Genomic DNA, 57,671 nt, shown 5'->3' on the forward strand with positions numbered 1-57,671 from the left:
GGCGGGCGACACCGTCACCCTGAGCGTGGGCGACAACACCTACGAAGGTGAAGTCACCGCGGACGCCGACGGCAACCTGACCTACGCCATCGACGTGCCCGGCGCGGTGCTGGCCGAGAACGATACCATCACTGCCGAAGTAACCGGCGAAGACGCGGCGGGTAACGACTACGGCGCTGAGGCCGACAAAGCCTACGACGTCGACCTAGCCCCAGTAGCTAAAGATGGACAGTTGGCAGGAAAAGAAGATACGCCACTGGCGATCACATGGGATGCTTTCAATATTTCAGACGCAGATTCTGCTGATGAAGAGCTGGGCGTGACCATCACCCAGCTGCCTGAAGCAGGAGTATTGCAATACAAAGCTGCCGATGGAAGTTGGCAGAGTGTTGAAGAAAATGGCCAATTCACTAAAGCTCAGATTGACGCAGGCGAGCTGCGCTTTATGCCGACAGCTAATGAATCCGGCTTCGACGGCTATGGTGGCGAAGGGGTAGGTAATCAGCAGGCTGATTACGCGCAGTTCAGCTTTATACCTACGGACGCGCGTAACGAGGGTAAAGAGGCAACGCTTGCTATTGATATCAAGCCCGTTGCCGATGCGCCTGATGTATCAATTACCCTAGGGGAAACGGTAGCTTCCGAGCGCGAAACAGCCATTACGGTCAAGTACGGCAACGTCACGATTGATATCCGGGGAGGAGAGATTGCCGCGACGGGGATTGATGGCAAAATTATCAAGCCTCCGTTTAGCGATGGAAACTTGAATCCTGGAAGTGCTAATAATACGCATGGTGCTGATGTAATTGCCTTAATAGGTGACTTTAACAAGCTGGTAAAAGGAAACCAGACTGTTAACTCTATCAATGGGCAGGACAAGGATTATGTCTTCTTAAGTAAGCCATATGGCAGTTACACAGTGGCGCTTGGTGAGGAGCATCAGAACTCTGGTTATGATGGAACTATTACCGAGAAAGCTACCGGTATCCAAATCAGCCTAAACAACATTAAAGGCCTGATTTTTGGCGATGGGCATACCATGATGCCGATCGAGGCGACGACCACGATTGCCCAAGAGGGTTTCGACATCGTTGAGCTGGATGTATCTGCGAAGCTTGTGGATATTGATGGCAGCGAGTTGTTGTCGGGCATTACGCTAACGGGTATACCCGAGGGTGTCATCGTGACCAGTCAGGCAGGCGCTGAGGTCATCAAGCAGGGCGATGGCTCTTGGTTCATCAGCAACCCAGATGGTCAGAATCTCACCGATCTGGGCTTGCGGATGGAAATACCGCTTAGTGCCGGTGCGTTCGATGTGGTGGCAAGTGCAACATCGAAAGAGGTGGTGGGCTTCAATGATGACGGTACGCCCATCGTCATCGATACGGCAACAAGCACTGCGACCACGGGCATCGAGCAGTACAATATCATCGTCGGCTCACCGGGCAACGATGCAATCGAAGGCAGTAGTGGCAACGATATCATCATCGGTGACGTGGCTGGCCTACAGCTCGTGCCGGGGGCGGATTACAACATTGCCTTTATGGTCGATACCTCAAGCAGTATGGGTGTCAAAGGCATCGAGGATGCCAAGGCCTCTCTGGCGGAAGTTTTCAATGCATTAAAGAACAGCGCCATTGGCGATGATGCAGGTAAGGTCAACATCTTCCTGACTGACTTCAATACGCAGGTGGGTAAGACCGTAAGCGTGGATCTGAAGGATGCAGGGGCGTTGGCAAAACTGCAGGAGGCTCTTGGTGGCATGAAGTACGTGCATAATAAGGGAACCAATTACGAAGACGTCTTCAAGACGGCCGCCAACTGGTTCCATGGTGACCAGGTTCAAGGTAACCCGGGTACTAATCTGACGTATTTCATCACGGATGGTGCGCCAACGTTCTATCAGAGAAATGAGGCAACTAAGGTCGAAGTAGGTATCAAAGGAAGAAATAGCTGGTCTGTTGATCTCGATACTTTTGATTACACACCAGGCACTGTCTATACATTAAATATCGGAGGCATCAATCGGGCAGTAATTAATTCAGAAGGAAGTGTTATAAAATGGACCTATTCTTCAGGAATTTTTGGCTGGGGAGCGGGCTGGTCTTCTGAAGTCATTGGTAAAGTTGGCGCTGATGGGCGAGGAGAGTACAAGATATCGGAACTTGGTGGCAACGGCAGCAGTACGACTGAGGAGGTGCTTACCAGCTCAAAAGCCGCATTTGCGCTGTTGGATGGACTGTCCGACATCAATGCTATCGGTATCGGGCCAAGCCTCAACGAAAGCTCACTGAGCCAGTTTGATTCTGACGGCATCGTGCAGGCGAACATTGACCCTGAAGATTTGGCTGATGCCATCTTAGGCCAGAACACTACGCTGCCATCGGGCGACGATGTCATCAAGGGCGGCGAAGGGAATGACATTCTCTTTGGCGACCAGATCAAGTTTGCAGGTATCGAAGGAAACGGCTTGCCGGCCATGAAGGCTTACATTGCCGATAAGTTGGGTATCGACGACCCCAATGCGCTGTCAGCACAGCAGATTCATGAATACATTACCGAAAACCATGATGAGTTTGGTCGTTTGGGAGGAGCTACTGGCGGTAACGATATTCTCATCGGTGGTGAAGGGGACGATATTCTCTTTGGCATGGGTGGTAACGATACGCTGGTAGGCGGAACGGGTAACGACATCATGTACGGCGGCAACGGTGCCAATACCTTCGTCTGGGAAAGTGGCGACCAAGGTTCTCTTCAAGCACCCGCTGTCGACCAAGTCATGGATTTCCACGTGGGGCGCTTTACCGGTAGTGATTCTGCCGACCGCCTTGATCTGGCCGATTTACTGCAAGGAGAAGACAGCGGCAATATCGATCAGTACATTCATGCTGAGCAGCAGGGCACCGATACCGTACTACATGTCAAATCGGATGGTGGTTTGGCGGCAGACGGAAGCAATGCCGATCAGTATATTGTCATGAAGGGTGTGGATATGCAGGGTTCAAGCTCCTCAGACTTTATACAAAGTATGTTGGAAAACGACCAATTGAAGATTGATTAGAACTGAGCGTAAAGTAAGGCCGCCAACGGGCGGCCTTACTCTATCCTGCTTGGTACACTTGATACCTATCTATCGCTTTTACCCACAGAGGAAGCGGTTATGTTCTATATCAAACGTAACGCCCAAGGTGAGGTTGTCATGCTCAGTAATGAGCCGACGCCTGAGTGCAGTGAAACACTATCGCCTGATTCGCCTGAGGTGATGGCTTTTTTGGCCACGCAAAGTGGTCAGTCGGCGCAGTTTGTGGCTTCTGACCTGGCATTTGTACGCGTCGTGGAAGACATTCTTGCAGTGCTGCTAGAAAAGGGGATTATCTCGTTTACGGATCTGCCCATTCCTGCCCAGCAAAAGATCATGGAGCGTAAATCGCTTCGGGCAAAGAGCGGGGTAGGCCTGTTAAGCGACGACGACACTATTTAGAGCGTCGCCGCTTGAACTTGTGTGCTTCAGCAGATTAAAGACGCACGCCTGGGCCGGTAACGCCATCCATGCCGCTTAAGAAAGTGTGCATTAACTCCTGCGGCTCAGTGACACCTTCCGCGATAACCTGAATTCCCAGCGAATGACACAGTGTCGCCATCCCCCGCACGATGGTCTGTTGCTCATGGGAAGTATCCAATCCACGAATCAAACTGCTGTCTATTTTTAGATAAGACAGCCCCACATCATGCAAGTCGGCGAGTTTAGTAAAGTCTGCGCCCACATGCTCGATGCCGAACTGGCAGCCCAAAGGACGTAAGGTGTTACATAGCCCACGCAATCCGGTTAATGCGGTTGTGTTTAACGTAGCCGGCACTTCAAAGCAAAGCTTGGTTGCCAGTAAAGGAGCGTCTTCAAGCAGTGCCCGCAGCTCCGTAACAAACTGCGCGTTGGTAATCGAGGCAATCGAGAGGTTAATACCTAGCCGCTGTTCGCTGTTTTCTGCCAACTGGGCCAGGGCGGCCTTCACCACAGCGAGATCAAGCCTGGGCTCTAATTCAAACCGTGTTACCCACGGGATGAACACACCGGCGGTCTGCCACTGTTCGCCTAACGCTAATCGGGCCGGACACTCATAGTGAATCACTTGGTTCTGAGCATCGACTACCGGGAAATAAGCTAGTTGTGGGCCTTGTAGGATGGCCTTATCTAAGGCGTTGCGCCACTCCGTGTGGGTATTGAATAGGGCATGGCGTTGATGATGACGAATGACAATACGCTGATAAGCGCTGTCACTTTCCGCTTCGGCCAAGGCATCATCCAGGGCCGCTAATAAAAGGCCACGCTGGTCGTTCGCAGCGTAGGGCGTAATCGCGGCGGGTAAACCTACATCGTTTGCCAGTGCTGCCGTATTATTTAGCGCTTGCTGTAGCGCTGTTTTTAGCGTCTCGACATCGTCTGCCAGGGGTATCAGTAACGCAAAGTCGCTACCGTTTAAACGGCCAATCAGCGGCGCTTCACTTGCTGTATCCAGGGCCGCCAGCTGCACCACAAGCGTACGCAGTAAATGGTCGGTTGCCTGATGGCCTAAGCGCTCATTGAGCTTATCCAGCTCACTGACGCGTACCATTATCATTAAACCACTGGCACGCGCTTCATCGCTTTCCAGTAAGGCACTTAATCGGCCCATAAATACATCACGGCTTAGCGCATCTGTGACAGGGTCATGCTGCAAGCGGCGACGTAGTTCATCAAGCTTCTGGCTTTCACTGTTGAGCATTTGACGTACGTTAGCAGACAGCTGGTTCATGGCTTGCGCCAGGTGGCGCAATTCCAGGGTGCGGGGTTCGCTAATGGTGGTAAAGCGCTGCGCACTAATATCCTGAGCTTGGGCTACCACACGATTAAGCGGACGCTGGATACCACGTACGATGGCCATAGCCAATGCAAAGCTAATGGCTCCAGCGAGAAGAAACCAGCCTACTAATTCTAATGTGCTGCGCCATAGGGCGTCATAGGCAAAACTATGTTGGCTCTCAAGCTCCAGCGTACCAAACTGGCGCCAGCCGTCTTGCACGGTTGCTACGCCGCTGGGCACGTCAAAGTCAATCAACTGCCGAAACCACTGCGGCACACTGCCCTGATAGCTTTCCGCTGTACGTTCAATCAATACGCTATCGTCAGTACCGCGCAAGGTGATTCGCCGGTAGTAGCCGGTATCAAACTGTGCGGCAACGAGAAGCTCTAAAATAACCGTGTCTTTATCAAGCTGGCTCATGGAGAGCGCAAGTGCGGTGGCATTGTCTGAATTTTTAATGCGCACTTCTTGCTCAATATAGTCGCGACTAGAGGTGATACTAACCGCTAAACTACCGATAAATGACAGCAGCAGCAGCGCAATAATCGCAAGCCAGAGCTGTTTGATCAGTGACATGGTGCCTAATGACTTCTTTCCTGGTGACAGAGTGTCTAGAGACATAGTGCCTAATCCTTATTAGATGAAGCCTTGTGATTGCATGCGCTCAAGTACGCCACGCCAGCGCGATAGCCTGGCCAGCGGGTCTGCACGCGACTCAGACGAGCCGCCGGCCCACAGCCCTTCGCTGTTAAAACTGAAAAGTGGGTCAAGGTCGGAGCGCTGCGAGGCGGGCGTGATAGACGGTGCAATGTTATCCAGTACCAGCGGTTCAGCATTAGGCGTCGAATAATAACCTAAGACCATGTGGGCTTGGGTGATCTGGCTGCGTCCAATACGAGCACGCACGTAGATCATTCGCAGCCGTTCACCCGGTACCCCAAGTTGTTTGAGCGTTATGTATTTGGCAATGGAGTAATCCTCGCAATCTCCACGGCCATTGCCCATTGCTTCAAGAGGAGTCGCCCAGTAGTCCTCCTCCCCCCACACCACCATATCGTCAACCCAGCGGATGCGGCGGTTAAAGAAATCGTTGACTTCACGCAGCTGCATTTGGACATCCTGGCCGCGCAGGCGCTCCAGCATGGCAAACCATTCTTCAAGCACGGCAAGGCCTGCCTGACCATAAGCTTGCTGCATGCTTTGGCGTAAGCGTTGGGGGTCAAATGCCACTGCAGGCGTTGGGTGAATGCCTAAACCCGAACCCAATAGCAAAGCGCCAGCAGTTGCTAGGAACTGTCGGCGAGAAAGCTTGAAAGGGGAAGGATTAAAAGGCGCGGGCATGAGTCGCCATCATCACAAAAGGGTATGCTAAGACTACAAGCTGCCGCGATTAAGTTCTACATTTGCTTAATGATAAATAACTACTCCGCTGATGCTTGGTAGATATTGTCTAGAAGCGGTTCCAGCTCAGGCCACACGTTATCTAAAATAATTGGCTGGGCATCGGCGGTTGGGTGGATCCCATCACTTTGCATGAGCGCCTGATTAAGCGCGATATCTTCCAATAAAAAGGGCACTAGCGGCACGTCATACTCTTCTGCCAGGGAGTAGTAAACGCCGGTAAATGCATCCCGATAGGCCTGGCCGTAGTTGGGAGGAATATCAATCCCCAGCAATAACACTTGGGCATCGGCTTCCTGGCTTTGCTCAATCATGCGGGCTAGATTGTCGCGCATCTGAGTAGGCGCAAGGCCCCGCAGACCATCGTTGCCACCCAGCTCCAGCAAGACAATATTGGGCTGTTGCTTGGTTAGAATATCGCTAAACCGCTGCAAGCCGCCGGAGGTGGTTTCGCCGCTGATACTGGCATTGGCCACCGTTGCCTGGTCGCTCAAGCGCTTTTCTAAAAGCGTTACCCACCCCTGGTCATTCTCCAGGCCGTAAGCCGCGCTCAAGCTGTCGCCCATGACCAATACGATTGGGCGCTCGTTTGCGTTGATAGTTGGGGCACTTAAGGTGACTATCAGAACCACCAGTCCGCCGGTTACCATGCGGTTAAGTTTATGCCATGCCACAGGGATGCTTCGCTTCATGCCTCACTCCTCGGATCAATCTACACAGTCTTCCACCGCTGGTATCTCATCGCAAGCGGTGAGCCAACCCAACACCGGCTCTCTAACAAGCGGCAAGGTTCCCGCGACTCCCGTGAGCCGACCTGTTCTTCAGGCAGATAAGCTAACCAAAACGGTTACCAGCGGTGAGCGTAAGCTCGCTATTTTAAATCAGCTGTCGTTAAGCGTAGCGGCGGGCGAGAGCGTTGCAATACTAGGTAAAAGCGGGGCGGGTAAATCAACCCTGCTGGGCCTATTGGCCGGCCTTGATACACCCAGTGACGGCGAGCTCATACTGTTCGGTCAGCCGCTTAGCCGGTTGGATGAAGATGGCCGTGCCGCATTAAGGGCTGGACGAGTAGGCTTTGTCTTCCAGAATTTCCAGCTGCTGCCTACGCTAAGCGCCCTGGAAAACGTGCTGCTGCCGCTGGAGCTTTCGCCACGTGCAGGAGAAGACCACACTGCACAGGCTTGGCTGGCGAAGGTGGGCCTGGGGGAGCGGGTGGATCATCTGCCCAAGCAGCTTTCCGGCGGTGAGCAGCAGCGGGTAGCCATTGCCCGGGCGTTTGTCACCGATCCCAAACTGGTGTTTGCCGATGAGCCAACCGGTAATCTGGACCCCGACACCGGGGCTCAGATTATTGATTTGCTGTTCACCCTTAATCGGGAAGCTGGCACAACGCTTATTCTGGTCACCCATGACCATGCCTTGGCACGCCGTTGTGATCGTTGCCTGCAACTCGCCCAGGGCCAGCTTTTGCCCTTGGATCCCAATACGGTGGGAGGCGGGCAATGAGTGATATTCCCTGGCGATTGGCCGCAAGAAGCCTAAAGCGCGATTTGCGCTCTGCCGATGTGCGTGCGCTCTTTGTCGCGCTGGTGCTCGCCGTGGCCGCTTCCACCATGATTGCCTTTTTTCTCGACCGCCTGGAGCGTGGTCTTGAACGCCAGGCAGGGCAAATGCTGGGAGGGGATTTAGTACTTGAACAGCGAAGCCCCTTTTCAGACGAGCTGCGCAATACCTTGCAGGCGGCTGGTTTTGCGCTAAGTGATCAGGTCGATCTGGTATCCATGATCAGCCTTGGCGAGCGCTTTCAACCTGCAAGCCTTAAAGCGGTCGATGATATTTATCCGCATTATGGCGTTTCATACGTGGACGTAGGCAATGGTGCTGAGCCCTTGGCCCGAGGTCCATTTGCGGGAGAGGCGTGGGTAGACCCGCGCTTGGCCCAGTTGATTGAAATAGAGCTGGGCGACCGTGTTCAGGTTGGCCAAACCGAGTTAACGGTTAGCGGTATTGTTGAGCGAGAAGCTGACCAATCCGGCGGGTTTGGTAATTTTAATCCCCGCTTGATGCTCAATACGGCAGACCTTGAGGCTACGGGGCTTGTGCAGGAGGGCTCTCGAGTCGAGTTTGAACTACTGGCGGCAGGTCCGCCGCAAGCGCTGGATCAAGTGCAAGGCCTGTTGGCGGAACTGCGTCGCGCAGGTGTTGACGTTCGCGACGTACGCGTGGACCGGCCACAGCTGGGTAATGCGTTACAGCGGGCCGACCGCTACCTGGGGCTAGCGGGGTTGGCGGCCGTTTTACTGGCTGGCGTCGCGGTGGCCATGTCGGCGCGGCGTTATGTCGAGCGCCACCTGGATACAGCCGCGTTGCTACGCTGCTTTGGCGCGAGTCAACAGCAGCTTATGGTGCTGTTTAGCCTTCAGCTGATCGGCCTTGCCTTGGTGGCATCGGTGATTGGCGCGTTACTGGGCTTGGCCGGTCAGGCAATTCTGCTGCGTCTTTTGGTTAGCTTTTTACCCATGACGCTGCCACCGCCAGGAGTGACGCCGCTCTGGTTAGGGATATTAACCGCACTGGCGGTACTGGTAGGGTTTGCCGGGCCAACGCTTTTGCGTATTAAGCGGGTTAGTGCCCTTAAAGTGTTGCGCCGTGAGCTGGACCCCTTGCCGCCCTCGGCTTGGCTTGTGGCGGGCGTGGCGGCTAGCGTGTTTGGTGGCTTGCTATGGCTTTATTCAGGCAGCCTGCCCTTAGCAATCTCGCTATTATTGGGCGGTGGTGTGCTGCTGGCAGTGCTGTGGGGCGTTAGTGCGCTGTTACTTAATGGTATTTTGCATGGCGTAAAGAAGCTAGCCGGCGGTGGAGAGTGGGCGCAGGCGCTTCGTTTGGGCGCGCGTCAATTAGCACGTCGCCGCCAAGCAGGTGTCGGTCAGCTCTTGGCGTTTTCAGTAACGTTTTTTGCCATGGCAATGATTGTGCTGGTGCGTGGTGATCTTCTTTCGACTTGGCAGTCGCAATTGCCAGACGATACACCTAATTACTTTGCGATAAATATCCAGCCCGCTGAGCGCGACCCTTTTGAACAGGCCGTGGCTCCGCGCGTGGATACGCAAAGCACGCTTTACCCGATGGTACGCGGGCGGATTACGGCGATAAACGATCAGGCGCCAATGGAGGCCGTACCCGAGGATGCCAGGGGCGATGGTTCTCTGAGACGCGAACTCAACCTTACCTGGCAGGCTGAGCTGCCAGAAGGCAATCAGGTAGTCGCCGGGGATTGGTTTACACGACAAGAAAGCGTGCCTGCTGAGCCGCAAGGCTGGTTGGGCGCCGTGGATGCTACTCCGCAGCCTGATATAGTGCCTATTTCCATGGAAGAGGAGCTAGCGAGTCGATTAGGGCTAGCGCTCAACGATACCTTAACCTTCTCCATAGGTGGCGATGAGCTAACAACGCGCATTACCAGCTTGCGCAGTCTTAACTGGGACAGCTTCAAGCCTAACTTCTTTGTGATTTTCCCGCCCGGCGTGTTGGAGCAGTTTGGCCATAGCTATATCACCGCCTTCCATTTACCCGATGATGAGGAAGGGCTAATACGTCAGTTGGTAAGTGATTTCCCAGGAGTATCGTTACTCAACGTTGATGCGATTTTAGGCCAAGTGCGTGATGTGTTGGCTCAAGTGACGCGGGCAATAGAGCTTGTACTGATGCTAGTTCTACTCGCCGGAATCAGCGTACTTTACGCCGCCTTAACCGCAAGTCAGCCCATTCGTGCCCATGAAAGTGGCTTGTTGCGTGTCTTTGGTGCGGGTAATCGAATGATTTCCCGTATTCAAGGCGCAGAATACGCACTGCTTGGCTTTACCAGCGGCTTAATGGGCGCCGCACTTGCGGAGGTGGCAACCGCCGCACTTTACATTTACTGGCTCGACTTGACGCCGCGACTGCACATCACCTTATGGCTGGCGTTACCGTTTGGAGGCGCGCTACTGATCGGCATCATCGGCCATGCGCTCTCACGCGGGCTACGCCGCCAAGCACCCGCAGCCAGTTTAGGTTTGTTAGGAGAAGCCTAGATAAATCGCTGGCTGAAGCCTGCTCCCACAAAGTAGGGGCAGGTTTCAAAGCAAATCTGTTGGCTTAAATGGGCTTCTATCATCTCAAGATGCACCTATTATTGAGTGGCTTTGAGAGCTTGAATTAACCTTGTGGGAGCCCAGTTCCACTGGGCGAAGGAGGCCGACGGCCTCCCTCCCTGGTTAAGGCCACCCCCTTCGCTGGCTGAAGCCTGCTCCCACAAAGTAGGGGCAGGTTTCAAAGCAAATCTGTAGGCTTAAACGGGCTTCTATCATCTCAAGATGCACCTACTATTGAGTGGCTTTGAGAGCTTGAATTAACCTTGTGGGAGCCCAGTTCCACTGGGCGAAGGAGGCCGACGGCCTCCCGGCTAACCCCTTCTCTGGCTGAAGCCTGCTCCCAAAGCCTCAATGGGCTTTGGCGCTTTTCTTTTGACTAAAATCTGTTCTCTTAACGCTTTTGACCTCTGTGCTTCAATTGATAATATCCTATGCTAATTAAATTAAGCATTTGGGGGCGGTATGCAAGAAAGTTATCGGCTTAGGAGAGGGAGGCTCTCGCTAGAAAATGCCTATTACTTAATAACGATCACCACGCAAAACCGCTATCCTGCCTTTACTAGTTTTCAGGCCGCTTGCTGTGCCTCCAGATGCTTTTACCAGCCTCGCGTTCAAGAGCTTGCAACAACAATTTCATTTGTTGTGATGCCTGATCATGTCCACTGGCTTATTCAGCTTAATGAGCGGCTCCCAGAAGCTGTTCGCCGCTATAAAAGCTATGTTTCGTTGGGGCTGGGGGAAAGCGCTTGGCAACGAGGTTTTCATGATCGAATGATTCGTCAGGAAGAATCATTAAGAGATGTAGCAAGATACATAGTAGGTAATCCTTTAAGAGCGAATTTAGTGCAGGATATAAATCATTACAGTTATTGGGATGCGGTCTGGCTTTGATCTGACATCATGAATATGGGCTTCGTGGAAGCCCAAGTCATTGCTGGTCTGCCGTAGTTCATCAGCTCCTATAGTCTATTTGCCACCAAATTCAGATTAACCTTGTGGGAGCCCAGTTTCACTGGGCGAAGGAGGCCAACGGCCTCCCTGGTTAAGGCCAGCCCCTTCGCTGGCTGAAGCCTGCTCCCACAAGGTAGGGGCAGGTTTCAAAGCAAATCTGTTGGCTTAAACGGGCTTCTATCATCTCAAGATGCACCTACTGTTGAGTGGCTTTGAAAGCTTGAATTAACCTTGTGGGAGCCCAGTTCCACTGGGCGAAGGAGGCCAACGGCCTCCCTGGTTAAGGCCAACCCCTTCGCTGGCTGAAGTCTGCTCCCACAAAGTAGGGGCAGGTTTCAAAGCAAATCTGTTGGCTTAAACGGGCTTCTATCATCACAGGATGTACCTACTGTTTAGTGGCTTTGATAGCTTGAATTAACCTTGTGGGAGCCCAGTTCTACTGGGCGAAGGAGGCCGTCGGCCTCCCTGGTTAAGGCCAACCCCTTCGCTGGCTGAAGCCTGCTCCCACAAGGCCGGAGCAGGTTTCAAAGCATCTCTGCTGGCTTAAACGGGCTTCTATCATCTCAAGATGCACCTACTATTGAGTGGCTTTGAGAGCTTGAATTAACCTTGTGGGAGCCCAGTTCCACTGGGCGAAGGAGGCCAACGGCCTCCCTTAGTGGCTGCACCACCCAACCCCATTCCTGTTTGAGGCCTGTTTTTACCATTAACCGGCAGGGTGTATCTTGAGTGCGCTGATCGCCATGAGCGGCATTCATGCAGTACCTGACGCTGATGCGATGAAAGTCGCGTCCGGCTGCGTTATGATAGCGGCCTGATTTCTTCCATGATCGATCCTTATCTACGAGGTTTCCCGCCAATGTTCAGCCGCGATATGACAATTGCCGGATTTGATGATGCGCTGTTTGATGCCATGCAGAAAGAAGTGGCTCGCCAAGAAGCTCACATTGAGTTAATTGCTTCTGAAAACTACGCAAGTCCGCGCGTAATGGAAGCGCAAGGCAGCCAGCTGACCAACAAATACGCTGAAGGCTATCCTGGCAAGCGCTACTATGGCGGCTGCGAGTTTGTAGATATCGCTGAAAACCTCGCGATTGACTACGCCAAAGAGCTGTTCGGCGCGACCTACGTTAACGTGCAGCCGCACTCAGGTTCACAGGCCAATAGCGCCGTGTTTTTAGCGTTGGTTAAGCCGGGCGACACCATTTTAGGTATGAGCCTGGATGCTGGTGGCCATCTGACTCACGGTGCCAAACCCAATTTCTCTGGCAAGCAGTATAATGCGGTTCAGTATGGCCTAAATGAGCAGGGCTTGATTGATTATGATCAGGTGGCCAAGCTTGCCCGTGAGCACAAGCCTAAAATGATTATTGCTGGTTTCTCAGCCTATTCGCAGGTGATTGACTGGGCCAAGTTCCGCGAAATCGCTGACGAAGTAGGCGCTTACCTGCTGGTGGATATGGCCCACGTAGCGGGTCTGGTCGCGGCAGGCGTTTATCCAAGCCCCTTGCCCCATGCTCACGTTGTTACCTCAACGACTCATAAAACGCTGCGCGGTCCGCGTAGTGGCGTGATTCTGTCGGCAGAAGATGATGCCGACATTGAGAAAAAGCTGCAGTCTGCCGTATTCCCCGGTGGTCAGGGCGGCCCGTTGATGCATGCGATTGCGGCAAAAGCGATCTGTTTTAAAGAAGCTATGGCGCCTGAGTTCAAAGCCTACCAGCAGCAGGTCGTTAAAAACGCCAAGGTGATGGCGGGCGTGTTTATGGAGCGTGGTTTTGATATCGTTTCCGGCGGTACCGAAGATCACCTGTTCCTGCTCTCATTAATCAAGCAGGGCGTAACCGGTAAAGATGCCGATGCGGCATTAGGCCGTGCGCATATCACCGTTAACAAAAACGCTGTGCCTAACGATCCGCAAAGCCCGTTTGTCACCTCAGGTCTGCGTATCGGTACGCCAGCGGTAACTACGCGTGGTTTCGGTGAAGAAGAGTGCCGTCAGCTGGCAGGTTGGATCAGTGACATTCTGGATGTGCTGGCCAAAGGCGAAGACACCAGCGCTATTGAAGCCCAAGTGGCCGAGAAAGTGGCAGAAGTTTGCGGCCGCTTCCCGGTTTATAAGTAAGCCATTAGCGTTATATCGGACAGATAGTTCTCCGGCTATGGATAGCCGCAACGCGCGGGAGGCCCTAAAGGCCTCCCGTGTTTTGCTTTTTCAGATCAAACTTTTAAGACGAAAAGCGATTAACCTAAGCAAGAGCAGCGAGGCTAGCCAAGCTTTTCTGAACCAGGGCAGAGGCTTGCGCCTGCGAGTCTGATTCACAGTAGCAGCGCAGTTCTGGGGCATTGCCAGACGGGCGCAAATGCACAATATCGTTGTTTTCCAGCGTTGCGCGTAAGCCATCGATAGTATTCACTGCTTTAATCGGCGCTGCCAATCCCAAGGCTTCCTGCATCTTTTCAGGAGCTGATTGCCACTTTGCTAACAGGGCATTGCTCTGCTGGGTAGGAAAATCCTTGAGTCGGTCACTGGCGGTGTACCGTAATGGAAGGCCGCTAAATAGCTGCGACAGTCTCATACCGCGTTGGGCTGCTGCTATCATCAAGGTCAATGCAGGTAAAAGCGCATCACGCGTAGGCAGCGCCGCCAGTTCACGATTATCAGCTTTTAGGTCACTGCCTAATAAGAAACCGCCGTTTGCCTCAAACCCCGCAACGCTATCAAACTGCTTGTTGAGCGCTGCCATACTGGCTAATACGTAGGGCGAGCCAATGCGGGTCCGCTCAACCTGTCTAAACGCCCCGCATGCCTCAATGGCAGTATTACAGCTTACCGGCACCGCCAGTGCTTCAATCTTCAGCGCTTGTGCACACAGTAAACCCACCACGTCACCACGCTGCCAGGTACCTGTCTCATCGCCGACCAGGGGCCTGTCGCCGTCACCGTCGGTGGATAGTAATGCATGTAACTGATGCTGTTTTGCCCAAGCGCGGCCCTTTGCCTGGTCTTCTTCGCTGACTGCTTCAGTATCCACAGGAACAAAGGTTTCGCTACGGCCGAGTACAACGACATCGGCACCCAACTCGGTCAATATATGAGCATTTAAATCGCGCCCGGCAGCTGAGTGTTGATATAGCCCTATACGCCAACCTTTTAGCGGCTCTCCGATAAACCACGAAGTAAAGTGTCGAGCGTATGTTTCGTTGGCGGCATCCGAAACATCGTTGCGTACTGGGAGTATCTCTGCAGGCATCGGCGCAGTTGACGTTAAGATAGCGGTTTCATCCTGCTTGGTAATTTCGCCATCAGGGCGGTAGAACTTAATTCCGTTTCGGTCGAAGGGGATATGACTACCGGTGATCATTATGCAGGGAATGCCATCAGTCATGGCCTGCAACGCAAGCGCAGGAGTAGGCAGCACGCCATAGTCATCAACCTCGATACCCATGGCGTGGGCGGCGCCAGTACACGCTGCTACCATGGCTGGACTGCTGGGACGGCGGTCCATACCGATTGCAATCCGTTTAACGTCAAAGCTCGACTGCATGGCGGAAAGAAACGCTACGCTAAATGCGGCACATACTTCGTCAGTAAACTGCTCTACCAGCCCCCGTGCGCCGCTGGTACCGAAGGCGATGCCGCTGTCAGCAATAATGACCGCTGCTAAACGTGTTGAGCTCAACGTGTTTCTCCAAGGTTAAAAGCAGATGTGATGAGTAAGCGTATAAGTTTATGCAATGAATTTAGCACGCTGTAAAGCCGGGGCCATGCATTACCTGTGTTTGGGGCGCTATTCGAGGCATAAAAAATGGCCCCCGCAAGCGGAGACCATCGATAACGAACGTTTCGATACTGTTTAGATTGCAAGTACTGTTTAGATTACAAGTACGGTTTAGATCTCTGCCGCACTTAGGTTTAAACCCACCAGAATAGGGTCATGGTCAGAGCTGCGAAATGGATCTGGCGCGTATAAGTTTTCAACTTGGCGCTCTGTGGTGTACTCAGTGTTGTAATCGAGTGCGGTAGCTTCATCTGAGTTGATATGCCAGGTCGTGGTGCCGGTAACCTGCTTGGCAAGAGACTCGCTTGCCAACGCATGATCCAGAGACCCCCAGAAACCATCAAAGACGTAGCTATAATCGTCATCAAGTAGCTCAAACCCTGCGTCTTTCAGTGCCGTAATGGGGTCTTCCATGGCATAAGCATTCAGGTCACCCAGGATGAGGACGTCCTGATCATCACTTCCAGTGGGGTTGCTTTCCAGCCACGCGAGTAGCTCTTTCGCCGCCTCAACGCGGGTGGGGTTGTTATTACCCTGGCCATCGCCAATGTCGGCTTCGCCGTTGACCACGCTGCCCTTGGATTTAAAGTGATTTACAACCACGGAGAACTGTTCACCGTTTTCATCTTCGAAGGTTTGCATCACCGGGGCACGGTTAGCCATTGAGAAGGCGCCATCGGTTTTGGTAACGGCATCGCCTTTTGGCGAAACAGCTTGGCTGTTGTAGATAACGCCCACCGCAATGGCATCACTCCCCGGGCTTACGATATTGCCTTCAGTATCCTTGGGTGTGCTGTAAGCCCATGTGATGCCATCAAGACCTTTCATTTGCGCATCGGCATTCAAGGCATTAACAAGGGCGGCAATGGCGCTATCTTCCCCGAAGCCATTGTTTTCAACTTCCATCAGGCCCACGACATCGGCACCGCTGGTATTGATGGCGTTAACGATCTTGGCTTCCTGGCGGGCAAATTCATCAGCGCTGTTGGCGCCACGCGGTGAATGTTCCGTGCCATCAATAGTCGTTGTTTTATTGCCATTCTCATCCAACGTATTGAAATAGTTAAGTACGTTGAATGATGCAACCTTGATTTCGGCATCGCCTAACGCATCCACATCGGGTGTGGCGGGGCGCTCAGGGCCGTAAAAATCTAAGCTATCGACGTTTTGTACTTTCCATTCGCCAAAACTGAAGTCCAATATGCCTTCCAGGGTATCCAGCATATCGCCACCGCGTAGCGGGTTGGTGGCCGAGAGTTCTTCACCGTGGCGGCCATAGATAATCGGGTCTGGGTTTTGTGCGGTGTTGGCATCATCGATCTTGATCGTGCGGGCTTCTGCATCCTTAAGCCAGTCGCTATACCCTTCCACGCTAGGCGCATTGACCTCAGAGAACTGCTCAAGCCGTCCGCCAGCAGAAAGTGTTACTTCACCATAACGCCCCAGCTCATAAAGTTCGGTGACCACTAATGGCTGGCCGTCCAAGGCCTCAATAGCGATGCGCATGCCTTCAAAAGCTTCAAGCCCCTGCTTATTGCCGAAAGGCAGCTTGATGACTTTGCTTTGAGGCAGCGGCTGTTCGCGGGCCAAAATATCCAGACTTGATTGATCCGCGGTTAACTGAGTCTTTTCAAAGTACTCAGAAACATTCCCACTGATACGGATCTGATCACCGGCGGCAAGTTGCTCGAGCCACGCGCTGCTGCCGCTTCCGGTATAAACAAAGATACCTTCAGAGGTCAGCGGGTTATCGTCGTTGTCTTCGTCTTCTTCCTGTAGGAAGAAGCCATCCATGCCGGGCGTCACCATGGTAACGATCGCTTCTAGCGTGACGTTCTCACCATCTAGCGCGCTGGTGCCACCTTCACCCTGAACCGTCGAGATCAGCGTAATCTCAGGCTCTGGCTTAATTGCAACGCCAGGAGAGGCGAGGGCGGGCATGTCACCGTTATCGCCCCCAGCAGCAGAAGAGCTAGCCGCGCCTTCTTCATCTGCCTGGGTGAATGCCTGGCGGTCTACGTTCCACGAAGCGGCGTCGTTTTCCGATGTGTCGGGGTAGGCTTCAAAAGCGACTTTATTGCCATCAATGCGCGGGTCGCCTTGCCAGAGAGTCACTGCGTCACCACCGCTGCCCAAACCGGCGGCATTGTCGGCAAAGCCAATGTTAAGACTATCGATGTTACTGATGTTGCTCCAGGCCTCGCGGAACTGGGCCACGGCATCAATGCCACCATCCACGATCACGATGGCGGATTCGCCCGGTGCCAGCGTGGTGAGTCCTTCAATAAGCACGGCATCTTGCGGGTTGGCGCTGTCGTCATCGTAGTAGAGCGGGGATTCAGTAAAGTCCAGAGTGTCACCAGAGCGATTGGTGATTTCAAACCAGTCTTCGGTAATATCCGCCCCCGCTTGGCCTGGCCAGATCTCGGTGATGGCCAGGCCAATGTCGCTTTCGCCCGGCACATAAGGCGCTTCCATCGTGCCGATACGAAATGCCGTTGTTGCATTATCAGGCAGGGCGCTGTGTTCGAATGTCCAGTTGTCGGGATTGCCAATTGCCGCCAGAAGCGCATCGGCGGTGCCGTAGCCATCGGCAGTAAAGGCCGCATTACGCGCGCTGCCGACGGCAATGGCCGTCGTGCCATTTTCAAGGCCCGGCGGCAGGGCAGAGTTATTGGAGTTTGTCGCCGTTTCCTGCCACTCGCTGCTATTGGTTTGAATAGCATAGATAAACGTAGGATCTGTATCTTCGCCCACAAACGCGATGACCTGATCACCGCCCACAGCAAGGTTGAAGCTGCCATTACCTACCGCGGCGCTATTGGCATCAGAGAACTGGTCGGCGTTTTGAGTGTGAGAAATTACCGTGCCTGGGGCAACACCGCCAGCAGGCGCTGTCCACTTCACCGCACCTTCATTGGCTCGGAAACCATCACCTGTCCAGCCGGAATCCGTGAAGGTAATTTCCGCCCCTTCGGCGATACCGTGTAACACCACAAACTGAAACTCTTTTTCGCTGCCGCTAATGGCCGTTACCGCTATATCGCCTGGGCGGGGTGCCATATCCGGCAATGCGGCAAAAGCAATGTCGGTGCCAATAAACTGCTGCTGGCTATCCGGGAGATCCTTTGAAGCGCGACCATCATCAAACCAATCAACCGTGCCGCTATCAAAAAGCACGCTGGCCGAAATGCCCGCATCGCTCATTTTTACATCGAAAAGCGCTTCGGGTTTCGCGGTGAGCGCATTCGGAATGGTATTGAGATCGATACCCTCAATTTCACGAACGGCGTGGTGGCCGTCCCAGAAGTAGAGCCCGAAACCAGCGTCGTCGCCATCGTCTACTGGGCCTGCCAGAATCAGATAGCCCTTATCGCCGGCTTGCTCAATGGCGCGTACGGCTCGGCCGTCAAGGTCCAGACGCAGCGGCTCGCCGAAAGACGCCTGTGCAACGCTACCATTGACCAGGTCGATAGCATTGGTCACCGGTAGCAGTTGGGCGAAGCCATCATCTAGCGGCGCCCGCAGGCCAAGATAAAGGGTATCGTCGATAAACACGGCACCTTCAACGTTTATCCCTAACTCGAGTTTTAGTGCGTTTTCGCCTAACCCGTGCCCGTTGCTGGCATCCCAGTTGGTTAGCTGTTCGGCGAGGTCGGTAAACTGACCGGTTACGTTGATATTAAAGGTGTCAGCGCTGTCGCCTGTAATCTCAGTGGAAAAAATCATTGAGCGCTGACCACTCTCATGGGAACCCACCCAGTACTGTTTATCCTGATAGGTTGCAACCGCTTCCAGGTCAACTTCCTGAGTATCGTTTAACCCCAGCGCCCCATTAAGGTCGGCTTCTAACAGCGGCGTACCGCCCGCTTCACGGTCGAAAAGGCGCAAGATCTGGTCTTCATCATCGGCTACCAGCATTAATCGCCCATCAATCGCGATAGCGGCAGAAGCGTCCGAGGCACCCTGGTAGTAGCGCTCACCCAGAGAAAAGTCGGGTTTAGGCGTAGGCTCTAGCTCGGGTTGTTCGGTCTCTGGTTGCTCGGTCTCTGGTTGCTCGGTCTCTGGTTGCTCGGGCTCTGGTTGCTCGGTCTCTGGTTGCTCGGTCTCTGGTTGTTCGGGCTCTAGTTGTTCGGGCTCTGGTTGCTCAGGCTCTGGTTGTTCGAGCCCAGGTTGCTCGGGGGCTTCGCTTTCCAGTTGTTCAATGTACTGGTTTAGTAGCGATGCCGTATCACTATCGGCAGTATCCGTGAATCTGCTCAGTAGAGAGGTCAGTGTACGGGCAGGCTGTTGTTCAATTCCCTCGTCGCTATTGATAAATTCTTCAACGACCTCTGCATGAGTAAGCCCAGCATCCAACATATTCATCCAGTAGCTAGCACCGTCAGCATCTGGATTGCGGTTAAGTACGCCGTTATATAGCTGTGTTAACCAAGAAGCATGATCTTTGTTAGCTAGGGTTTCTGTGAATTCGACAGAGTTTTTAAAATTATTAGCAATATCTTGGAGTGCGACACCGCTGCGGTATTCCGACGCCCAGTATGCTAGGCCTTCCGGGTCAGCAGGGCGCAGTAAATGAGTGCTATAGAGCTCTACAATGGGTTGAATAAAGTCTTTAAATTCATCGCTCGCCAAAAATTCTTCAGCAATACCTAGGGTGTCAATCTCACCGTTATTTTGTGCGTCTACCCAATAGCTTAAGCCCTCTTCATCAGGTTCTCGCAGTAATAAGTCACGATACAAAGACGTAACAAGTTGTAGGTTTGTCATGCTGCTAATCCTTTTGGGGATAAGGTTGTTGAGTGACAGAAAAAAAGAAACTACTCATACAAGATGGCAATTAAATGACTGTTTGTTTGAAGCTAGATATTCATTTTCTTTTTTTACCTTTGCGCTTTGGCAGAAAAAATCGCAGCGGCGCTGAAAATGGATGTGATTTTTCTTAGCAAAATAATCGATTCTTAAAAACGTCATCTTCTCGTCATTGTTGGTGATTACGCTGTTTTTCAGCGGTTTTTCACTAATGATTAAAAAAAAGGGTTCATTATGAGTAATTATCAACTTCAGCTACTGCATGCAGCCGATATGGAAGGAGGGGGCGGGGATTTGCTTAATGCCCCGAACTTTATTTCTATTGTCGATCATCTGGAAGATCAGTACGTCAACTCTCTTTTTATAAGTTCGGGTGATTTAGTGTTACCTGGCCCTTACTTAAGCGCTGCCTCTGAGGCTAGTTTGCAAGCTGCTTTTCAAACAGCAGTTGAGGATGTTTACGGTTTAGAATCAGGCTCAATGAGTGGTATCACTGCCGCCTCAGGGCGGGTTGAGTCCCTGTTGATGGACTTGGTCAATGCAGCCGCGGTTACTCTAGGCAATCATGAGTTTGATCTTGGAACCGGCCTGATTGCCGACATGCTTGCGCCTGTAGTGAATGGTGAAAACGCATCGGATGTGGCATGGCTCGGTGCGCAGTTCCCTTATATTTCTGCAAATCTTGATTTCTCTGGCGATGCGGCCCTAAGTGGCTTAGCCACTAACGAGATTTTCTCTCACGAGGCTTTCCAGACAACCCTGGAAGAGGTATTAGCTGGCGCGAATAAGCCCAAGCTAGCTCCCGCGGTGATTGCTGAGCGGGGAGGTGAGCAAATTGGGATTATCGGTGTTACCACGCAAATTCTTGAAAGTATTTCGTCGATCGGTGGTGTGGACGTACTTTCAGGTGGCAGCAACGATATGCAAGCCCTGGCGAATATCATTCAGCCTGTGATTGATGATCTTGAAGCCCAGGGCGTTAATAAAATCATTCTCAGTGCGCATCTCCAGCAAATTCAGTTCGAAGAAGAACTGGCAACCCTGCTGGATGGAGTCGATATTATTATTGCGGGTGGTTCAGATTCGCTATTGGCCAATGAGGCAGACATTGAACGCGGGCTATTCCCCGGTGCCGGTGAGCCTTATGACACCTACCCGATTCTTACTAAAGATGCTTCTGGCAATGACGTTGTTGTCGTTAATACCGATGCCGGTTGGCGCTACGTCGCACAGCTAGTTGTTGATTTTGACGAGAATGGCCATATTATCGCCGATTCTATCGAACAGGACACATCGGGCGTGTTTGCTTCGACTGATGAACAGGTTGAGGCGCTATGGGGTAGCCTGGAAGCCGCTTTTGCTGAAGGCACCAAAGGGCAAATCGCCCAGGATTTAGTCGGCGCAGTAGGTGATTTTGTGGCCGATCAGGATGGAAATATCCTGGGTCTTACAGACGTTTATCTGGTGGGTGAACGTGGTGCTGTGCGTACCGAAGAGACCAACCTGGGAAACCTGACGGCTGATGCCAATCTTTGGTATGCCCGCCAGCTTGATGATGAGGTAATGGTTTCGTTCAAAAATGGTGGCGGTATCCGCGAGGCCATTGGTGATGTAGTCGTCCAAGGTGGCGACAGCGCACCTAGCTATCAGGCCCCGTCTGGTAATTCTGCGATTGGCAAGCCTGAAGGCGGTGTTTCTCAGCTAGATGCCGCTTCCGCCTTGCGGTTCAATAATGATTTGGCCATTTTGACTCTTTCACGCGGTACGCTATTGGACGTACTTGAGCATGCAGTAGCCGCTGCTGCACCGAATATAACAGCTGGCCAGTTTGCTCAGGTGGGTGGCATACAGTACAGCTATGATTGGAGTCTGCCAGCCGGCGAGCGCATTCAAAACGCCATTATTGTTAACGAAGAGGGTGGCGTGCACGATGTATTGGCTGCGAATGGTCGTTTAGTTGGAAGCGCAGAGGAAACGGTTAAAGTAGTTACGCTAGGGTTTATGGCAGATGGCGGTGATGGCTACCCGCTAGAAAATCGCTATGTTGATCGCATTGATCTAGTAGATAGCTATGATCTAGAAGGCAAGTTTGACTTTGCTGAAAAAGGCACAGAGCAAGACGCTTTTGCCGAATATATGGGGGCCATGTTCAGTGAAACCCCTTTCAGCGAAGCCGAAACGTCTGCCAGTGAGGATCTGCGTATTCAAAACCTAGCGGTGCGCGACGATGCTGTTTTCAGTACATCAGTTGACCCGCTGATACGGCTTTATGATGCTGCCTTTGATCGTGATGCCGATGGTAAAGGGCTTGGATATTGGTTGGAAATTAATGAAACAATAAGCGTAAGCGAAATTGCGCATTATTTTGTCATCTCCGATGAGTTTAATAATCAGCATGGTAATCTGCAAAATGATACTTTTGTTGATTTGATGTATTCCAATGTGCTTGAAAGGCAATCGGACTTAGCTGGGAAGGAGTACTGGCTTGGTGAACTAGATAATGGTGTCGATAAAGCGAGCGTAATGGTTGGTTTTACAGAGTCTGATGAAAGCCTATTACTGTTCGGGTAATGGTTTTCATGGCCTCAGAGTAGAAAGTCCATAAACACTCCAGTATGGCATCATTAAGTTCCCATAACGCCCCTACCCCTGGTAGGGGCGTTTCTGTTATGCTGCCGCGATTAATCTTCGCGCGACTATTTCTTTGATTCAACGGTGATCCCTCCATGGCAAAGCAACAGGAAGCAACGGATCTACAGCGTGCATTAAGCGCCTGTAAAGGTTCGTTTGTATCGGTGGGTTTTTTCAGTATGTTTGTTAACCTACTGATGCTCGTTCCTCCGATGTATATGCTCCAAGTATACGATCGCGTACTTACCACCCAAAGCTTCGACACTCTTGTCATGCTGACCCTGGTAGTCGTATTTCTTTTTATGGTGATGGGCGGGCTAGAGCTTGTAAGATCGCGAATGCTAGTCAGGATCGGCAATCGGCTGGACACCACTATTAATCAACGTCTTTATAGTGCAATGTTTCGCCGCAGTATTGTTGCTCCAGGCACGCAAAGTGCCCAACCGCTTAACGACCTGACGAGCTTACGACAGTTTCTCACTGGGAATGGCCTGTTTGCCTTTTTCGACGCTCCGTGGGTGCCTGTCTATCTAGGTATTTTGTTTATTTTTCATCCATGGCTAGGCATTTTTGCCACATGCGCGGGTATTATTTTATTCATACTTGCTTTGGTAAATGAAAAATCAACAAAAGGCCTTTTGGCAGAAGCCAACAGCGAGCAAATTCAGGCGCAAAATCTTGCCAACTCCAACTTAAGAAACGCTGAAGTGCTACATGCAATGGGGATGCTACCTGGCATCATGGGACGCTGGTCAAAGCGCCACCATGAATTTTTGGCCAAACAGTCCCAAGCAAGTGATCGTGCGGGCGCGTTAACCAATACGTCCAAAGTGATGCGCTTGTTATTCCAGTCGCTGATTCTGGGCCTGGGCGCGCTTCTGGTGCTTAATGGTGATATGACCCCAGGCATGATGATTGCAGGCTCCATCCTGATGGGGCGTGCGCTGGCGCCAATTGACCAGATGATCGGCGGTTGGAAAGGTTTTGTCGCGGCGCGAGGTGCCTATAGCCGCTTGAATGATTTGCTTACCCAAATACCCGATGATCAACGCCGTATGTCGCTACCGGCTCCTAAAGGTATCATTGATATTGAAAACGTCGCTGCGGCGCCTCCTGGCACGCGTATGGCAACCATTCGGGGTATTAATTTTAGCGTGGACAAGGGCGAGCATGTCGGGATTATTGGTCCTAGTGCGGCCGGTAAATCCACGTTGGCTCGTGTGCTGTTAGGTATCTGGCCAACCCAAGTTGGCGATGTTCGTCTTGATGGCGGTGAGATCAATCAATATAACCGTGATGAACTAGGCCCTTATATTGGCTACTTGCCACAAGATATTGAATTGTTTGATGGCTCTATCAGTGAAAACATTGCCAGATTTGGCAATATAGATCCTGAAAAAGTGGTTGTGGCGGCGAAAAAAGCTGGCGTACACGAGATGGTGTTAGAGCTCTCAAACGGTTATGACACCGTAATCTCTTCTACCAGCGGTGCTCTTTCCGGGGGGCAGCGTCAGCGACTCGGCTTGGCGCGAGCGCTGTATGGAAACCCTGTTTTAGTCGTATTAGACGAACCCAATGCCAATCTGGATGACGCAGGTGAGCGTGCGCTAGGCCAGGCGATCTCCCATTTGAAAGCTGAAGGTACAACGCTGTTTGTCATTAGTCATCGTACTAGCGTGCTGAAGTCCATGGATAAATTATTGGTCATGAAAGAAGGCCAAGTAAGTATGTTTGGCCCCAGAGACCAAGTGCTTGCCCAGTTTGCTAAAAAATCGCGCCCACAAGTAGGCCAGCAAAGTTCAGCTCGCCTTTCCGCTATTTCCGGTGGTCGTAGTGGCGGCAGTGAGGAGTCGTAATATGAGCAAGCATAAAGATCAACTTCCTGCGAAAAACGAAATTGATGTAACCCCTCAGGGACCGGCCACTATTGATGGTGAGGCCCAGGAAGTGTTGCCCACCAGCGATAAGGGCTATCGCAAGCTGGGGTACGCGATTTTAATTATTGCACTAGGCGGCTTCATATTATGGTCGGTGACCGCCTCTTTGGCGGTGGCCGTTGTCGCACCAGGCAATGTATCGATGGAGTCCTTCAAGCGCACCGTCCAGCACCTTGAAGGCGGTATCGTGCGCGAACTATTGGTCTCTGACGGTGACCAGGTAGAAGCCGGCCAGCCGCTGGTGGTACTGAGCGACACCCAAGTGCGTTCGCAGCTGGAAATTGCCCAGTCTCAGTATTACATCAACCGGGCAATGGAAGCGCGTTTGCTGGCAGAACAGCAAGGGGCTGAGTTGCTAGAAATGCCCGAAGAGCTCAGCTCTGTAGATAACGAGCGTGTTCAGCAGGTGAGTGCCGTACAGCAAGGCCTTTTTCAAGCCCGCCGTCAATCACTGCAAAGCACCTTAGAAGCAATGGACGAGCAGATTGTACAGATGCAAGAGCAGATTGATGGTCTGGAGTCCCGCACTCGGGTCAATAACCAGCGCATCAGCTCGCTGCGCTCTGAAGCCGAAGACTTCCGTTCGCTCTACCGTGAAGGGCTGGGGGATAACCAGCGGCTGCGCGAGCTGGAACGTCAAGTTTTGCAATACGAAGGTGACAATGCCGAGTTCCAGGCCAATATGGCCCAGCTGCGTTCGCAGATAAGCGAAAACCGCATGCAAAAAGAAACGACCCAGCAAGAGTTTCAGGCAGAAGTAGGGGAGCAGCTGCGCAACGCTCAGTCGCAAATAGCCGAGGCGGAAGAGCGTATCACGTCGTTAACCGATCAAGTGAATCGGACCGTGGTAAGCGCGCCTGTCTCTGGCACCATCGTTGGCCAGCAGGTGCATACCGTTGGCGCGGTGATTCGCCCAGGCGACCCCATCATGGACGTTGTACCTTCCAATGACGGGTTCGTGGTCGAAGCCCGCGTGCCCACGCGCGATATCGATAACCTGTTTTTGGGCCAGCTCGCCGAAATTCGTTTCTCCGCGTTCAACCAGCGCCTGACGAATATCATCGATGGCGAAATTATCCATATTAGTGCCGATAGCTTTGAAGATGAAGCAACCGGCCAGCGCTATTACAAGACGCGCATTCGCGTTACGGAATCTGGGCGCGAAGATATGACCGAACAAATGCAGTTGCTGTCGGGTATGCCAGCGGAAGTAATGATTCGCACTGGGGAGCGCACCTTCGCCAGCTACATCGCCAAGCCTGTTACCGATATGCTGGCTCGCGCTATCCGGGAGGACTAATGACACGGACGCCACGCTTTACCTTGAGTGCGCTGACCATTGCGGTTGCTTTATTCAGCCATGCTGCATTCTCGCAAAATGATGTGCCGGTTGATCAGCAGTCGTTGAACGAATTTGAAGCGCTGACCGATGCCGCCGGCGAGCCCGGAACGCTGCCTTCTTTGCCGGGCCTGTTCGTTCGTGCCTTGGAACACGATTCGGATCTGTCACGCCAGCGGTTTGAGCTTGAAGCCACGCGCGAAGAAATTCCCATGGCACGCTCACGGCTGCTGCCCCAGGTGACCGCTACGGGCGGATACCTATGGCAAGACTCGACCAATATTCAAACCGTTGAAGAGATCGACCAGTTTGGTAACACCCAGCGACCTGGTGAAATAGACGAAACGTACTGGCAAATCCAGCTCCAGCAGCCGCTCTTTAGTCTTGAACGTTGGCGTAGCGTCGATGTTGCTGGCGCTCAGGTAAGTGCCGCTGAGCTTCAGTTAGCTGTGATCGAGCAAGAGCTTGCGATGCAAGTCAGCGAAGCGTACATAAAAGCTTATCTGGCGGCTCAGCGTTCAGGCTTGCTGGAAGCCCAACAGGAATCGCTTGATTTGCAGGTGCGCCAGGCAAGTCGCGCTTTTGATCTGGGCGTGGGAAACCGCGTTGATCTGCTCGAAGCTCAATCCCGTTATGATCAGGCTGTTTCAGACGCCGTAGAAGCAGAAAACGAACTGGACAATGCACTTAGTGAGTTAGAGCGCCTGACCGGGGTGATGCCCACTTTTAAAAGCGGCTCTCCGGGTGAATTATCCAGCGTAACGCTAGATGACGAGATTGGTGAGGTCGAGCACTGGTTAGCACGTACAGGGCAAAGCTTGAGCGTCCTGCTGGCAACTGAGCAGCAAAAAATTGCCCAAGCGGATACTGGTGTAAGGCGCGCAGGCTATTACCCAGAGCTTAACCTGAACCTCAGCTATTCCGACCGCAGTAGTGATGATATTCTACGCGAAAGTGAAGACTACCGTGCAGGTGTCGAACTTAGTGTACCTATTTATCGCGGCGGTTATACCAATGCCAGCGTGCGCCAGGGTGAAAAGCGTATTGAGGCAGGGCAAGCGACGGTCGATAACGAGCGTAATCTGGCCATGCAGGAAGTCCGTCGCCGTATCCGAGCACTAAACGGTGGACAGCGTCGTCTAGAGGCTTTAAACCAAGCAATTGCTTCAGGCCAACTGTTTCTTGAGGCAGCAGAGCGTGGCGAGCAGTTAGGCCTGCGTGATTTAGTGGATGTGCTTGATGCTCGCGCCAGTTTTTACGATCAGCGTATTCAGTATGTCGATACGGTGGGCAACTACGCCCTGGATATGTTGGCACTGCATAGCGCCGTAGGTAGTTTAGCGAGTGAAGACTTAGATCGCATCATGGCGCTACTGGCCTCGATGTCCACGTCAGTGCAGGTAGCCCGGTAGTCAGCAACTATGGCCGTTATAAAAACAAGTCAAAGCAATGAATGGTTGCGGCGTGCCATGCGCTGCTTTGACGCAGGTATAGCCATAGGTGTTTCTCTTTTCGTGCTATGGCTAATGCCGCACATTGTTGTAGAAAGCAACGACTACCTCTTTCTGATCTTGATTGGCAGCTTATTGCTACCCGCGGTTGGGGAGCTGATAGGGCTCTATCAGCCGTGGCGCGGTCGCAGTCTGTACAACATGCTGGGTATTTACCTTGCCGCCTGGACAGCCACGTTGGGGCTACTTAGCCTGTTATTAGTGGCTATTCAAGAAACGCAAAGTTTCTCTCGTTTGTGGATGGGCGTTTCAGCTCTGGCGGTGCTCACCATAGGCAGCTTAATGCGCACCTTGCTTTACGGCTATCTCAAACGTCTGCGTGCCAAAGGTCACAACCTTAAGCGCGTATTGTTAGTGGGCAAGAAAGACAATATCGCACTGCTAGAAGAGAAGATCGTTGAAACGCCTCATGCAGGTTATGTCGTGGTAGGGCACTTTATTGACGAAGATGACACTACTTTTTTTCATAAGATGGCAGGGTTTGCTAAAGCTAATATCTTTCAGCGTGATTTTGATGAAATCTGGCTAGGGTATCCGCTGGTTCAAGGCAACCGTGTACGCCATCTGATGCGGCTGCTTGCCGGGATCCCCGCCAGCATACGGTTTTTTCCGGATTTACCTGATATTCGATTGTTGAATCACCGAATAACTCAAGTCGCCGGCCTTTATTCGTTAGAGCTTAATTATACGCCTTTAAATGGCCCTATGCGGCTTATCAAAGCGCTGGAGGATCGCGTGCTGGGGCTTGCGTTATTTATCATGTTTAGCCCTGTGATGCTGGCCGTGGCGATTGCCATTCGCTGGAGTATGGGAGGACCTATCCTTTTTAAGCAAGAACGCCATGGCTTAGATGGCAAGCGTTTCAGAATCTATAAATTTAGAACGATGCACCTTCATGAAAGTTCGGTAACCAAGCAGGCTTCACAATTTGATGAGCGTATTACCTCTATTGGCCGTTTTTTACGCCGCACTAGCCTGGATGAGCTGCCCCAGCTATACAATGTTCTTCAAGGACGCATGTCGCTGGTAGGGCCAAGGCCTCACGCCATGGATCATAACGATCATTATAAAGATCATATCGATATCTACATGCAAAGGCATCGCGTCAAGCCCGGTATGACAGGCTGGGCACAGGTGAATGGCCTAAGGGGCATTACTGATGATGTCAAGCTCATGGAAAAGCGCGTTGAGTACGACTTATATTATATTGAAAATTGGTCGCTGGGGTTTGATCTCAAAATTTTAGCAATGACTGTGGTGTGCGGCTTTGTGAATCAGCAGCCCTGAAAAGACAAGCGCTTAAGGAAATATATGAAAAGGATGACTTGGAAACGCTCGGTACATGTACCTGAGTGTTTGCCTGCGATCGTCGCTGGAGTATTGCTAGGAGGGCTCGCCTGGTATCTATACAATGGCATGATTGATCCTCGCAGTACGCACTGGTTGTTACGTGAAGGTGATTCTTTTCAGCATTTTATCGGCTGGCACTTTTATCGCCAAGAGGGATGGGGATGGCCGTTGGGCGCCGTCAATACACTGGCAACGGATCTGACAACCAGTATTGTTTACACAGACTCAATTCCACTTTATGCGATACCCTTAAAGTTAATTAATAGTTGGTTACCAGCATCATTTCAATACTTGGGCTTAGCGCTACTTATTAATTATCTTTTAAACGGTTATTTCGCATGCCGTTTGCTCATAAAGCTCAATGTACCTGCTGTAGCTGCAGTGATAGGGGCGATTCTGATGGGCAGCCTGCCCATTGTAACCTCCAGGGGATTAGGGATTCATGGTCATGAAGCGCTAACGGCCCATTGGCTGATTTTTCTCGCGCTGGAATATACATTGCTGATAAGACATACAACACTTTGTTCGGCGCTGAATTGGCTGGCATTATTGCTAGTTGCTGTCTTAACGCATTTTTATCTGTTTTTTATGGTAGGGGTATTTTGGACGGCGTGGTGGCTGAGACAGGTTGGTTGGTTATGGCAGCATAGTGGCAGCTTGAAGGAGCTAGTAAAGGGAAATGTTATAGTGTGGGGAAGTGCGATAATTACCCCATTGATAGTTTTATTGTGCATGTGGAGTGTGGGATATTTTTATTTGGGCGGACAGAGTGGTGCGTCGGGAGGATACGGTTATTACTCTGCAGAGCTATTGACCTTCTTGAACCCCAGCTCTTCAGCATGGTTCTTTGACGACAATTTTACCTCAATGTCATCACTTTTCTCCGGTTGGACGCCTGCTATTGAGGGTCAGTATGAGGGCATGGCTTACATGGGAGCGGGCCTCTTACTGCTTTGTAGCGTTGCGGCTGTGTTATATATCAAAAGCCCGACGGGGAGGAGCCAGCTAGCAGGAAGACCGCTTCAGGGCGGCGTGCAGAAGCCTGATTGGGTCCCCGCCATTTTTGCATCAATAGGCTTATTTCTATTTGCATTAGCCGGGCAGGTAGCATTTGGCGAGAGGGGGATATTACTTCATTATGATATTTTATTCATTCCATTTCGAGATTACCTGCGTTCAAGCGGACGCATGGTTTGGCCGTTGCAATATGTCCTGATTGTTACCGTCTTAGTAATAGTAACGCAGCGGTTAAAGGCGTTTATTTGGCTGCCTTTGTTAGCCCTTGCTGTGTTGGTTCAGCGAGAGGATTTGCGTGAATGGTATGGGTTTATACGCGACACGGTGGCAAGCCGCGTATCCATAAGCCACCAGGAGCCGCTTCCTTACAGCGTGCTAAGAGATAGTGCCTTGGCACCTGTCTGGGAAAAGAGTCGCCACTTTGTGGTATTTCCTGCAAAAGATTTTGGCCCATTAAGGCCCTATTTATGGATCGCTGCAGAGCATGATATTTCGGTGAATGTCGCGTATTTGGCGCGCGCTAATGAAGCATCAATTGAGCGCGTGACGACGCCGCATCGTCAGGCGCTCGAACAAGGGCAGCTTTCTCCAGATAATACCTATTTGATTACCGATAACGAATTAGGGCAGCAAGCCTGCGCGCTACAAGGTTGGCTATGTAAGTGGCATCAAGACGTCGCCATTGCTTGGCACCGCAGTCTCTTTGGGGTAAGTCAACAGGCGGATGGGCGAAGCCATACACAGAGTGATCAGAACGTGCTTAGCGAGAGTGAATTGTGAAAAAAAACACGCTAACGGATATTGCCCAAACTGAAATAGCGCTTGTCGTCCCGGTGTTTAATGAAGAACAAACGATCAAACTGTTTGTCGAGCACGTACACCAGGTGTTGGCAGACGTTAAATGGCAATGGAATATTCTGTTTGTTGATGATGGTTCATCAGATCAAACGCTTACAATTCTAAAACAGGTGGTTGATAGCGACCCACGTGTGGGCTACATAGCATTAAGCCGTAATTTTGGTAAAGAGATAGCGCTTTCAGCTGGGCTGCTAAATGCGCGTGGTGATGCAGCAGTTCCCATCGATGTGGATTTACAAGATCCGCCAGAGCTTATCGTGGACTTTGTATATCACTGGCGTGAAGCTCAGGTGGATATGGTGTATGGCGTACGTACTGGGCGTCCTGATGATACGGTGGCCAAGCGCCGTTCAGCCAGCTGGTTCTACCGTCTTTTTAATCGGATCACGGACACTCCGATTCCTGAAAATGCTGGTGATTTTCGACTAATTGACCGGCGTATGATAGAAGCACTGCGTCAATTACCCGAAAGAAACCGTTTTATGAAAGGCCTTTACGCATGGGTGGGATACACAAGCTTAAGCGTTCCTTATAGTCGTCCCGCTCGGATAGCTGGAGAGTCTAAGTTTAATTACTGGCGGCTCTGGAATTTTGCACTAGACGGTGTGTTCAGCTTCAGCACTTTACCTCTACGAATCTGGTCCTATATTGGTGCCCTTATCGCGGGTATTTCCTTTTTTTATATCCTTGTCATTATTGCTCAGGTGGTATTTTTTGGGCGTGATGCCCCTGGCTATGCCTCATTGATGTCTGCCATCCTTTTTTTTGGTGGTATGCAGTTGCTATCTATCGGCATTTTAGGAGAATACGTAGGTCGATTATTTATTGAAAGTAAACAGAGGCCGCTCTACTTTGTCATTGACACTAGTGATGACTATGTTGACGTTCGCTGAATTGTGGCAAATCGCCCGCTTTGGGGCTGTTGGCTTGATAGCCAGTGCGGTACATATTGCGACTGCGGCGGCGTTACTAAAGTTTTGGCCAGCAACGAACGAACTTTGGGCCAATTTAGCGGCCTATAGTGTGGCATTTACCACTTCGCTGATAGGGCATCAGTACTTTACGTTCCGGCGGCGTGCGCGATTCTTGCGTTTTCTGGCGATGTCTTTATGTGGATTTTTGGTGAATAATGGCATATTAATCACTGCTTTATGGGCAGGATTGAGTGGTCTTGAAGCGATAATTCCAGCCGTACTAGTAGCTGCGGCAAGCAGCTACTTATTGTCGCGCGTTTGGGTATTCAGTAAATAAAGCTCAGCTAGCTGGTGAGCATTAGTTTTTATCTAGCAGCCCTCCTGGGGGAAGAATGATTATTCCGGTTATTTTATCCGGGGGTTCTGGTTCGCGTTTGTGGCCGGTATCTCGTGAGCACTACCCAAAGCAGTTTTTGAATTTACACAATGAAAAACTCAGCTTGCTTCAAGAGGCTGCACTCAGACTGTCCGATGTCGATGTTGACGTACAGGCCCCTCTAATTGTTTGTAACCAAGAGCATCGCTTTCTGGTTGCAGAGCAAATGCAGCAGATTGGTATTAATAAGGTTGGTATTATTTTAGAGCCTTGCGGCCGTAATACTGCGCCGGCCCTTGCGCTAGCAGCGTTAGCCGCTATTGCGGATGGACGCGAAGATGCTCAACTGCTTGTTATGCCTGCCGATCATGTAATCAAAGATACCCAGGCCTTTTCTCAAGCCATTGGTCATGGCAGTGAGCTCGCAAGCTCAGGCAAGCTAGTTACCTTTGGTATAGAACCTAATGTTGCCCATACAGGTTACGGCTATATTAAGCGAGGCCAACCGTTAGCCGCCGGCTTTATCGTAGACAGTTTTGTTGAGAAGCCGGACCTTGCCAAAGCTGAAGAGTACCTGGCAACGGGTGAATACCTCTGGAATAGCGGCATTTTTCTCGTTGAAGCAAAAATGTACCTGGAAGCGTTAGCGATTCATGCCAGCGACATTCTAGAGGAGTGTCAAAAAGCCTTTGCCAAACGTAATGAAGACCTAGATTTTATTCGTGTTGATGTGGAGGCTTTTAGTCGGTGTCGCAGTGAGTCGATTGATTACGCAGTGATGGAGCATACTGATCAAGCAGCAGTGGTTCCAATGTCGCCAGGCTGGAGCGACATTGGTGCATGGGATGCGCTCTACGAACTGGCCGCAGAGCCCAGTCTCAATGGCAATGCGCTAAGAGGCGACGTCATTCTTCATGATACACGTAACAGTCTTGTGCATAGCGAATCGCGGTTAGTGGCGACGGTTGGTGTTGAAAATCTTGTTGTGATTGAAACCGAAGATGCCGTTCTAGTGGCGAGTCGAGAGCATGCCCAGGCTACCAAGCACATAGTCAATGCGCTAAAAAAAGCGGGTCGCAAAGAGTATCAAAGCCATCGGCGCGTTTATAGGCCCTGGGGTCACTATCGAACGCTGGCGCTAACCGATAGCTTTCAAGTGAAAGAAATCGTTGTGAAGCCAGGCTGTAAACTCTCCTTACAAATGCACCATCACCGTGCCGAACACTGGGTAGTCGTTAATGGTACGGCTCAAGTTACCCAAAGTGATGGCTACGGCAATACTGACAATTTGCGTAGTTTTATACTAGCCGAAGACCAATCGACCTATATTCCGTTAGGCACGGTTCACCGCTTGGAAAATCCGGGTGTCATTCCTCTCAAGCTGATTGAGGTGCAAACCGGCGCCTACCTTGGTGAGGATGATATTGTACGCTATAGCGACGATTATGGGCGTCAGTAAGCGGTTAATTTCGATTGAAAAAGTAAGGAAAGTTAGCTTGCGTGAGTGGTTTTACTTACGATTGATTGACTCACTGGAGCCAGCGGAACAGTTGCTTTAAGCTATGCCGCTTTATGCAACAAGTGCCAGCCAAAAGCTCATTAGATAATTCTGCGCTTTTTTGCGTAATGCCTATAAATAATTAGGTGTAACAGGCTTTTGGTTGGCTCTCTATTCGAGTCTTAAAAGATGACGCTAGGAAATTCTCTCGCTGAATTACACGCGCGCTATCGACCCCAGCGGGTTGCTATTGTTCATGATTGGTTAGTGGTAAATGGAGGCGCTGAGAAGGTGCTTCATGCGCTAATCAAAGCTTTTCCGCAGGCTGAGCTATTTACGCTTGTCAATTTTATGCCTAGAGAGACCGCTCCTTGGCTCTCAGCGCAACGCATACATACCAGCTTTCTCCAGCGCTTACCGTGGGCGCGGCGTTACTATCGGCATTGTTTACCGCTGATGCCCTACGCGATTGAGCAGTTTGATTTACGTGATTTTGACTTAGTGATTTCCTCAAGTCACGCGGTTGCCAAAGGCGTTCATACACACCCAGATCAAACCCATATTTGCTATTGCCACACCCCAATGCGTTATGCCTGGGATATGAAAGAGTCATATCTGGCAGACGCTAGTTTCCGTATCCCGTTAATGGAAACCTATGTTAGGGCGACGCTCAAACGCTTGCGGCAGTGGGATTATTTCAGCGCTACACAAGTCGACCACTTTATTGCTAACTCGCATAATGTGGCCAAACGTATCGCTAAGTACTATCGGCGTGAAGCAAGTGTTATTCATCCTCCCGTTGACATAGAGCACTACCAGCTCAGTAAGCAACCTCGCGAAGACTATTATTTGGCAGCGTCGCGTCTAGTGCCTTACAAGCGTCTCGATTTAATTATCAACGCCTTTGCAGGCATGCCGCAGCGTAAACTAAAAATCGTTGGCGATGGTCCTGAGGGGGTGCATTTGGCTCAACTGGCAGATGGTTGTCCCAATATTGAGCTTTTAGGCTACCAGACCGATGCTCAGTTAACGCAGCTAATGGCCAAAGCTAAAGGCTTTGTATTTGCAGCCAATGAGGATTTCGGCATTCTTCCATTAGAAGCCCAGGCCTGCGGAACGCCAGTCATCGCCTATGGCAAAGGCGGTGCGCTCGAAACTGTACGCGGTGACCCAGCAAATCCTTGTGCCACTGGCCTTTGGTTTAATGAGCAAACTGTCGTTAGCTTGCAAGCGGCTATCGAACATTTCGAAATGCTTACTTTTTCCCCTGAGGCATGTCGACAACATGCTGAGACCTTTAGCTACCAACAGTTTTGGCGTGCGTTAGCTTATGAGTTAGACAAGCGATTCAACAAGGATGGTCAATCACTGGCAAAGGAGAAGCAACGTGATCAAAGCGCTGATTAAAAAAACGCTGCGTTATGTACTTAAAGAACTGGCTGCTTATCCTGGTGTTCGTCGTCTTGGGCATAAAGTGCTGGCGCCCTTTCCAAATCTAAAAGGGCGCATCATTCGCTTGCTTCAGGCAGGCAGATTCGGCAGTTTCACCGCCGAAAACCCTATTGAGGGATATGGTGAGCATCAACAGCGTATAACGCATGGGCTCCAGCAGCGCTGGGGGCGTGATAGTCAATGACCACACTTTATTTTATCGATAAGCGTAAAACCTGCCTGCCAGCTGAGATACAGCAATGGCGAGAGAGCCTCATTTATCAATTGAAAGGCCAGACACAAGCGCTTAGCAACGTCTATGTGCTATTGGTTGGCTTCAATGAGCTTGAGCTGGTCGAGTGGCGGCGCATGTTACATGCGCAGGGGGTGGCGGAAGCTCACTGCTATAGCGTGCTGCCGGATACCGCTCAAACGCTGAACGAGCATGATGTAACGCTATTTGACTTGCTCATTGAACATACTATTCAAGCGCACGCGCCTGCCACGTTGATTGAAATAAGCAATGCATCGGCCGCACGCAAGGTCGAATGTAAAGAAGTAGTATTAAGTGAGCGCCCCACGCTTGCCTTTGTATCGCCCATGCCGCCTCAACCTACTGGAATTGCTTGCTACAGCGCTGAGTTGCTGCCTTATCTTGCAGTGTATTTTGATATTACGGTGGTGGTCGACCAGCCCACAGTAGCGTTAAGTATTACCGAGAGCTTTAAGGTCATTGACGCGGCCACATTTAGCCAGCAAACCGAGCAGTACGAATTTACGCTCTATCAAATTGGTAACTCGCTTTACCATGCCTATCAGTTCACGCTACTGCGCAGCTACCCGGGTACGGTCGTACTGCATGATTATTACTTATTCGACGCTGTCTGGTGGCTGCAGGAAAGTAATTTACTACCTGCAGCGCTACCCAAAAGACTTTATGCAGACCACGGCTATCCGGCGCTGGTTGCTCTTGAACATGCGGATAAAAATTCGCGTGGGCCGGAATATTATCCGGTTAACGGCCTAGTGACGGATCTTGCCGGAGGTATAATTTATCATTCCGAGCACGCACGCAGCTTAGCCAGCCGGTGGTGTAAGGGAAATCTTGAACCTACCTATATTATTCCTCACTTGCGTGAATTGCCTCCATGGCCAGATAAGCAATCAGCACGCCATGCGTTAGAGCTGGATGCCAATACCACTGTTGTAGCTAGCTTTGGTGGGATTAACCCCAAAAAGCTTACTCATAAGTTGATCGAAACCTTTCTGGAAAGTGAGCTTGCCACGCGAAATGTTAAGTTGGTATTGGTTGGCGCTCAGCATGGAGGTGACTATGGTAGTGAGCTTACTCGCTATATTAAGCAGCATAAAAGTGGCCATGCCGTTCTTATTACAGGTTACGCTGATCGGGAGGCTTATACCCGTTGGCTGGCAGCCGCCGATCTAGCAGTTCAATTGCGCACCCAGTCAAGAGGCGAGACCTCCGGGGCTATTTTTGATGCAATGGCCTACGGCTTACCGGTAATCGCCAATGCGCATGGCAGCAGCGCCGAACTGCCTAAGCAAGCGTTGCAGCTGTTACCGGATACGTTCACTGGCGAGCAACTGCTTGATGCAATACGTGCGCTCATCAATTCGCCGGACAACCGCCAGGCACTAAGCCGTCTCGGGCGCGATTATGTAGATCAAACACTTAATCCCGCGCATATTGCAAAACAGTATGCTCAGGCAATTGCTCATGCTCCAGCCCACTCAATGCGTTATCGCTTTGAAGGATTATTGGACCAGCTGGCTAGTATGCCCGCGCTAAAGCAAGCCTTAGCTGCCCACGATACGCCACACGCCCGTGCATTAAGTAAAGCTTTGTCTGATGCTGATCTTACACCGTCCGAACAGCTTCCGAGGTTACTAATAGACGTAAGTACTATCGCCTGGGAAGACTTGAAAACCGGTATTGAGAGAGTAACGAGACGTATTGCGGACCATTTATTACGCCATCCGCCTGAAGGCTGGCGGGTAGAGTTGATTCGTTGGGGGGGCGATGACTTCTATCTAGCGCGCGGCTTTGCTAGTCGGCAGCTAAATATTCCCTCACCAGGACCTGATAGTCCTATTGAGGCACGAGCAGGGGATTGCTACGTAACGCTTGAGTGGGCCCCGCCCTTGCTGAAGCAAGCAGGCCACATTATGCAGCGTATGCGCGCGCAAGGCGTACGCTTTTATTTTACCGTACACGATTTGCTACCACTTTCGCTGCCCGCGTGTTTTCCACCGGAAACACCCAGCGTCATGCGTGAATGGTTTGAAGCAATCGTTCCCTTGGCCGATGGTATTACCTGCGTTTCACGCTATACCGCGAGTACCGTAGAAGCCGAGTTAGATGCTCTAGCGCAGAAAGGTTGCTTGCCTCACCGTCCTTGGGTAAAACATTTTCATCTAGGCGCTGATTTTAAGCCTGGAAATTTGCCTGCTGCTCAAGTGCCCGCCAACGTCAATAGCGTCCGACAGATCGTTAAGCAGGCTTCGCCTACGCTACTGATGGTAGGCACTGTGGAGCCCCGTAAAGGCCATCAACAAGTGCTGGATGCGTTAGAGCAATGCTGGTCTAACGGAGAAAACATCACATTGGTGATAGTGGGGAAAAAGGGGTGGCAAATAGAAAAACTAGCCAATCGAATCGAGCGGCACCCGAGACTTGGCAAGCAGCTGTTTTGGGAGCAAGGGGCAAGTGATGAAGTACTCAATGCCCTTTATCAAAATAGTAATGTATTGATAGCCGCTTCTCAAGGCGAAGGGTTTGGTTTACCGCTAATTGAAGCGGCGCACCACGGAATAGCGATACTGGCTCGTGATTTAGCGGTATTTCGTGAAGTGGCTGGTGAATATGCCCGCTACTTTCATGCTGACAATGCCGAACAATTAGCGGCCGCTATCCGTGAGTGGGTGGCTGCCTGGGAGCAAGGTCAGATAACTTCCTCGGCCGACATGCCTTATTTAAGCTGGCAGCAAAGTGCCCAAGCATGGCTTGCCTGCGTGCTGGAAGACCAGTCAAGAACCTATTCGTATGCCCCCATGGTTAAGGATACCTTATGACGCTGGGTAATTTGGCTAACAAAATCAAAGCGCAGTTGCCGCTTATTTTGCTACTGACTCGTCAAGAGTTGGTCGACCGACATAAAGGCTCTATCCTCGGGCGTTTGTGGACCATGCTGGCGCCGCTCATCAATATTCTAGTGTTTGTGCTGATTTTCTCGACCATTATGGGCGCCCGGCTAGAGGGCTTTGGGGTCGAAGTTGATCAGTACACTTACAGCATTTATCTCATCAGCGGCATACTGGCCTGGACAGCGTTTGCAAAAAGCATCAGTACTATCACTAACTTGTTTGTCGAGCGTGCCTGGCTAATAACTAAAGTTCGCCTTTCGTTGCCGCTGTTGCCGTTTTCGGTATTACTGGCTGAAGGTGTTATTTATGCTATTGGAATGCTGTTTTTTGCCATTTTTCTAATATTGGTGGCGTTTCCTATTACTATCTGGTGGCTATTTTTGCCTCTCATATTTGCTCTGCAATTGGTCTTTACCTATGCCCTAGGATTAGTGCTAGCGGTATTGGCGGTATATCTGAAGGATGTGCGTGAGGGGGTGGCGGTGCTGTTGCCCGTATGGTTTTGGCTAACGCCGATTGTTTACGTCAGCGATATTATCCCAGCAAGAGTGCTCCCGTGGATGCAGCTCAACCCACTTTTCCAGATAATTAACGCATACCGTGAATTGGTTTTATACCAGCGTATGCCTGACCTGGGAGGATTGGTTGGCGTTATGCTAATCAGCTTTTTACTGCTAGCTATAGCGCGTTGGTTAATTTTACGTACTGAAAAAGATCTGCGCGACGCGCTATAAGGAGGCCAGCAATGAAATCGAATTCATCTATGTCATCTCATTCGGCGTTGGATCCTGCAGCATTAAGTAGCGATGCGATATCGCCTCAACCTCCCGCTATTGACGTTGAGGGCCTTAGTAAATCGTTTAAGCTTTTTTCTAAGCCTGCTGATCGGCTACGCGAAGCCTTAACCGGAAAAAATCGCCATACGGCCTACCATGCATTAAGTGATATCAGTTTTAGCGTTGCGCCTGGGGAAGTGCTCGGCGTGTTGGGTAAAAATGGAGCTGGCAAATCCACGCTGCTCAAGCTACTGACGGGCGTAATCATACCCGACAGTGGCAGTATGACTATTAATGGCCGAGTCACTGGGTTGCTGGAACTTGGAACTGGCTTTAATCTTGAACTAAGTGGTGCCGATAACATTACCGCCAATGCCCTGATGTTGGGCATGACTCACACCGAAATCGAACAGCGCCGTAACGCCATTATCGCGTTTTCTGAACTGGGCGATTATATTCACGAACCGCTTCGCACCTATTCGTCCGGAATGATTATGCGTTTAGGGTTTGCTATTGCCATACATGCCGATCCCGCTTGTCTGCTGGTAGATGAAGCGCTGTCGGTAGGCGATGGCTACTTTCAGCAAAAATGTATGCAGCGCATTCGTGAGTTTAAACAGCAGGGTGGGGCGATCTTGTTTGTTTCCCACGATCTCAACGCTGTTAAAATACTTTGTGATCGTGCAATTGTATTGGACGGCGGAAAAATTGTTAAACAAGGCTCGCCGGAAGACGCTGTCAATATTTACAATCACATCATGGCAAGGCAGTCCGAAGAAGAAGAAAACCGCCATTTGGCCCGCCACGCTAATGTTGCAGGTACACATCAAGTTATTGTTACGCATGCTAAAGCTAAGGGAGAGCTAAGTCAGGCTGAAGTGATTACAAGTGGCGAAATGCTGCATCTCAGCGTTACGTTAACTGCCCAGCAGGCGGTTAACGATATGGCGCTTGGCCTGTTGATACGTGACCGTTTCGGACAAGATATTTTTGGTATTAATACTTACGAACGTCATGGCCCTATCCAGATGAATAAAGATGAAGTGCGAACGTTCGACTTTGCTATTCATGCACTAATAGCGCCAGGCAAGTATACCGTCACCTTAGCGATGCATCCGGGTAAAGATCATATTGATGCCTGCTATTGGTGGCAAGATGGCGCCTTGCAATTTGAGGTGGCCGGCTTCATTGGTCCTGCATTCTCGGGTATTTGCGAGCTTCCCTACACCCTCACGCCACATTCATCGAAATGTGAGCCTGCCGTATTAACAAGTGCATGCAAGGAAACTCCATGAATAACGTCCCTGAGCGCGATATTGCCGAACTAGAAGCACGGCTACGCCAGGCGGCAGTCGAAGGTGAAGATATCTCACAGTCGTTAGGCGAGCCGCTGGGCGATTGGCGTCATCGGCTGCTCAAGCATCAAGTAAGATATCAGCATACTCCCTATCTAGTACTGTTGAATCCCGGTGCGCCCAGCATTATCGAGCTACTGGCCTACGATCAAGATAACGAGCATTTTTTGACCGCGTTATACCATCACTTGTTAGGCCGAGAAGTCGACCCTGAAGGACGAATTTATTACCTTCAGGAAACAGAGCACTTTGGCCGGCTGTTTGTACTGCTTAATATGCTCAATACTGAACCGGTTAGCGACTATCTAAATGAGCAGGGAACTCAGATATCTCCACGTTTGCTCCAGCTGGCAAAAATACATAAAAAAGCTAATCGGGTAGAGTGGCGTAGCCAGCTTTGGCAAAAATTACTACCTAAATTGGAGCGTCGTTGGCAGCGCCGGCTAACTCATCATGCCGAATTTCGTCGTGCTATTGCATTACAGCGTAGCCAGGCAATGCGCCAGCACCTGTTAATTGATGCTGTGGCGGAGCTTGACCAGCGCCAAATGCAGCTGCAGCAGCGTCAGCAGCAAGAACATGCCAAGCATCAGGGGGTATGGCAACAGCTGGCATATTTGCGTCGCCATCAAGCGCAAACGAACCCCGCTGGTGCAGACGATACTGCGTCAATAGCAGTTCAAGTAAATGATGCTCAGCCAGCGGTTCCGTCAACAGTCAACACTCAGCTGGATGCTTACTACCTAGCGTTTGAAGACACCTTCCGCGGTGAAGAGCATGCTATTAGCGCTCACCTGGAACGCTATCGTTCAGTATGGGTAAGTGCACGCCAGGCTGGAGATAGAGCATTAGACTTGGGCTGTGGGCGCGGTGAATGGTTACGTATGCTTACTCAGGCGGGCTATCAGTCCTATGGGATTGATTTAAACTCTACGATGGTTGCGCACTGCCAAGAGCAAGGATTTAACGTAACCCTCCAAGATGCTTTGGCTGCATTACGTGCCCAGCCTGATAATAGTCATGCTCTCATAACCGGTTTTCATATTGCTGAGCACCTGCCGTTTAACGTGCTATTTGAACTTGTGGGCGAAGCTTTCCGCGTATTGGCACCCGGTGGCAGCTTAGTGCTGGAAACCCCAAACCCAGAGAATCTTATTGTTGCCAGCTACAGCTTCTATCACGATTTGACCCACCGTAATCCGCTGACTCCTGTAACACTTGAGTTCCTATACCAGTTCCATGGTTATACGCCGGTGGAAATAAAGCGCTTCAACCCACCACCCGAAGAAACCCGTATTCCCTCAGAAACGCCCACTGCAGAGCGTCTTAACCATATGCTATGCGCGCCTATGGATTATGCAGTAGTAGGTACTAAGGCCCATTCGAAGGTGGCGGTATGAAAATATTGTTAACAGCCAACTACACTCCATTTATTGCAGGTGGCGCCGACTATCATTCACAGGGTGTGTTGGAAGCGTTACGTCATCACGGTTACCAAGCTGAGTTGATGCGTTTACCTTTCCATTATGGAGAGCAGCATATTACCCAGCAAATGCGCTATGTTGAGCAGCTTAACGTGCAAACCCCGAATGATATTTCTGTGGATCGCGTCATCAGCCTACAATTTCCTACCTATGGGGTAGCCCACCCAGAGCATGTGGTATGGCTAATGCACCAGCATCGAGCCTGCTATGAGCTATTTGATCCTGCCACTGCCAGCCCCGAGCTGGCCGAGTTAAAGGCCCAGGTCGAGGCCTTCGACAATCATCATCTGAGCAAAGCTAAAAAGTGCTTTGCCAACTCTCCGCGCGTAGCCGAACGACTGGAGCACTACAATCAGTTAAGTGCCGAGCCGCTATACCACCCACCATATCAGGCCGAGCGCTTTACCTGTACTGATGATTGGGGATACATTTTCTATCCTAGCCGTTTGGAGCCGCTTAAACGCCAAACACTTCTGATTGAGGCCATGCGCTATACGTGCACGCCTGTGAATCTATTATTAGCTGGCGAGGGTAGCCAGCGTGCAGCGCTTGCCGCGCTCATTGAACAGTATGGTCTACAGGACCGTGTACGCCTGCTGGGCTACTGTAGTGAAAGTGAAAAAAGAACGTTATACGCCCATAGCCTTGCCGTGGCTTTCCCTGCCTTCGATGAAGATTACGGCTATATTACGCTTGAGGCGATGCTTGCGGCAAAACCCGTAATTACCTGTACTGATAGCGGTGGCCCAACGGCGTTTGTTGAACCAGACCACACAGGCTGGGTGGTGCCGCCAGAAGCGCAGGCATTGGCTGATGCCATGGATGCTGCTTATGCTGACCGGAACCGAACACAGCAGCTGGGCCAGGCGGGGCGAACACACTATCAGCAGCATAATATTTCATGGAACCAGGTAGTGGAAAAGCTCATGAGCGCGTTTGAAAGCAAAACGGCTTAGTGAACCAAGAGTAATAATTGGTAATGGCGCTTATCACCCTACCGGCCCTGTGGGCGTACAAAGGCTAAAGGCGATAATTTTCCCGCTTTCCTGGTTGCTGGCTAAATAGTAGAGCGAGCCGGGAATGCCGTGAGCCATATTCCTATTACGGCGCGCGCCAGCATTATAGATCCCCTCTTCTAATCGCATTCATTGCTGCTTTGGGGCTCATTGAACGAGCCTCAAAATAATGGATGCGCGCGCATTGTATTCCAGCACTTGTTCGGCTTATTTCTTGTCGTTGATACGAACCTGACCCGTTAGGTCTTGGTGAGTATTTCAGGCTTTGTGCTATCGCTAACCGATGCTACTTACGACACCTTATCCCATTTGAGCTTGCTGTTAGCATCACGACATCCGGCTTCAGTATTTATGCGCGTTAGCATCCTTTGCTTCTATCAAATTCATCAGTGGGATAACGGTCATCTCCTCCCCTTGTGTGCCCTAAAAGTATCAGGTAAGTCGGCTATGCAAGAGGCATGAGAACGAAAAAATAGTTCTATGCATAGACGCTAAGCGTATATATGAAGCTTAAAATTTGCAGGCCTTGATGGATTTTCAAACAGCCAATATCAAAAAAATATAAAAATATGATGAATTTTAAAATAAATAACTAAAAGTTATCTTAGGCTATCGCCTATCTGTCAAGGGGCAAACGGTTGGTTAAAGCGCAATTTTCTTGGATTTTACCCGCCATTTCTGCTCAGTATAAAAAATTCAGCATTATTTGTTTGTCTTATTTTTTAAATTTAAAAAAGAATTTTAAGCAGTTATTTGGAGTGTTTTTTGCGCTGCAAATTCATCGAAATATTCATTAAGTACAGCTTGCTAGTTGTTTTGTTATTGTTTGTCAATGGACGAAGTCTTATTAATTTGTAAGATATATCTTACAACGTAGGTCTTGGTTGACGAATTTTCTTACAATAAGTTATTGATTTTTATGTAATTTATTTTATATAGGCAAAGATTTTTAGTTGTGTTTGAGTGAAATTAATTTAATACACTTTGTTTTTTGATATTAATTATGTTTAGTATATTGGTTGGTGGTAGGAATATTGACTTATGGTCGAAGGTGATATTAGATTAGCCCTGTTCCAGCTAGGTAATGTTAATACGATTTGTTAGCTATCCACCTAATGTGAACTAACGGCTGTATTGCATTGAGGGAACAGGAATGATTACCTTGAGCGCTCAAGGTCGCTAAGAACCATTCAATGTGGATGGTATCTTTTTATAGCAAGGAGACTATAGTCCCATGGCAACACAAGAGAATTTAGATCTGGCTCAAACACTTTATGTAGCCTATTACGGTCGTCCGGCCGATAAAGCGGGCCTCGAGTTTTGGGCTGATGAAATCGAAGCCTCTGGCGCGGCAGCTGTGGTAAGTGTATTCGGCAACTCAGATGAGTATGTTGCCCGCTTTGGCGATCTTAGCTCTGAAGAGTTGATCAACAGCATTTACCAGCAAGCATTCAACCGCGATGCTGATGAAGGCGGAATGACTTTCTACGCGGAGAAGCTAGAAAGCGGTGAGCTGGACCTAGCAACAATCGCACTGACGATCGTTGAAAACGCATCAAACGACGATGCCCAAGACGCTACCATCCTGACGAACAAAGTTGACGCTGCTAACGCATTCACTGCAGCAGCTGGTGGTACTTATGCAGGTAATGATGCTGCAGAATATGCGGCTGATTTCCTAAGCAATGTAAATGAAGAGGGTGTTACTGCCGCTCAGGTTTCCGAGGCGGTAGCGGGTATCCCTCAAGGTGGTACTGAGCCAGAGCCGGAAGCACCCTCTAACACTATCGACATCACCTTCAATACCAGCACTGTTGGTAACGCTGAAGAGATCTTCGGTACGTTCGAAACTACTACTGATGGCGAGCTGGTTCAGATTGCTCTGCCTTCACTGGCTGTCCGTAACCAGCAGCAGACCGTTACCTCTATCGGCAAGGCCGAGTGGGACGAAGCTGGTCGTGTTGTAACGACTTCAGCTGATTACACTTTCAATATGTCCAACCAGCTGGGCGCAAGCAAAGAGTACACTGGCGAGTTCCTGAGCCCGCTGCTGACTTCTGAGTCGCGTAGCGCTGACTCTCAGCTGTTCATTGAACTGCTCGATATTCGTGCTGCAGGTACCGATCAGCCGCTGGGTAACCTCCCCATCGATGGTATTCGCTTCCAGGTTGACGGCGAAGCGACTGTATTGCGCTCCGACGATATCTTCAACGCCAAGACTTATCCTGAGCTGCTGGTTGCTATCCGTGAAGCCATCGCTGCCGATAGCGATCTAGCGGGCTTCACTGCCGAAATCGGCTCCAGCTTCACTGCAACCGATGGCGGTCAACCGATCCCGGGTGCGGTAGGTAGCACCATCATCCTGACTGACTCGCAAGGCCGTGAAATCTCTAACGGTTCTTTCACCTACAGCGATCAGGAAACCGGCGGTTTCACTCTGTACGGTGATCTGTCTACCGAAGCGCCTGAGTCCATTCGTGACCTGATCTCCACTAACCTGGATCTGGACAACGTTGGTTACGGCTCTCAGGGCGGCTCTATCAACCTGGCCGGTGAATCCAACACCGATAAAGGCGTTGAAGAGTTCAATATCGACGCTGAAAACGGCGTATGGCTGACCCGTCTTGAGTCACAGACTATTTCCGGCGCCCAGGCGCTGAAAGAAATTAACCTGAACGGCAGCGGCTACTTCCGCGTTGGTCAGCAGAGCGATCAGAACGTATTCAACATCGCTCAGCTGATGACTCAAGCAGTAGTTCCGACCTTTAATGAAATTGGTGATATTGTCGGTAGTGCCTTTAGTCAGGCTGCCCTTGAAGACAATGCTGGTCTGGTTGACGTCGAAAAAGTCAACGCCCAGGACTTCGACGGTGAAGTCAAGCTGAATGCTTACCTGACTAACGACGTCATTGCACGTGACATGAACCTGCAGGACGATCAGGCGAACCCTGCTACAGATAACGTCAACTACACCTACCAGACTGCTGGCGGCAACGACCAGATCTCTCTGATTGTTGAAGAAGGCGTTCTGCAGCGTGAAGACGCTTTGCTGAACATCAATGCAGGCAACGGCAACAACTTTGTTGAAACCCTGATCGTTGATGCATCTGGTCGCGCAGTTGAAAGCGTCAACCAGCAGCTGAACCAGGACTTCGGTGCCGAGCAGGTTACTATCGTCACCGGTAATGGCGACGACGTTGTGCGTACCTGGGGTGCGGGCGATGCAACTATCAGCACTGGCGCCGGTAACGACGTTATCTACGCTGATAACTCTGGTCTTCTATCAAACGAAGCTGACGGCATCAGTAACGGTCTTCCGGTTGAAGACCGCGCTACTCGCTGGGAATTCAACTCAACAGCTTCTGGTGATGCACCTACCGGCATTTCAAACAGCAACGCTGGTCTTTCTGCTGGCGCCAACGGCACTGAGCAGGTGTTCGATGCGTTCAAGCTGCAAGTACGCGTTGACTTCAAAGGTTTTGAATCTACTTGGGTAAACGTGCCGCACAACGGTTCGCAAACCACTTCGCTCGAAATCAACCAGGCTATCAAGGACGCGGTTAACAACGACGCGGTTCTTCAGCACCTGATCGAAGCCAACGACGGCAACGGTAACATCCTTGATATCGTTTCACTGATCGATGCCGATAACCTGAGCGATCTGTCCGTTGAATTCCGCGGGCCTTTGGCAGCCGGTGCTTCAAACGGCAGCGGTCGTCCGCAGCTTGCCGCTGACGAGTCTGGCGCTACTGATGATCTGGATGCCATTCAGGGTATTTACACTACCGACGGTGCGGGTGATGACGCCACCGATAGCGTTGTAGGCGAAATTGCTGGCGTTTCCAGCGCTGTTGAGAGCGACAACACCATCAATGCCGGCAGCGGCAATGATGTGATCGTTCTGGGCACTGGCGAGAACAGCAACGATACGATCGTTCTTGAAGGTAACTTCGATCGTAACAGCATCGTAAACTTCATCGCAGGCAGCGATTCAGAAGACGACGCAAACTACGATGCTGGCTACGACATTCTGGACTTCTCCAGCTACCTGGGCGGCTCTGCCAACTTTGGTGATGCATTAGGTGATACTCGTAGCGTTAATGTAACTGATTCCTTTAGCTACGCTGACGGCGTTTCCTGGGGCTCACTGAGCGCCAGCGACGTTGCAGATGTGTATGAAGGTCTGGGTGAAAACTCTTCCTTTGACAGCATCCTGCTGGTTGAAGCAACTGGTAGTGGTGAAGGCCAGTACAAGGCGTTCCACCTGAACTCTGCTAACAACAGCAACGACGTAAACGTTGAGCTGCTGGGCGTGCTGGACTTCGGTGCAACTCAAGACTTCGATGCCGCTAACTTTGCATAAGCAAACAGCTGCTTGATAGTCGAACAAGCCCCCAGCGATGCTGGGGGTTTTTTCTTGTCTGTGATTCATCATTTGCACCACGAACCTTCAGTGCTAAACAGTGTCGTTTCTTTGTAGCTTGGTATTCCGCTTTTTGTTCTAGAGGTTTTATGTCACGTTTCGTACCGATTTCGCGCTCTTCCCATAAAGATTATGCTTGGCTCAAGGCGGCCAATTACGATTTTATAGTTGACCAGCAAGCAATCGTGCTGGCTGGACAAGAATTACCTCCCGCGTTAGCAACTATGCCCGTAGGGTTTCGTCAATCAGGAGCCGGTAAGTTAGAATTAGTGGCTATCTGCTCTCTCAGTAATCAGCAGAATTTATTTGTTCATTCCGATGGCCGTTGGTTAGCAGCATATCGGCCTGCGTTACTGCGTACCTACCCCTTCCTGCTACAGAAAGGGTCTAACGACCAGCATGTTCTTTGTATAGACGAACAAAGTGGATTGCTCGTGGATGGCAAAGGCAGTGTCGGTGAGCCGCTTTTCAATGAGGCTGGAGAGTTGAGTGAAACGCTAAGTCAAATCTTCCAATTCCTTTCTCAATGGGAAAGGCAGCGGCAAAACACTCAAAAAGCCGTCGACATGTTGGCCAGTTTCAACTTGATCGTACCTTGGGATGTGAAGATGCAGTCTCAAGAAGGTAACGATATGCCGGGGTTGAAAGGCTTTTATCGTATTGATGAAAAAGCCTTGAATGCACTGTCGGCCGATAAGCTGGATGCACTTAGGCAGCTTGGAGGATTGACGATTGCCTATGCGCAGCTTTTCTCCCAGCATCGTCTCAGCGTATTGACCCGTTTGTATAATCTGCATCAACAAGATCGAAACGCTTCAAATGCCGAAGTGGACCTTGAGTCGCTTTTCGATGGCTCGGATGATGGCATAAGCTTTGATTTTGATAGCTAAGCTACTGATATTAAGGTTTTAAAATCGGGTCTGGAAACTGTTTTCAACTAACCGGGGAAACTTTTTTACCCAGTTTATCGAATTCAGTAGAATGGCGCGCTTCTTATCGCAACGAGAGAGGTGCTTGATGTCTACATTGCCTAAAAGCGTTGTAGTAGGAGGTCGGCGATACCCTACGTGGGCATTAAGCTTGCGAGCACGCGAACAGCTAACCAACCTTGAACATGTCGATAAGCACATTGCTGAATTACGCCGTCGGTTGGCGCTTTATAGCTCTGCGCGCGATATATGTCAGCGAAGTTTACGCGAAGCATTACCCAGTAAGCGTCAGGTATTGCTAGAGCCACGTTATTATTGGCAAATTGTATCGTTGGAGTGGGCGCGGGCCAATTGGCCTGTTAAGGCGCCAACACTTAATCTGCACTGTCTAGGGGGAGCGACCCATTACCGTGAGGATGACCGCATATTGGTGTATGTAAAAGGCTATGGTGTGGTTGGTTGGGGGGATGTGCAGGTGGATAACCACGATGCGCAGTGCCATATCATCTGGCGCTTTATGGTTGAGGAATTGAAAGATGCCCTATCTGCCAAGGAGCTGAAAGATTTTTCTGTGCGTTACCCTAATCGTGCATCTCAAATGCTACCGGCCTCAGCGGATGTAGCGCGTTTATTGAAAGCGCTAGAGTCAAAGCCAGCCGCACGGAATGTTGCTGAATGAATTAGTGTTTTCGACATTTGATTCGGCAGCTGTAATAATTCTCTCTTCTTTTTTTGATGATTTTTAAGGAGCCTTACATGGCGCAGGATAAAGTACAAACGGTTACAATTGATGGCAACGAATATAACGTTGCGGATTTATCTGAAAATGCACGTAATCAAATGGTTAATTTACGTGTAACGGATCAGGAGGTTCAGCGTTTAAACCAGCAATTAGCGATTGCTCAAACTGCACGCACTGCATACGCAAATGCGCTGAAAGCAGAGCTGCCTGAGCAAAAAACGCACTAACGTAAAAGTATGTTTGTAAAGAAGTAATATCAAATTGAGCGCGGCTTTATAGCCGTGCTTTTTTATGAATGTATAAACAGTGGGTTAGTAATACTTTTTTTGCGGTTCGGCGTCAGCAAATATCCTTGTATCTCTCATCAAAATTAGGCGTGAAAAAGTAACCCTACTTTGTAATTCGTTGACACTTACATAAGAACTACGCTATAGCTGAATCAGCTGTTGGTTAAGGGCGAGTGCTCAAGTATGACGTAGATTTAAAACAGTACGAAGATACTGCTCTTTTAAGCGTTACGACTAACAGGCGACAGGGAACGTAATTGATGATGTCGGGAGACAAAAATGCTAACTCCATCACAGCAGTTGCAGTCGTACTATTTGGCAATGTTTGGCCGGGCCGCAGATCCTGAAGGGTTTAATTATTGGTTGAATAAGCTCAATACAGGCGCATTAACGCTTGAAGGCGTCGCCGAGCAAATGTTGTTATCCAATGAGTTTGCTTCCCAGCGTGAAGAGCTTATTCAACTTGATAGCAACGGTTGGGTCAACGAGGTATATCAGCGTTTGTTCGCACGCGAGGCAGAAGCAGAAGGAATTGCCTATTGGTCTGAACAGGCTCAAAATGGACGTTCTGCTCAAGATATTTTGCTAGATATGATTGATTTTGCAAAGGGTACGGATGCAGAGGCATTAAACGCATACGCATCAATTGCAGGCTTTTATTCCACAAACGTTTTAAGTGCAGATTACGATTCCGAAAAGGCATTAGTACAAGACGGTTTCAGGTCAAACGACCAGCTTTATCAGGACTTGGCAGAGTTAGATGCTACTTATGATACTTTAAGCTTGGTTCAGGCAGGAGAGTCCATTGAGGGCCGTCCGCTGTATAGCGCCACCGTTGGGGAAGGGCCACGTAAATTAATGATCGTGACCCAACAGCATGGTGATGAACCCGTGGGCACCGAATCCGCGATGCACCTGCTAGAGTGGTTGAGTGGCGATAGTGAGGCAGCTCAATCGTTGCGTGAGCAGGTCACATTGACCGTGATGCCCAGAGTTAATCCAGATGGTTTTGAGCGCTGGGAACAGCTGGTTTCAGGTAATAGCGATCCTGAAACTACATTAGACCCACGTCGTAACTCAGCAGATATAGATCTCAACCGCACATGGGATGCCAGCGAAACGATTGATCCGGCGCTGATTCCTGAAACCTTAGCTGTACGTCAAATATTGGAAGCGTTTCAGCCGGATTTGATTCTCGATTATCATAATCAGAATAACTATCTCAATGAGATGGGCGAGCTGGAGACAATGTCGATTCTGTGGCCAACCAATGACAGTGTCGAGCCGTCTATAACGGCTACCGCTCAGCAGGCTGCTGTAGCACTTGCCCAAGGGGTTGAGCTATTTGATTATGGGTATCTATCTTTATTCCCTGGCGGCGATGCGGCGGATATCGGCCGTAATGGGATAGCGATAGATGGTACACCGGCACTTTTAATAGAACAGCGTGGGCTTGAAGAATTTGAGTTAAAAGCGCTGGAGGGGCTAGAGCTTGATTTTGATGCAGTCGCAAGCGCGCTAACTCTTGAAGGGGTTCTCAGCATGATTGGCGTTATGCAGGCGCTGGGTAACGATGGCTTTGATACCATTGATCCGGAATTAGCCATCTTGATCCCGGAGCGAGGAGAGCGCACCCCCTTCGATGAAATTTATGCGGAAGAGGTTGATTGGGGAATGGATATCGCGGCAACCCCTAGCATCGAGTCTCTTTATGATGGGGAAGAACTTACTCCTGTGACGTTGGCGGGTGTAGCTGAGCCCTCATCATCGGAATTTTTAGCCGCATAAAAAGACCCGGTGACTCCTATCTGTTCGATATGCCCTCATGCTAATAGTGAGGGCATTTTTTTTGGCTGACGTGATTTCTAAGGTATTAGTATAGATAGCGTATAAGCCTGCTAAGCATATTTGCGCCTACTAGCCCCCTTGGGGAGATGTGCTACTATCACCGGCCTTCGTTTTCTGCTGGAAGCGCTAAATGGTCGTTACAAAGCCTTTATATCAAATGACAAGTGGCATGGTGTTTTTGATGAGCGCCTTAGCGCTGGTCGTGCCATCGGGCTATTCAATCGGTCCTGTGATGCTGCTATTGGCCAGTGGGCTGCTTTTAGTTAAACGTCTGCCCTGTAAGCTCAAGCCGCAAGACCTATGGATTATCGCCGCGTTGGGTATTTATGGCGTTGTGGTTGGTGCGCTTTCTTTGCTTGAGCTTAGTGCGCGCGAGCTTGACCGCCCTGTGCGGTTTTTATTGGCGATACCCGTGTTACTGTTGATTCTGCGTGTTCCTCCGCGGCTATCTTGGCTGTGGTCGGGTATTGCGGTAGGCGCAATCGGTGCAGGGACGCTGGCTGCCTGGCAAAAATTCGGTGAAGAAGTATGGCGTGCCGGTGGGTTTCTGCATCCCATACAGTTTGGCAATTTAAGTATGCTAATGGGGGTGTTGTGTTTAGCAGGCTTGGGCTGGGCTGCCGTGCAAGGCTCCCGATATAAATGGGTGGCGCTCTTATTAATAGGTGCGCTGTGCGGCATGCTGGGATCGTTATTTTCGGGTAGCCGAGGAGGCTGGATTGGTTTGCCCATTATAGGCATGGTGCTTTATCGCAGCTATGGTCACTGCTTCTCTGCGCGGGTTAAATTCAGTATTGTGGGTTTTGTAGCGTTGCTTATTGCAACGCTTTATCTATTGCCCCAAACCGGCCTTCAGCAGCGGGTAAAAGAAGCAGCCAGCGATATCAGCAGCTACGTAACAGGAGCAGAAAGAGACACCTCACTTGGGCTTCGGTTTGAAATGTGGCAAGGAGCAACGCAGTTGATTGCAGACCGCCCCTTATTAGGCTGGGGGGAGGCTGGCTATCAGTCAGCCATGCACGAGTTAGGCGAGAAAGGCGATATTTCAGTCGCTGCTTCTGGGTTTGGCCATGCGCACAATGACATCATCGATGCATTTGCAAAGCGCGGGATCTTGGGGGTGGTAGTATTGCTATTGTTGTACCTAGTGCCCATGCGGATGTTTGCTTCAGGTTTACGGCATTCCAATCATGAAACTAGAGCGTTAGCCGTAGCAGGCACGTTATTGTCTGTGGCTTATATTGATTTTGGCCTTTCGCAAACTTTTTTTGCGCATAATAGTGGTGCCATGTTTTACGCGTTCTGGCTGGCTGTGCTATGGGGCACGTATAGTGCAAAGAAATAATCGAGTAAGCGTCACAGCATCACGCATTACTCAATATCAATAGGGAAATAAGGGCGGTGGTGAGGTTAAGGTTTGCGTGGCGATGTTTTGGGGGCAACCACTTCCACCTTTTTCTGCTCTTTTGTCCACTTGCCTGCTGGTTTATCAATATATTGAAAGTACTCGTTGGTAAAACTGCCCTGGTTGCAAGCATGTCGATAGGAGACAGTCGGCACGTTTGTTTGATCAAGCTCCTGATTAAAAACGCCAGGGCCGGTAATATCAAACACGTTTTTAGATTCGTTAGTCTCAATATTCGCGCATGCTCTATCAATCAGCTTGGCTAAATTGGGGTTGGCGGGTTGGCTGGCAATAAAGTAGTTGCTGAAATGGCCTTGCCGGGTAATGACATACAGTTCGTTAATATTTTCAGGCACCACGCGGGCTAGCGGCCAGATAGCGTGAGCATCTATATCAAGATAAACCCCACCATGTTTTTGAAGAACTAATAAGCGCCATAGATCCGCTTGCGCTGCTCCAATTTGCAATCGTTCATAGTTGGCAAGTATTTCTTGATTAAAATTTTCGGCGATAAATTGGTGTCTGGCATCAGTCACCATAAACCGATATTCGAACCGGGGAGCCATCAGTCGGTTAAAGAGATAGTTGAGGTAGACGGGTAGCGTGACCCTGTTTGTAAAGTTGGTCTGCCAAATAATGCGTGGTATGAAAGGCTCTCCTTTAGGGGAGAGCAGTGGTGCCGCGTGTTCGGGTAAAGTGAAGCGCTTGCTGGGGAAAACAGCATGGAAAACATAGCTTAGAAGCTTGGTAACGTTGGCCAAGAGCTTAATGAGGCGGCTCGTTCCTACAATAATCGCATTTTTAAAGGCAGATGATGCGGACATGAAAATGTTCCTGGCTGGCAATCATTGCCGCTTGGTTAGCGGCAAAAACCGATAGTCTACCAGCCTCCCTGGCCTTCCAATAGGCTGCGCATATTATTGTCCAGTTTTATGCGAAAGTCTGCACTGCCCAGCACCATGGCATCGCCTGAACGCACCACCCTGGCGCTGACATATAAATAGTCCTGCCCTTGAGCATAAGTGCCCATCAATATAGAGCGGGCGTTGTGTTGGGAGCTTAAGCGCTGCACTTGGCGGGAAAGAATTAACTCGCCTACGCTTTCCTCAATAAACATGCTGTCGCGCATTTTTACTTCGCGGACCTGCATGCCTTGCTGGGCAAGAGCGGAAGCCATTATTTCTGAGCTAATACGCCCAAACGTGGAGGACTGGCTTAGGTTATCAATACTCACAAAGGTGGCGGCAATCATAGGGCTGTAGCGCGTAAGGTCTGGATTGCTTGCAACCATCTGTTGCGCTGCTTTATGAGCCAACTCAGAAAGGTCTGGTGCGGGTTCTGGTGGTTTATTATTTGAATTGCCCATCGTGCTGCAGCCCACCATGGATAGCAATAAAACGCCCATCAGCAATAGGTGGCTGGTGGATAAACGTTGACGCAATGATGGCGTAGCAAAAAAATTAAAAGGCATGACGTTACCAGGTATTGGTGATGGAAACGGTGGGTGTCGCCGGTGCTCTAGGGACACGGTGAGGCGCGTATTGGCGGCGGTCGCCTGCGTTGATGTAATAAATATTTGATGAAGAGTAAAGAATACGCTCACCATCAATAATCTGTGTGGTGATAATCACTTCTTCATTGCCGGTAGTAGTCCAGCTACCGCTGACGGTATCAGCTATCATCGCCGCAGGAATTAATCCAAGCGCAGGCTCTGCCCAGTGGTTGATCGGGATGGTAGCCACCGCGACGCCTGCCGTTAACGCCGTAAATGCTCCAATTGGCGGACGAATAAAACCGCGGTCACGATGCTCAACGACTTCTACATCAATATGTATATTGGCGGCATTGGGGGTCGGTACGGTGGTTAAGTTGGCACCTCGTGAGACCAATTCGCTGGTGAGCAGCGTACGAAAACCACGATCAAACTCGCCGCCGCTATAGACGTTCAGACCTGGATGATCAGGTTCGGTAATATGTAAATCACGGAAGCGAACCCGCTCACGCTGTAAAATATTGCTGGCTTCATGGCGAGCCAGGACTTCCCAGTGATGGGCAGCCTGCATGCGTTGTTGCTCTGTATAGGGATAGGTGGTGGCTATAGGGGCCTGCGAGGTGTTGGCATAGAAACAGCCGCTCAGCATCAAACCAGTAATCCCTACACTGGCAAGGCGAAATAATTGAGTAGTAAAAAGACGACTTAAGCTGCTATGCACCAGAGGTTCCTTATCGCTTCATGGGGTCTTTGTTAGACTAGATGAGTTTTATCATGCCTAGTAATAATCGGCCACGAGGTTGAAAACTTGAATGAGCGATAACACGAATGCTTGAAGATCATCGCAGCGGTCCGCGCCATGATTCGCTAATGTCAGCGTACCCAACCGATGAAAGTAGTAGCGGGTGGATGATTAGCTATATCGATATCATGACACTGCTGGTAGCGCTATTCGTCATTATTGTGGCAGCGGCGGGCAAAACGGCACCTGATATTTTTCAAACATCGCCAGAAGATGTCGCTCAAGCGCCTCCCCCTGTGCTTGAAGTGCCGCTTCCTGATGCCATGGAAAACGTGCTGCAGCACCGCGTTATAGAAGAGTGGCGACACGGGCTAGATCCTTTCGCGATAAGTGCCGCGTTAGGGGTGGCGGGTTTACCTAAGCCAAGACCTGCGCCTGATTCGCCGCCACCTTTGCTAGCGCTTGCAGACTTTGATCCTCTGCCGCCTGTAGAGCTTGATGAGCCATTAGCCTGGCTTCCGCCGGTGGTATTACCTACCGCGTTAGTGCCCGCCGGTGATGATGTTCCGGCGGCTCCGCTGGCAAACTACATGGTATTGCTAACCGATCGTCCGCCGGTCAATGTGCAAGAAATAAAGGTACAAGAAATATCGGTAGACGCCATCAATAGCGCCCAGGCCGTCCAGGTCGCGTTAGCCGAGCGGGTCGAAACGTCTCCCTACTTGCCAAACCTGGAAGGTGTTGAGGTATCTCGTGTCGCGGAAGGGATTAGTTTGCGGGTACAGGATCAATTGCTGTTTCCTTCAGCGGCTGCAGAGCTAACCAGTGGAGGCTCCTCATTGGTAGGTAGCCTGTTAGAAACCATACAGCGCTACGACGGTGAAGTATGGGTCGAAGGCCATTCTGACAGCCAAACCATCAGCACCGATGAGTTCTCTTCTAACTGGGCACTTTCAAGCGCCCGAGCGATAGCCATTGTGGAAGCACTGGAGGCCGAAGGAGTTGCGCCTGAGCGCTTGCGAGCCGTTGGCTTGGCAGCGACTCAGCCGCTTGACAATAATGAAACCCCAGAGGGGCGAGCGCGCAACCGGCGGGTAGAAGTGGTTATTCATGTTGAGTAGGAGATCACTTTAGCGATGGTCCGACACCTCGGCGGGGGTTAAGGGCGGCTGGCGCCGCCATCGCCGAATAAATTCAGCTCCCACCTCACCGTTGGTGACATTAATACATCTGATGAAAGGTGCTTACCCGGCTTAAAGCACCTTACCCCTGTGGGAGATCGCTTCAGCGGGCGAAGCAGTGCGCAGCGCTGCCGGGGTTAAGGGCGGCTGGCGTCGCCATCGCCGAATAAATTCAGCTCCCACCTCACCGTTGGTGGCATTAATACATCTGATGAAAGGTGCTTACCCGGCTTAAAGCACCTTACCCCTGTGGGAGATCGCTTCAGCGGGCGAAGCTGTGCAGCCGGGGTTAAGGGCGGCTGGCGCCGCCATCGCCGAATAAATTCAGCTCCCACCTCACCGTTGGTGGCATTAATACATCTGATGAAAGGTGCTTACCCGGCTTAAAGCACCTTACCCCTGTGGGAGATCGCTTCAGCGGGCGAAGCAGTGCGCAGCGCGGCGGGGTTAAGGGCGGCTGGCGCCGCCATCGCCGAATAAATTCAGCTCCCACCTCACCGTTGGTGGCATTAATACATCTGATGAAAGGTGCTTACCCGGCTCAAAGCACCTTACCCCTGTGGGAGATCGCTTCAGCGGGCGAAGCAGTGCGATAGCTTAAAAGATAGAGATTTTACTAATAAGAGCCGTTTTAGCTGCACAATAATGATGCTTGGGGCGGGCGTATTAAATTATTGCCTTATGTAAGGCATGCAGTGTTGTTCATTAAGGTTTTAATAAACAATGTTTTTTATATATTGGCATATTAAATGCACATTTAAGGTGGTCATTAACGACAAAGCTTGGCGGCTTTTTTAAGCCAAAAGAGGTAATGCTATGTCTGAACATGCCTGTACCGCATTATTACCCGAGTTGCCTGATGCGGAGCATCGGTCACGTTTGGTGCTCACCGACTTAGATGGTTCGCTACTCGATCACCATAGCTATGATTTCTCACCTGCGGCACCCAGCTTGTCGCGCCTAAAGCAATTAGGCGTGCCGGTAATCCCCGTGACCAGTAAGACGCGTGCTGAATTATTGCCGCTGCGTGAATTGCTTGGACTTACGGGAACACCTTTTGTAGCTGAAAATGGCGCCATTATTGGCTTGCCGCCCAGTTGGTGTCATGCACGTCTTGACCGTCCGGGCAGTGGGCGTGATGGCATCGTTACAAAACACGCCGGCGTTGATATCGGATTTATCCGAGCACGTTTAAGGGTATGGCGCCAACGGTTAGATGTACGTTTTACCAGTATGGGCGAGCTGAGTGTCCAGGACGTCGTCAAACTGACGGGGTTAGATAAAACGCGCGCACAGGATGCCTGCAAGCGCGAAGGCAGCGAGCCGCTAATTTGGCAAGATGATGCCGTTTCGCTCGAAAACTTCCGGTTAGCGCTAAGCGGCGACGGCCTTGAGCTTACTCAAGGCGGACGCTTTTGGCACGTTATGGGTCGTGGCGCCGATAAAGGCTGCGCTGTCACATGGCTAATCAAGCGTTTTGCCAAATTAAGAGGGTGCACGCCACTCTCGTTAGGGCTGGGCGACGGGCCTAATGATCTAACGATGTTGGAGGCGGTCGATCAAGCAGTGGTTATTCGAGGTTGTCATAAAGCACCTGTTACACCGCAGACCACGGCGTTATATCGCACAAGCAAAGCTGGGCCAGCTGGATGGGCAGAAGGAGTCGCGTACTGGTGGGAGCAGGATAGCCGCCAGTTAAATCTGGCAACGAAAACCGTTGCGCTGACTCAATAACGCCAAGGAGGGATGCCCATGAGTGATTTTCATCAAAACGGGGTGATAACCGATTTTCATAATCTCACCCGTCGCCCTGTTGAGGCGCTGGAGCAGGAGCTTATCCAGTTTGCTAAACGCCGCCCTATGGGCTTGATCTTGCCGTCATTGTTTTCAGAGTTGGAAGGGCCTGCGCTATCCCGAATAATTGATGAATTGGCGCAAGTACCTTATTTGCAGGAAATTGTGATTGGGCTGGATCGTGCGGATCGCGACCAGTTTTTATACGCCCGAGAATTCTTTTCACGTCTGCCGCAGCATACCCGCATTTTAT

39 protein-coding genes (1 of these 39 running past the window's edge) are annotated in these 57,671 nt (G+C 50.7%); 31 read left to right on the top strand and 8 right to left on the bottom strand.

Going from position 1 to position 57,671, the window contains the following annotated elements; genetic code table 11:
- Together ACT3R7_RS14055 and ACT3R7_RS14060 are read left to right on the top strand one after the other, a co-directional pair.
- On the top strand, positions 1-3,061 hold a 3,061-nt coding region (locus ACT3R7_RS14055; protein WP_496199244.1), incomplete at its 5' end, for a type I secretion C-terminal target domain-containing protein.
- Positions 3,062-3,160: 99 nt separating this feature from the next.
- Positions 3,161-3,481, top strand: a complete 321-nt coding sequence (locus ACT3R7_RS14060) for a tryptophan synthase subunit beta like protein (protein WP_192539722.1) — start codon at positions 3,161-3,163, stop codon at positions 3,479-3,481.
- A gap of 34 nt (positions 3,482-3,515) precedes the next feature.
- On the opposite strand, the gene ACT3R7_RS14065 is transcribed toward ACT3R7_RS14060, so the two are convergent.
- The 3 genes from ACT3R7_RS14065 to ACT3R7_RS14075 all read right to left on the bottom strand — a co-directional run bounded on the left by ACT3R7_RS14065 (position 3,516) and on the right by ACT3R7_RS14075 (position 6,931).
- Positions 3,516-5,414 (bottom strand): bifunctional diguanylate cyclase/phosphodiesterase, encoded by a 1,899-nt coding sequence (locus ACT3R7_RS14065; protein WP_192539727.1) that lies wholly within the window; start codon positions 5,412-5,414, stop codon positions 3,516-3,518.
- Positions 5,415-5,474: 60 nt separating this feature from the next.
- Entirely contained in the window at positions 5,475-6,179 is a 705-nt protein-coding gene (locus ACT3R7_RS14070) for a transglutaminase-like cysteine peptidase (protein WP_192539723.1), read from the bottom strand.
- 80 nt (positions 6,180-6,259) lie between these two features.
- Positions 6,260-6,931 (bottom strand): arylesterase, encoded by a 672-nt coding sequence (locus tag ACT3R7_RS14075; protein WP_192539724.1) that lies wholly within the window; start codon positions 6,929-6,931, stop codon positions 6,260-6,262.
- Between the two features lie 112 nt (positions 6,932-7,043).
- On the opposite strand from ACT3R7_RS14075, the gene ACT3R7_RS14080 reads away from it, so the two are divergent.
- The 4 genes from ACT3R7_RS14080 to glyA all read left to right on the top strand — a co-directional run bounded on the left by ACT3R7_RS14080 (position 7,044) and on the right by glyA (position 13,448).
- Positions 7,044-7,745, top strand: coding sequence for an ABC transporter ATP-binding protein (locus ACT3R7_RS14080; protein WP_192539728.1), 702 nt, complete (start codon positions 7,044-7,046; stop codon positions 7,743-7,745).
- Positions 7,742-10,312 carry an ABC transporter permease gene (locus ACT3R7_RS14085; protein WP_192539725.1) on the top strand — a complete coding sequence of 857 codons (2,571 nt, stop codon included), beginning with the start codon at positions 7,742-7,744 and terminating at the stop codon, positions 10,310-10,312. Before ACT3R7_RS14080 ends, ACT3R7_RS14085 begins: the two co-directional genes overlap by 4 nt.
- Positions 10,313-10,834: 522 nt before the next feature.
- Positions 10,835-11,263 (top strand): REP-associated tyrosine transposase, encoded by a 429-nt coding sequence (locus tag ACT3R7_RS14090; protein ID WP_192539726.1) that lies wholly within the window; start codon positions 10,835-10,837, stop codon positions 11,261-11,263.
- Positions 11,264-12,182: 919 nt separating this feature from the next.
- A complete protein-coding gene (glyA, locus tag ACT3R7_RS14095; protein WP_192538862.1) occupies positions 12,183-13,448 on the top strand; it encodes a serine hydroxymethyltransferase in 1,266 nt (421 codons plus the stop codon).
- 124 nt (positions 13,449-13,572) lie between these two features.
- On the opposite strand, the gene ACT3R7_RS14100 is transcribed toward glyA, so the two are convergent.
- Both ACT3R7_RS14100 and ACT3R7_RS14105 read right to left on the bottom strand, forming a co-directional pair.
- Positions 13,573-15,006, bottom strand: a complete 1,434-nt coding sequence (locus ACT3R7_RS14100) for a phosphomannomutase (RefSeq protein WP_496199245.1) — start codon at positions 15,004-15,006, stop codon at positions 13,573-13,575.
- Between the two features lie 210 nt (positions 15,007-15,216).
- On the bottom strand, positions 15,217-19,875 hold the full coding sequence (locus tag ACT3R7_RS14105; RefSeq protein ID WP_496199246.1) for an ExeM/NucH family extracellular endonuclease: 4,659 nt from the start codon (positions 19,873-19,875) through the stop codon (positions 15,217-15,219).
- Between the two features lie 276 nt (positions 19,876-20,151).
- Here ACT3R7_RS14105 and ACT3R7_RS14110 point away from each other — a divergent pair, with 276 nt between their 5' ends.
- The 22 genes from ACT3R7_RS14110 to ACT3R7_RS14215 all read left to right on the top strand — a co-directional run bounded on the left by ACT3R7_RS14110 (position 20,152) and on the right by ACT3R7_RS14215 (position 52,149).
- Positions 20,152-22,488, top strand: coding sequence for a DUF4214 domain-containing protein (locus ACT3R7_RS14110; protein WP_417420228.1), 2,337 nt, complete (start codon positions 20,152-20,154; stop codon positions 22,486-22,488).
- Between the two features lie 155 nt (positions 22,489-22,643).
- Positions 22,644-24,404, top strand: coding sequence for a type I secretion system permease/ATPase (locus tag ACT3R7_RS14115; protein ID WP_417420230.1), 1,761 nt, complete (start codon positions 22,644-22,646; stop codon positions 24,402-24,404).
- Between the two features lies 1 nt (position 24,405).
- A complete protein-coding gene (locus ACT3R7_RS14120) occupies positions 24,406-25,785 on the top strand; it encodes an HlyD family type I secretion periplasmic adaptor subunit (protein ID WP_417420232.1) in 1,380 nt (459 codons plus the stop codon).
- Positions 25,785-27,236, top strand: coding sequence for a TolC family outer membrane protein (locus ACT3R7_RS14125; protein WP_417420234.1), 1,452 nt, complete (start codon positions 25,785-25,787; stop codon positions 27,234-27,236). Before ACT3R7_RS14120 ends, ACT3R7_RS14125 begins: the two co-directional genes overlap by 1 nt.
- 57 nt (positions 27,237-27,293) lie before the next feature.
- The gene (locus tag ACT3R7_RS14130) at positions 27,294-28,622 is read left to right on the top strand and encodes an undecaprenyl-phosphate glucose phosphotransferase (RefSeq protein WP_417420236.1); all 1,329 of its coding nucleotides are present in this window, start codon (positions 27,294-27,296) and stop codon (positions 28,620-28,622) included.
- 24 nt (positions 28,623-28,646) lie between these two features.
- A complete protein-coding gene (locus tag ACT3R7_RS14135; RefSeq protein WP_417420238.1) occupies positions 28,647-30,482 on the top strand; it encodes a DUF6311 domain-containing protein in 1,836 nt (611 codons plus the stop codon).
- Entirely contained in the window at positions 30,479-31,453 is a 975-nt protein-coding gene (locus ACT3R7_RS14140; RefSeq protein ID WP_417420240.1) for a glycosyltransferase family 2 protein, read from the top strand. The genes ACT3R7_RS14135 and ACT3R7_RS14140 overlap by 4 nt, the downstream gene beginning before the upstream one ends.
- Positions 31,437-31,811 carry a GtrA family protein gene (locus tag ACT3R7_RS14145; protein ID WP_417420242.1) on the top strand — a complete coding sequence of 125 codons (375 nt, stop codon included), beginning with the start codon at positions 31,437-31,439 and terminating at the stop codon, positions 31,809-31,811. Before ACT3R7_RS14140 ends, ACT3R7_RS14145 begins: the two co-directional genes overlap by 17 nt.
- 55 nt (positions 31,812-31,866) lie before the next feature.
- Positions 31,867-33,309, top strand: coding sequence for a mannose-1-phosphate guanylyltransferase/mannose-6-phosphate isomerase (locus ACT3R7_RS14150; protein ID WP_417420244.1), 1,443 nt, complete (start codon positions 31,867-31,869; stop codon positions 33,307-33,309).
- A gap of 228 nt (positions 33,310-33,537) precedes the next feature.
- Entirely contained in the window at positions 33,538-34,755 is a 1,218-nt protein-coding gene (locus tag ACT3R7_RS14155) for a glycosyltransferase (RefSeq protein WP_417420246.1), read from the top strand.
- Positions 34,736-34,984, top strand: a complete 249-nt coding sequence (locus tag ACT3R7_RS14160) for a hypothetical protein (protein ID WP_417420247.1) — start codon at positions 34,736-34,738, stop codon at positions 34,982-34,984. Before ACT3R7_RS14155 ends, ACT3R7_RS14160 begins: the two co-directional genes overlap by 20 nt.
- On the top strand, positions 34,981-37,872 hold the full coding sequence (locus ACT3R7_RS14165) for a glycosyltransferase (RefSeq protein ID WP_417420249.1): 2,892 nt from the start codon (positions 34,981-34,983) through the stop codon (positions 37,870-37,872). The genes ACT3R7_RS14160 and ACT3R7_RS14165 overlap by 4 nt, the downstream gene beginning before the upstream one ends.
- Positions 37,869-38,678, top strand: a complete 810-nt coding sequence (locus ACT3R7_RS14170) for an ABC transporter permease (protein ID WP_496199247.1) — start codon at positions 37,869-37,871, stop codon at positions 38,676-38,678. The genes ACT3R7_RS14165 and ACT3R7_RS14170 overlap by 4 nt, the downstream gene beginning before the upstream one ends.
- Before the next feature lie 11 nt (positions 38,679-38,689).
- Positions 38,690-40,015 (top strand): ABC transporter ATP-binding protein, encoded by a 1,326-nt coding sequence (locus ACT3R7_RS14175; protein ID WP_417420253.1) that lies wholly within the window; start codon positions 38,690-38,692, stop codon positions 40,013-40,015.
- The gene (locus ACT3R7_RS14180; RefSeq protein ID WP_496199248.1) at positions 40,012-41,475 is read left to right on the top strand and encodes a class I SAM-dependent methyltransferase; all 1,464 of its coding nucleotides are present in this window, start codon (positions 40,012-40,014) and stop codon (positions 41,473-41,475) included. Before ACT3R7_RS14175 ends, ACT3R7_RS14180 begins: the two co-directional genes overlap by 4 nt.
- Positions 41,472-42,515, top strand: a complete 1,044-nt coding sequence (locus ACT3R7_RS14185; RefSeq protein WP_496199249.1) for a glycosyltransferase family 4 protein — start codon at positions 41,472-41,474, stop codon at positions 42,513-42,515. Before ACT3R7_RS14180 ends, ACT3R7_RS14185 begins: the two co-directional genes overlap by 4 nt.
- A gap of 1,294 nt (positions 42,516-43,809) precedes the next feature.
- A complete protein-coding gene (locus tag ACT3R7_RS14190; RefSeq protein ID WP_496199250.1) occupies positions 43,810-46,938 on the top strand; it encodes a DUF4214 domain-containing protein in 3,129 nt (1,042 codons plus the stop codon).
- A 149-nt stretch (positions 46,939-47,087) separates the two neighbouring features.
- Positions 47,088-47,888: a SapC family protein gene (locus tag ACT3R7_RS14195; protein WP_496199251.1), complete on the top strand. Its 801-nt coding sequence runs from the start codon at positions 47,088-47,090 to the stop codon at positions 47,886-47,888.
- 190 nt (positions 47,889-48,078) lie between these two features.
- Positions 48,079-48,606, top strand: coding sequence for a hypothetical protein (locus ACT3R7_RS14200; RefSeq protein WP_496199252.1), 528 nt, complete (start codon positions 48,079-48,081; stop codon positions 48,604-48,606).
- A gap of 77 nt (positions 48,607-48,683) precedes the next feature.
- Positions 48,684-48,896: a DUF6447 family protein gene (locus ACT3R7_RS14205; protein WP_496199253.1), complete on the top strand. Its 213-nt coding sequence runs from the start codon at positions 48,684-48,686 to the stop codon at positions 48,894-48,896.
- Between the two features lie 339 nt (positions 48,897-49,235).
- Positions 49,236-50,744 (top strand): M14 family zinc carboxypeptidase, encoded by a 1,509-nt coding sequence (locus ACT3R7_RS14210; RefSeq protein WP_496199254.1) that lies wholly within the window; start codon positions 49,236-49,238, stop codon positions 50,742-50,744.
- 241 nt (positions 50,745-50,985) lie between these two features.
- Positions 50,986-52,149: an O-antigen ligase family protein gene (locus tag ACT3R7_RS14215; protein WP_441676226.1), complete on the top strand. Its 1,164-nt coding sequence runs from the start codon at positions 50,986-50,988 to the stop codon at positions 52,147-52,149.
- 65 nt (positions 52,150-52,214) lie between these two features.
- Here ACT3R7_RS14215 and ACT3R7_RS14220 read toward each other — a convergent pair whose 3' ends face one another.
- The 3 genes from ACT3R7_RS14220 to ACT3R7_RS14230 are packed head-to-tail and all read right to left on the bottom strand — an operon-like array spanning position 52,215 to position 54,422.
- The gene (locus tag ACT3R7_RS14220; RefSeq protein WP_496199255.1) at positions 52,215-53,033 is read right to left on the bottom strand and encodes a glycosyltransferase family 32 protein; all 819 of its coding nucleotides are present in this window, start codon (positions 53,031-53,033) and stop codon (positions 52,215-52,217) included.
- 56 nt (positions 53,034-53,089) lie between these two features.
- The gene (locus ACT3R7_RS14225; RefSeq protein ID WP_496199256.1) at positions 53,090-53,680 is read right to left on the bottom strand and encodes a FlgO family outer membrane protein; all 591 of its coding nucleotides are present in this window, start codon (positions 53,678-53,680) and stop codon (positions 53,090-53,092) included.
- A 4-nt stretch (positions 53,681-53,684) separates the two neighbouring features.
- The gene (locus ACT3R7_RS14230) at positions 53,685-54,422 is read right to left on the bottom strand and encodes a hypothetical protein (RefSeq protein ID WP_193091872.1); all 738 of its coding nucleotides are present in this window, start codon (positions 54,420-54,422) and stop codon (positions 53,685-53,687) included.
- 107 nt (positions 54,423-54,529) lie between these two features.
- Between ACT3R7_RS14230 and ACT3R7_RS14235 the strand changes: the two genes are divergently transcribed.
- The 3 genes from ACT3R7_RS14235 to ACT3R7_RS14245 all read left to right on the top strand — a co-directional run.
- Complete coding sequence (locus ACT3R7_RS14235; protein WP_496199257.1) at positions 54,530-55,564, top strand: OmpA family protein; 1,035 nt, start codon at positions 54,530-54,532, stop codon at positions 55,562-55,564.
- An 876-nt stretch (positions 55,565-56,440) separates the two neighbouring features.
- Positions 56,441-57,358, top strand: a complete 918-nt coding sequence (locus ACT3R7_RS14240) for an HAD-IIB family hydrolase (RefSeq protein WP_441676222.1) — start codon at positions 56,441-56,443, stop codon at positions 57,356-57,358.
- Between the two features lie 18 nt (positions 57,359-57,376).
- Positions 57,377-57,671, top strand: the start of a protein-coding gene (locus tag ACT3R7_RS14245) for a glycosyltransferase family protein (protein WP_192539905.1). Its footprint extends 926 nt past the window's final position; only the first 295 of its 1,221 coding nucleotides appear in the window; its start codon is at positions 57,377-57,379; the stop codon falls past the right edge of the window.

The organism is Halomonas sp. AOP43-A1-21 (genome assembly GCF_052376775.1).
Classification (GTDB): Bacteria; Pseudomonadota; Gammaproteobacteria; order Pseudomonadales; family Halomonadaceae; genus Vreelandella; species Vreelandella colorata.

Excerpts from the sequence above, each read along its gene's own strand:
- ACT3R7_RS14060 (WP_192539722.1), top strand. The coding sequence starts at position 3,161 with ATGTTCTATATCAAACGTAACGCCCAAGGTGAGGTTGTCATGCTCAGT.
- ACT3R7_RS14065 (WP_192539727.1), bottom strand. The coding sequence starts at position 5,414 with ATGTCACTGATCAAACAGCTCTGGCTTGCGATTATTGCGCTGCTGCTG.
- ACT3R7_RS14070 (WP_192539723.1), bottom strand. The coding sequence starts at position 6,179 with ATGCCCGCGCCTTTTAATCCTTCCCCTTTCAAGCTTTCTCGCCGACAG.
- ACT3R7_RS14075 (WP_192539724.1), bottom strand. The coding sequence starts at position 6,931 with ATGAAGCGAAGCATCCCTGTGGCATGGCATAAACTTAACCGCATGGTA.
- ACT3R7_RS14085 (WP_192539725.1), top strand. The coding sequence starts at position 7,742 with ATGAGTGATATTCCCTGGCGATTGGCCGCAAGAAGCCTAAAGCGCGAT.
- ACT3R7_RS14090 (WP_192539726.1), top strand. The coding sequence starts at position 10,835 with ATGCAAGAAAGTTATCGGCTTAGGAGAGGGAGGCTCTCGCTAGAAAAT.
- glyA (WP_192538862.1), top strand. The coding sequence starts at position 12,183 with ATGTTCAGCCGCGATATGACAATTGCCGGATTTGATGATGCGCTGTTT.
- ACT3R7_RS14105 (WP_496199246.1), bottom strand. The coding sequence starts at position 19,875 with ATGACAAACCTACAACTTGTTACGTCTTTGTATCGTGACTTATTACTG.
- ACT3R7_RS14110 (WP_417420228.1), top strand. The coding sequence starts at position 20,152 with ATGAGTAATTATCAACTTCAGCTACTGCATGCAGCCGATATGGAAGGA.
- ACT3R7_RS14115 (WP_417420230.1), top strand. The coding sequence starts at position 22,644 with ATGGCAAAGCAACAGGAAGCAACGGATCTACAGCGTGCATTAAGCGCC.
- ACT3R7_RS14120 (WP_417420232.1), top strand. The coding sequence starts at position 24,406 with ATGAGCAAGCATAAAGATCAACTTCCTGCGAAAAACGAAATTGATGTA.
- ACT3R7_RS14125 (WP_417420234.1), top strand. The coding sequence starts at position 25,785 with ATGACACGGACGCCACGCTTTACCTTGAGTGCGCTGACCATTGCGGTT.
- ACT3R7_RS14130 (WP_417420236.1), top strand. The coding sequence starts at position 27,294 with ATGCGCTGCTTTGACGCAGGTATAGCCATAGGTGTTTCTCTTTTCGTG.
- ACT3R7_RS14135 (WP_417420238.1), top strand. The coding sequence starts at position 28,647 with ATGAAAAGGATGACTTGGAAACGCTCGGTACATGTACCTGAGTGTTTG.
- ACT3R7_RS14145 (WP_417420242.1), top strand. The coding sequence starts at position 31,437 with ATGTTGACGTTCGCTGAATTGTGGCAAATCGCCCGCTTTGGGGCTGTT.
- ACT3R7_RS14150 (WP_417420244.1), top strand. The coding sequence starts at position 31,867 with ATGATTATTCCGGTTATTTTATCCGGGGGTTCTGGTTCGCGTTTGTGG.
- ACT3R7_RS14155 (WP_417420246.1), top strand. The coding sequence starts at position 33,538 with ATGACGCTAGGAAATTCTCTCGCTGAATTACACGCGCGCTATCGACCC.
- ACT3R7_RS14165 (WP_417420249.1), top strand. The coding sequence starts at position 34,981 with ATGACCACACTTTATTTTATCGATAAGCGTAAAACCTGCCTGCCAGCT.
- ACT3R7_RS14170 (WP_496199247.1), top strand. The coding sequence starts at position 37,869 with ATGACGCTGGGTAATTTGGCTAACAAAATCAAAGCGCAGTTGCCGCTT.
- ACT3R7_RS14175 (WP_417420253.1), top strand. The coding sequence starts at position 38,690 with ATGAAATCGAATTCATCTATGTCATCTCATTCGGCGTTGGATCCTGCA.
- ACT3R7_RS14180 (WP_496199248.1), top strand. The coding sequence starts at position 40,012 with ATGAATAACGTCCCTGAGCGCGATATTGCCGAACTAGAAGCACGGCTA.
- ACT3R7_RS14185 (WP_496199249.1), top strand. The coding sequence starts at position 41,472 with ATGAAAATATTGTTAACAGCCAACTACACTCCATTTATTGCAGGTGGC.
- ACT3R7_RS14190 (WP_496199250.1), top strand. The coding sequence starts at position 43,810 with ATGGCAACACAAGAGAATTTAGATCTGGCTCAAACACTTTATGTAGCC.
- ACT3R7_RS14195 (WP_496199251.1), top strand. The coding sequence starts at position 47,088 with ATGTCACGTTTCGTACCGATTTCGCGCTCTTCCCATAAAGATTATGCT.
- ACT3R7_RS14205 (WP_496199253.1), top strand. The coding sequence starts at position 48,684 with ATGGCGCAGGATAAAGTACAAACGGTTACAATTGATGGCAACGAATAT.
- ACT3R7_RS14210 (WP_496199254.1), top strand. The coding sequence starts at position 49,236 with ATGCTAACTCCATCACAGCAGTTGCAGTCGTACTATTTGGCAATGTTT.
- ACT3R7_RS14215 (WP_441676226.1), top strand. The coding sequence starts at position 50,986 with ATGAGCGCCTTAGCGCTGGTCGTGCCATCGGGCTATTCAATCGGTCCT.
- ACT3R7_RS14220 (WP_496199255.1), bottom strand. The coding sequence starts at position 53,033 with ATGTCCGCATCATCTGCCTTTAAAAATGCGATTATTGTAGGAACGAGC.
- ACT3R7_RS14225 (WP_496199256.1), bottom strand. The coding sequence starts at position 53,680 with ATGCCTTTTAATTTTTTTGCTACGCCATCATTGCGTCAACGTTTATCC.
- ACT3R7_RS14235 (WP_496199257.1), top strand. The coding sequence starts at position 54,530 with ATGCTTGAAGATCATCGCAGCGGTCCGCGCCATGATTCGCTAATGTCA.
- ACT3R7_RS14240 (WP_441676222.1), top strand. The coding sequence starts at position 56,441 with ATGTCTGAACATGCCTGTACCGCATTATTACCCGAGTTGCCTGATGCG.